Here is a 56708-nt window from a genome sequence, read left to right on the forward strand (position 1 = left end):
CCCGGCCTGGACGACCCGGAGCCGCTGTGCAACGAGGCCAACGTGCGGGGAATCCTGATGGCGCCGGTCGCGGGCTTCTGCACCGGCGCGAACGGTTCGCCGTGGGTCCGCTTCAACGTCGCCTACTGCGACAGCGAGCGGCTTTTTGAATACCTGTCGATGATGAGTGCGCAATGAGTTCCGCAGACCCCGTGACCTACCGTCTGGGCATCGATACCGGCGGGACGTTCACCGACTTCGTGCTCGCCGACAACGGCGGGCGCACCTGGCTGTTCAAGGTCGAATCGACCCCCGAGGACCCGAAGCGGGCGCTCACGGCCGGCTTCGGTCAGATTGAAGAGGCGCTGGGACTCGACGCCCGCGCGCTGATCGACGCGACCGAGCTGTGCGTGAACGGTACGACCATCGCGCTCAACGCGCTGATCCAGCACTCGGGCGCCAAGGTCGGATTGCTGACGACGGCGGGCCACGAGGATTCGCTCGAGATCCGGCTCGGCCAGAAGGAGGAGGGTTACCGCTACAACCCGAACTATCCGCCGGCGCGGATGCTCGTCGAGCGCTACCTGCGTCGTCCCGTGCGTGAGCGGATCGTGTCCGACGGCTCCGTGCTGACGTCGTTGAACGAAAACGACGTCGCCGAGGCCTGCGCCTTCTTCCGCGAGCAGGGCGTCGAGGCGGTCGCGATCTCCTTCGTCTGGTCCTGTGTGAACACCGCCCACGAGCAGCGCGCAGCGGAGATCGTCCGCGAACTGCTGCCCGGCGTCTACGTGTCGATTGGCTCCGACGTGCTGCCGCAGATCCGCGAGTACACGCGCACCTCGACGGCCGTGCTCAACGCCTACCTGGGACCGTCGGTCGCGCAATATGTGCGTGAGCTGGAAGGCTTTTTCGCCGAATACGACGGCGCCTCGCGCCTGCGCTACTTCCAGTCGAATGGCGGCATGGCCTCGCCCGCCGAATTCACACGCCGGGCCGTGTATGCAGTCAATTCCGGTCCGGCGGCGGCGCCGCGCGCCGGCACTTTCGTCGCGCGTCCGCTCGGCGTCGACGACATCATCACCGTCGACATGGGCGGCACCTCCTTCGACGTCACGCTGTGCCACGCGGGCCGCGCGAACATCGCGAAGAACGTCGATTTCCTGCGCTACCGGCTCGGCATCCCGGTGATCCAGGTCGAGATGCTCGGCGCAGGTGGCGGCTCGATCGCGGCGGTCGATCGCTACGGCATGCTCTCGGTGGGGCCGCAGAGCGCCGGCGTGAATCCCGGGCCGGCGTGCTACCAGCGCGGCGGAGAACGGCCGACCGTGACCGACGCCAACGTCGTGCTCGGCTACCTCAACCCCGAGGCGCTGCTCGGCGGGCGTCTGCCGATCGATGCCGGCGCCGCACGCGCGGCATTGGCACGTCACATCGCGGAGCCGCTGGGGATCTCGGTCGAGAAAGCCGCTTACGGGGTCGTGCGCGTCGTCAATACCAACATGGTGGCGGGCATTCGCCGCGTCTCGGTCGAACGCGGCTACGACCCGCGCGATTTTTCCCTCGTCGCGGCCGGCGGCGCCACCGGCGCGCACATCACCGCACTGGCGTCCGAGATCGGCATCCGCCAGGTGCTCGTGCCCAAGCTCGCGTCGGGATTGTGCGCGTTCGGGCAAGTCCTCTCCGACGTCAAATACAGCTACATGGCCGCCTGCCCCGGCCGCCTCGACGAGCACACCGACTTCCTGCGGCTCGAATGGCTCTTCCAGGACATCGAGGCCGAAGGGCTGCGCGTGCTGCGGGACGAGGGCTTCGCGGACGACAGGATCCGCATCGAGCGTTCGCTCGACATGCGCTACGTCGGACAGATCCAGGAATGCACGGTGCCGGCGGGCAAGGGGCGCATGCTGCCCGAGTCGGCCGCACTGCTGCGGCAGCGTTTCGACGAGATCCACCAGCGTCTCTTCACCTTCTGCGAGCCGGACAGCCCGGTCGAGATCGTCAATATCGAGAGCACGGTCTATGGCATGTTCCCGGATTTCCCCGCCTGCGGGCACGACGATGTCGACGCCGCGGCAGACCCGGTCAAGAGCTGGCGCAAGGTGTATCTCGGTCAGGGCGACGACATCGTGCCGAGCGAGGTGCCGGTCTATGACGGCGAGCGGATCCGCTGCGGCGTCGCTATCCATGGCCCGGCGCTGATCGAGGAGCCAACGACGACGATCCTGCTCGAAGCCGGCTGGCGGGCAGTGTTGGAGCCTAGCGGCGTCTATCGGCTGACCGACTGCCGCTAGCCTCTGCCGTCCTCGGCTTCAGGGGTGGGCTTTCCGCCACGCGGCGGTCGCTTCGGCAGCGTCCGCCAGCAGGGGAAGGTAATCCACGCCTTCGAGCGGCGTCGCCCGCTTGATCCCTTCTCCGCCTGCCCAGAGTGCGACGTGGCCGGGCAGCAGCTGCCGCAGATGTCGCAGCAGTCCGCTGATCTGCCTTTGCGGGAAGGCGATCGAGAAGGACAGGGCGATGACGTCGATGCGATGCGCTTCAGCCGCATGGACGATTTCGAGCACGGGCATCTGGGTGCCTTGCGGGACACATTCGGCCCCTTCGAGGGCGAGCAGGGACTCGACCATCAGCAGACCGAGCTCGTGCTGTTCTTCGGGCACGCTGGTCAATATCACGCGCGGGCGCGGGCGCGAGCCGGCCGGAAGAGCCCCAATTGCTTGGCGCAACAGGCGCGTCGTCAGTTCTGTAAACAGATGTTCTTCGAAGACCTCGATGCGCCCGTCTTCCCAGGCCTTGCCGACCTCATGAGTCAAGGGCGCAAGCGTGTCCTGGACAAAACGCTGCAGTCCTTGCCGTCCAAGCCGCTGCTGCATCGCCAGCAGGTATCCGACCGAATCGTGCCGGCGGATCAGTTCGAGCAACTCGTCGAGCTTCTCGTCCACCGCCGCTGAGGACGATTCGCGCGGGGCAGGGGCCCGGCGCGCCAGCGCGGCCAGCTCCTCGCTTGCCAGTCCCATCAGTTTGCCCGGCCGATGCCCTTGATCCATCAGGCGTTTGACCAGACGCAGCCGCTCGACCTGATCGTGCGGATACAGCCGTTCGCCGTTCGCGTCGCGTTCGGGCGTCGGGAAACCGTAGCGCCGCTCCCACATGCGGAGTACGTCCTTCGAGAGGCCGGTGTCACGTTCGACGGCGGCGATGTTAAACGGGGGTAGGTTCATTTGTCCTGAACAAAAGTTGGACGAAACGTTGACAAACCAAATCTGCATCCCTATCTTACGAACCAACGGCGAGTTTGTCTAGGACAAACGGTCGAACAAAAGGGAGGGCAGCATGGGCAGAGAGCGCGTCGCGGTGGTGGGTGCCGGCATATCCGGGCTAGCGACAGCATGGTTGCTGCGGTATCGATACAACGTGACCCTGTTCGAGGCGGGCAGCTATCTGGGTGGTCACACGAACACCGTCGACGTGAGTCTGGAAGGGCGCACGCATCCGGTCGACACCGGCTTCCTCGTGTTCAACGACCGGACTTACCCGAACCTCGTTGCGCTCTTCATGCTGCTCGGCGTCGAGAGTACGGAGTCCGAAATGTCCTTCTCCGTGAGTCTCGAGGAGCCTCGACTCGAATGGGCGGGAAGCAATCTCGCGACCGTCTTCGGCCAGAAGCGCAATCTCTTCCGTCGCCCGTTCTGGGCCATGCTGTCGGACATCCTGCGCTTCAACCGCGAAAGCGCCGCCTGGCTGACGACGCACCCGGACGAGCAGCGCAGCCTGCGGGACTTTCTCGAAGAGGGGCGATATTCGCGTTCCTTCTCCGACTGGTACTTGCTCCCGATGGCGGCCGCGATCTGGTCGTGTCCGACCGGGCAGATGCTCGACATGCCGCTCGCCACCTTCGTCCGCTTCTGCCAGAACCACGGCCTGCTGCAGATTTTCGACCGGCCGAAATGGCGCACGGTGAGTGGGGGCGGCCGCGAATACGTGACGCGCATCGCGGAGGCTCTCGATGACGTGCGGCTCGCTTGCCCTGTCGCCTCGGTCAGCCGGGACGGCGATTGGCTCAGGGTCGGTCACGCGCTCGGCAGCGAATGCTTTAACCACGTCGTCATGGCCTGCCACGGCGATCAGGCGAAGACGATCCTCGGTTCCACGGCGAGTGAGGGGCAGCGGGAGGTGCTGGCCGCAATCCGCTATCAGCACAACCGCGCGGTGCTGCACACCGACCCGGCGCTACTGCCGCGGGAGCGCAGGCTGTGGTCGGCGTGGAACTACTTTGCCGGGGCCGGTCGGGCGGACGGGCAGCCGGTCGGCGTGTCCTATCTGATCAACAGGCTTCAGCCGCTGCCCTTCAAAGCGCCCGTCGTCGTCACACTGAACCCCGTGCGCGAGCCCGACCACGCAAAAGTCATCGCGCAGTTCGATTACGCGCATCCGATCTTCGACGGCCCGGCGATCGCCGCGCAGCAGCGGCTCGACGCGGTGCAGGGCGAGGGGGGGATCTGGCTGGCGGGCGCGTGGGGCCGCTACGGGTTTCACGAGGACGGGCTCGTGTCGGCAGTGAACGTCGCCAATCGGCTCGGCGTCAGGGCGCCCTGGCAAGGCAGTGCCGCGCACCCGCAGCGCGCGGTCGCGGTCGCGTGAGAGCGCCCATGGGCTTCCGTCCGCAGCTCTTCTTCGGCCAAGTGATGCACCGCAGGCTGCGGCCGCGGATCAACGACTTCGTCTATCCGGTTTTCTATGTGCAGTTGCCGCTGCGTGACCTCGCGTCGGCCAACTGTGGCGTGTTTTCCGTCGATCGGCCCAACCTGCTGAGCTTTCGTAGCGAGGATCACGGCCCGCGCGACGGCAGCCCGCTGTTGCCCTGGATTCGCGGCCTGCTGCGCGAGCGCGGCCTGCCCGACGACGGAGAAGTGGTGTTGCAGACCTTTCCCCGCGTGCTCGGCTACGTCTTCAATCCGGTGAGCTTCTGGTACTGCCACGCCCGCGACCAGCGGCTGGTCGCGATCCTGGTCGAGGTCAACAACACCTTCGGCGGCACCTACGGCTACGTGCTGCACCGCCACGGCAAAACGCTCGCCGAGGGCGAAGCGCTGCACGCCGAGAAGGTCTTCCACGTTTCGCCCTTCAACGAGGTGCAGGGCGGCTACCGCTTCCGCTTCCAGCTCGAACGTCGCGTGCAGGTAGCCCGCATCGATTACGACGATGCCGAAGGCGAACTGCTGCGCACCTCGATTTCCGGTTCGCCCCGCCCGTGGACTCGCAGCGCTCTGCTCTCCGCCCTGCTGCGCATGCCGTTCATGACCCTGGGCGTGATGGTCCGTATTCACTGGCAGGCCCTCAGGCTTTGGCTCAAGGGTGTGCCCTTCCACGGCGCGCATGCCGTCGCGCCTGCCGCCGAACCTCTCGGGAAATCGACCAAATGAATACTGCGACGATCCTCTGCGGCACCGCGCCGGGCTCGCGAGACGTTCCTGTCCTCTTCACCTTGCTCGACGGCCTTCGCGGCGGACGGCTCGACGTACGTCTGCCGGACGGATCGAGCGCGCTCTTCGGCGATGGCGAGCACGTCGCCGTGCTGCAAGTTCATGACGAAGCCCTGTTCGGACGGGTGCTGGCGCGAGGCGACATCGGCTTCGCCGAGGCCTACCTCGATGGGTTATGGGATTCGCCCGACCTGACGGCCGTGCTGACCCTGCTCGCCGCGAACCGCGAAGTGCTGAAGAGGGCGATCTACGGCTCCTGGCGCCCGCTGCTCGCTGCCCGCATCCGTCACTGGTTGAACCGCAACAGCCGCAACGGCAGCCGTCGCAACATCATGGCGCACTACGATCTCGGCAACGATTTCTATCGTCTGTGGCTGGATCCGACGATGAGCTATTCGTCCGCGCTGTATGGCGGCGCGGGCGAGCTCTCGCTCGATGCCGCGCAGCGCGCGAAGTACGAGCGCATCCTCGAACGCCTCGGCGCCGGGTCCGGCCAGCACGTGCTCGAGATCGGCTGCGGTTGGGGAGGTTTCGTCGAACGGGCCGTCGCACGGGGACTGCGCGTCACCGGCCTGACCTTGTCGCCGGCTCAGCTCGCCTGGGCGCAGCAGCGCGTGCCGGGTGCGGAGCTGCGCCTGCAGGATTATCGCGACCTGCAGGAGCGCTTCGACCATGTCGTGTCGATCGAGATGTTCGAAGCCGTCGGCGAACGCTGGTGGCCGAGTTATTTTCGGACCGTCGCGCGGTCCCTGAAGCCCGGTGGAAAGGCCGTGATCCAGAGCATCACGATCCGCGACGACCTGTTCGCCGCCTACCGCAAAGGGACCGACTTCATCCAGCAGTACATCTTTCCCGGCGGCATGCTTCCGTCGCGCAGCGCCTTCCGCAAGGCAGCCGCGAGGGCAGGGCTCGTCGTGCGGGACGAGCACGCCTTCGGCCTCGACTACGCGCGCACGCTCGCCGAATGGCGCCAGACTTTCGAAGCGCGCTGGCCGGACATCCGGCCACTCGGTTTCGACGAGGATTTCCGCCGCCTGTGGCGCCTGTATCTCAGCTACTGCGAAGCCGGCTTCCGCGCCGGAAGCGTCGATGTCGTGCAGTTCGAACTCGCGCATGCATGAGCGGCGGCGCGTGCTGCTGGCGCTCCTTGCGATGCCGCTGGCGGCGCTCGCCAGCCCTGAGCCGATGCCCGGACTTCGGCGCTGGGGCAGTGGAACGTTCCGGCGCCTGGGCCTGCTGATCTACGAGGCCACGCTGTGGGCGGGTGACGACCCGCTGCAGCCGCCGCTCGCGTTGCGCCTCGATTACCACCGCAGCATTCGCGGCGCCGTTATCGTCGAAGCCAGCGTCAAGGAGATGAAGAAGCTCGGCAGCGACGAGGCCGAACTCGGACGCTGGGCCGCGCAGATGAGGGCCTTGTTTCCCGATGTCGTTGCCGGCGATTCGATCACCGGCCTTTACCACCCCGACGGGGCCGTCTTCCTGCATAACGGGCGAGGCATCGGTGAGATCGCGGACACCGCATTTGCCCGGCGCTTCTTCGGCATCTGGCTCGATGCCGGCACGAGCGCACCGGAGCTGCGGGCGGCCTTGCTGGGGCGATCGGGAGACGGCCGATGAGCTCTCCCGTCCTCACCTATGGCCTGCTCGGGCTGCCGCTCGCCTTTGCCGCGCTGCCGGTCTATGTGCACGTCCCGAGGCTGTATGCGGACAGCGCCGGCATGGACCTCACGCTGCTCGGCGTGATCCTGCTCGGCGCCCGCCTCGCCGACGCGGCGCTCGATCCCTGGCTCGGCGGTCTCGCCGATCGCCTGCCCAAACGCCGAATGCTCGTCGTCGCGCTCGTGCCGCTGGCGATCGGTTTCGTCGCTCTGATGAATCCCGCAGTCTCTCACCCGACCGCGTGGCTGCTCGCATCGCTGACCCTGACCTACCTCGGCTTCTCCGCGGCGACGGTCGCCTATCAAGCCTGGGGCGCGGACGTCGCGCCCGACTCCGCCGCACGCACGCGGCTCACCGCTGCCCGCGAAGGTTTCGGGCTCGCGGGCGTGGTACTCGCCGCTGCGCTGCCCTCGATGATCGCGTCAGACTCCGCCGAAGGCGTCGCCCGGCTCGCGTGGGCCTTGCCACCGCTCCTCCTCATGTCGGCCGCCGTCACGCTGACGGTGGGCGAGGGGGCGCGGCTGCGCCATGCGCCGCGCGAACCCGCGGCAAGCCCCTATCGCGTGCTTGCCGACCCCGCCTTCTCCCGCCTGCTGACGATCTTCTTCGCCAACGGCATCGCGTCTGCAGTGCCGGCGACCCTCTTTCTCTTCTTCGTCGCCGACGTGCTGCATGCCGAGGAACTCGCCGGTCCGCTGCTCGCGCTCTATTTCGTGGCAGGCGCGGTATCCCTGCCACTGTGGGTTCGTCTCGCAGCCGCCCATGGCCGCCCGGCGGCCTGGCTCCTCGCGATGGCACTCGCCGTCCTCGCCTTCGCCGGATGCATTTTTCTCGGGTCCGGCGACGTCGCCCCCTTTGCCGTCATCTGCGCCGCCTCCGGCCTCGCGCTCGGGGCCGATCTGGCGCTGCCCGCGGCCATCGCCGCCGACCTCGGGGAACGACAGGGGCAGGCGGGCGCCTGCTTCGGCCTGTGGAACTTCGTCGCGAAGCTCAACCTCGCGCTCGCGGCCGGACTGGCCCTGCCGCTGCTCGGCTGGCTCGGTTATGCCCCGGGCGATTCTGCGGGCCTTGCAGCGCTGAGCTTCACCTATGCGCTGCTGCCGCTCGTGCTCAAGGCGCTCGCCGCAATGCTCCTGTGGCGCTGGCGTGGTTTTCTGGAGATCTGCTCATGAAACGACTCGGTGCTGCGCTGCTGCCCTTTTGCCTGACAGCCTGCATGTCGACGGACGTCGACCGCTACCGGGCCGAACGGCCCGAACTCGACCTCAGGGACTACCTTAACGGGACGCTCGACGCGTGGGGAATGTTCCAGGGCCGCTCCGGCGAAGTGACGAAACGCTTTCACGTCCTCATCGAAGCCCGCTGGAGCGGCGATACCGGCGTGCTCGACGAGCAATTCAGCTGGTCCGACGGAACAAGCTCGCGCCGCGAGTGGACCCTGATCCGTCAGCCCGACGGAAGTTTCCGCGGGCGCGCCGACGACGTGATCGGGGAGGCCGTGGGCGAAGTCGCCGGCAACGCCCTGCGCTGGCGCTACGTACTGGCGCTGCCCGTCGACGACAAGGTCTACCACGTCGATTTCGACGACTGGATGTTCCTGATGGATGACCGGGTGATGCTGAACCGGTCCTACATGTCGAAGTGGGGTTTCCGGCTCGGGGAGGTCTCGCTGACCTTCGTCAAAAGGCCGCCGCAGCCGTGAATCCCCCAATCTCGGACTGGCGCGGCAAGCGCGTCTGGCTCGTGGGGGCGTCGACCGGCATCGGTGCCGCCACGGCTCGCGAACTGCATCGCCTCGGTGCCCGTCTTGCCCTTTCGGCGCGCAGTGCCGACGGCCTTGGCCGGCTCGGACTTGACGACGTACTCCTCGCTCCCTGCAATGCCACCGATCCGGCGAGCCTGGCCCGCGCACGCGACGCGATCCTGGACGCGTTAGGCGGCGTCGATCTCGTCGTCTATCTCGCCGGGGATTACGTTCCGATGTCCGTCGAGCAATTCGACCTCGCCATTGCCGAGCGCGTCATCGAGGTCAACTTTCAGGGCGCGCTGCGCCTGACGGCGACCGTACTCGCGGACCTTCCGCCCGGCGGGGGCATCGCCTTCGTTGCGAGCGTCGCCGGCTATCGCGGATTGCCGAAAGCGCTGTGCTACGGCCCCGGCAAGGCGGCGCTGATCCATTTCGCCGAATGTCTGCATCTCGATCTCGCACCCAAGGGCATCGGAGTCTGGGTCGTGAATCCCGGCTTTGTCGCAACCCGCCTGACGGCAAAGAACGACTTCGCGATGCCGGCGCTGCACGCGCCCGACGAGGCGGCCATCGCCCTGCTCGAAGGTTTCGCCGACGGCCGTTTCGAAATCCATTTCCCGAGACGCTTCACCCGATTGATGAAACTCCTCGCGCTGCTGCCGTACCGATGGTACTTCCCGCTCGTGCGGCGCTTGACCGGAGGCTGAGATGGCCCTCGACGCCCTGATCCAGTTCTACGAAGAGCTGACGGCCGAAAATCTCGTCCGGCTGCCCGAGTTCTACGCCGAAGCCGCCTACTTCAAGGACCCGTTCAATGAAGTCGTCGGCGCGGCGGCGATCCAGCACATCTTCGCCGACATGTTCCGGCGGGTTTCCCAGCCGCGCTTTGTCATCATGGAACCGCTCGGCGACGGGCGAGGGGCGATGTTGGTCTGGGAGTTCCACTTCCGGGCCCGACTCGGCGCGAGAAACAGCCCGCAACTCATTCGCGGCGTGTCCTATCTCCGATTCGACGCCGAGGGCAGGGTGCGCTATCACCGCGACTACTGGGACCCATCCGAAGAGCTTTACATGAAGCTGCCCGGGCTTGGTATCCTTATCCGCGGCCTGAGAAAGCTGCTTCGCGCCTGATCATCCGGCCAAATGTCACGGAATCCGCATCGCGATTCCATCGCATTGAAACGCAATGGTAGTAACCTTTCGGGATGGCCACGGAAACGCGGGACGGCTGCTTGCCGGACTTCCTCGACCTGCTCCTCGATACCGTGCTCCTCGTCGACGCCGAGGGGCGCATCGTCTATGCGAACGCCGCGTGCGAGCGCATGTTCGGCTATTCGCCGCAGGAGTTGGCGGGGCGTAGCTTGTTCGACTATGTCGTGCCGGAAGACCGCGAGAGGACCCGCGAAGAGGCCGCGCGCGTGATTGCGGGCGATCAACGGATCGGATTCGAGAACCGCTACCTGCGCAAGGACGGCCGTCGCGTGCACGTCATGTGGTCTGCCCGCTGGTCCGAGAAGGACCGGTTGCGGATCGGCGTCGCGCGCGACGTCACCGAGCTGAGACAGGCGGAGGCCGTCCAGCATGCAACCTACGCGATCTCCGAAGCTGCGCACGAGGCCGCGGATCTGGACGTCCTGCTGCGCGAAATCCACCGCATTCTTGCCACGCTGGTCCCGGTGGCGGGCTTGGCCCTCGCGACCTGTGACCGGCGCACGAAGAAACTCAGCTTCACATATCAGATGGACAAGCACGGGAATTCGCCGGTCCTCGACGTCCCGGTCGCCTGTCATTTCTGCGATCAGGTCATGTGCGGCGGAGTTTCCGGGGCGACGCGGGACGCGGCGCTCGCGGCCCTGTCCGGCACCGAAATGTCCGCGGCCGGGAGCGGGTGCACGCTCGCGCTGCCGCTGGTGGCGCAGCAGGAAACGATCGGCGTGCTGGTGCTGAAGAGCGAGCCCGGCACCCATTATTCGGAGCGGGACAAGGAGCTGCTGCATTTCGTCTCCGAACAGGTCGCGATCGCCATCGACCGCGCACAGCTCAAGGCCGAACTGCTGCGCGCCGCACGGCACGACGAACTGACCGGCCTGCCGAACCGGCGTCTCTTCCAGGAGCGCATCCTGTCTGCCCTCGCACGCAGCGCCCGCAACCAGCGGGGGATGGCGGTGCTGTATATCGACGTGGACGACTTCAAGCAGGTCAATGACTCGTTGGGGCACGCCGTAGGGGACCAGTTGCTGCAGGAAGTCGCACGGCGGCTGCAATTCTGCGTGCGCGAAACCGATACCGTCGCGCGGCTCGGCGGCGACGAATTCGTCCTGCTGCTGGAAGACCTGCATAGCCCTGTGGATGCCGAGGCTGTCGCAGACAAGGTCAGGGATGTGATGAGCCCGCCGATGGATCTCGGCGGGCGCGTGCTGCGTGCTGCGGCGAGCGTCGGAATGGCGCTCTATCCCGAGCACGGACTCGACATCGAACAGCTTCTGAGCCACGCCGACGGCGCGATGTACTCGGACAAGCGAAGCAAGGCCGGGACGCCCACGTAAGCGTCGTAGGGCGCCAGGTCAGCACAAGTGCGTCGCGGCTCCGCTCGCGGCGAGGCTGAGCGGGATCGAGACAAAGGCGGAGGTGGAGACGACCAGGACGGTGCCGACGATGACGGCAACGAGTTGCTTGAAGAATACGGTTTCGCGGAGTTTCATGACGTTTCATCCTTTGGTTAGGTCGGCGAGGTCTGGGACTCGTGCCGCGCCCGCGGCTTGCGGGCTATGACTGCACTTTGCGCCGCAGAGCCTGAACACGTCGTGAACAAGCCCGTCTCACCTGCGAGAGCGTCGGCCGACCGGGATTGACCATCGTGGCTGTCGCGGAATTCACAAAGGATATTGCAGATGGACCCAAGCTTCTGGCATGCGAAATGGGAAAAGAACGAGATCGGGTTTCACCAGAATGAAATCAATCCGTTTCTCGTCAAGTACTTCGGAGACCTTTCGGTCGCTGCCGGTAGCCGGGTCTTCGTCCCCTTGTGCGGAAAGACGCGTGATATCGCCTGGCTGCTTTCGCAAGGCTGCCGCGTCGCGGGCGCCGAGCTGAGCCGGGTCGCGATCGAGCAATTGTTTGCCGAACTCGGCGTCGAGCCGCAGATCTCGCGGGTCGGCCGCCTCGAACGCTTCGCGACCGAAGACATCGACGTCTACGTCGGAGACATCTTCGACCTGATCGCGAAGGATCTCAGACCGGTGGACGCCGTGTATGACCGGGCCGCACTCGTGGCCTTGCCGCAAGACATGCGCCACCGCTACTCCCGCCATCTGACCGACATCACGGACGGCGTGCCGCAACTGCTCATCACGTACGAATACGATCAGACCGCGCAGGCGGGCCCGCCGTTTTCGGTGAGCACGCAGGAAGTGCGCCACCATTATGCGGATCGATCCGATTCGACCCTCCTTGAAACCGTCGATGTGCCCGGCGGCCTGCGGGGGAAGTGTCCGGCACAGGAGCACGTTTTCCTGATCGGCAAGGCCGCGTGAGCTGCGCTTCGGCCCGTGTCATTGCCCGCATGCGGATCTGCGGGCAGCGGTGGTGAGCGCGACCGGGTCGGACCCTTTTTCGCTGGCACAACTGCTCGGGTATGCCGCCTTCGTGGTCGGCATCACGGCCTTCTGGCAGCGGGACGACAGGCGACTGCGTTATTTCGTCGTGGCGCTGAGCCTCACCTACGTCGTGCATTTCAGCCTGCTCGGCAACCCTGCCGCGGCGGCCGGCGCGGGCATCTCAGCGGTCCGATCATGGCTTTCGATCTTCACGCGCTCGCCGTGGGTCGCCGCAGCCGTCGTCGCCGCCAACATCGGTTTCGGCGCGGCAGTCGTGACGCACTGGCAACAACTGCTTCCACTCGCCGGGTCGGTGGTCGGCACGCTCGCGATGTTCTTCCTTGACGGCATCGCCTTGCGGGTGACGCTGCTCTTCGGCACCAGTCTCTGGCTCACGAACAACATCCTGTCCGGCTCGATCGGCGGCGCGGCGCTGGAGACGGTGATCGGCCTGACCAATGCCGTGACGATTGTCAGGATGACGATTGCGCGGCGACGCATGCAGACGGCGGGTGAGCCGCCGCAGCCGGGCGGGCGGGTTTCGGGCTAGGCTGAGGCCAGAAACTCGTAGAGCCGCGGATCGCCGCAGAACGCGGCATTGAAGCGCATCCACGGTAGCGGGCCGACTTCCTGTGAGAAGAGATGCCCCGGCGCGAGCAGGATGCCGTGCTCGGCTGCCGCGGCGCTGAGTCGACCGGCATCGGCGTACGCCGAATGGCGTGCCCACACGAACATGCCCGCCGGCGGATGCAGCAGCACTTCGAGGCCCGCGTCCTCCAGCCGGTGACAGGTCTGCGCGAGCGCTTCGCCGAGTCGCTGGCGCAGTCCCTTGAGGTGCTTGCGATAGCGGCCTTCGGTGAGGATTTCCTGCGTCAGGCGCTCGGTGAGTTCGGACGACGAGAGGCCCATCCCCATCTTGATCGCGGTGAGTTCCTCGATCAGCGGCACGTCGCCGACGATGAAGCCGACGCGCAGGCTGGGCGAGATGCTTTTTGAGAAGCTGCCGACGTAGATCACGCGCCGCAGCTGGTCGAGGCTCGCGAGGCTGCGTCGCTGCAGGGTGTCGAGTTCGATCGAGACATCGTCCTCGATGATCGTGAGGTCGTGCCGGTCAGCGAGCTGCAGCACGCGGTGCGCGGTCGCGGGCGAGTAGGAGGCGCCGGTCGGGTTCTGCAGCCGAGGGTTCGTGAAGAAGGTGCGCGGCTTGTGCACGGACAGCAGGGCTTCGAGCTGGCCGAGGTCCGGGCCTTGCGATCCCCAGGGCACGCCGACGATGCGCGCGCCGCAGGCCGAGAGATGCGAACTGAGCACGCTGTAGCCGGGATCGTCGACGAGCACGATGTCGCCGGGCCGCACGAGGCAGCGGGTGACGAGCGCGAGCGCGTGGTTCGCGCCGCCGGTCAGCAGCACCGATTCCGGTCCAGCGCAGATCTCATGTTCGCCGAGCCAGTCGCTGATCGTCCAGCGCAGTGCTTCCAGTCCCTTCGGCAGGCCGTAGCTCGTGAAATTGCCGTCGGGGCGATTGGCGAGTTGACGCAGGTTGCGGCGGATCGCTTCCTCGTCGAGCCAGCTCTCGGGCAGCCAGCCGCAGCCGGCCTTGATGCTCGCCGGTTCGCCTTCCCAGATCCGCCGCACGAGCCAGCGGGCGTCGAAGTCGATGCTGCGTGCCGGCGTGGCCACATCCCGCGGATCCTGCCGGTCGCGAATCCCGCTGCGGACGAAGAAGCCGGTGTTCTGGCGCGCAACGAGGACGCCTTCGGCGACGAGCCGATCGTAGGCCTCGACGACGGTCGAGGGGCTGATGCCGTGCTGGCGTGCGAACTGCCGGATCGACGGGACTTTCATGCCCTGCGCGAGTTTGCGCTGGGCGACGAGCTGCTTCAGGCCGCTGGTGATCTGGGTGACGAGGGCGACGTCGGACTCGTGGTCGAGGTTCAGCATCAGGCGCTCGTGTCGAGCTTCGGCGCGATTTCGCGGAGGATCGCGGCGAAGTAGGGGTTGATCGTGAGCCGATCGAGCACCTTGCCGTCGAGCAGGCGCGGCGTGCCCTGGCGGAATTCGAGATAGCGCACACCGTTGGGGCCGTCGCGGAAGGTCACGAGCGGGATGCGGCGCAGGCAGTTGCGCAGGAAGGCGCTGTCGCGCGTGATGTCGATGCGGTAGCCGTCGGGATACACCTCGGCGCGGCTCCGCGCGTGGATGTTGATGTGTTCGTAGCGGCCGATGTCGACGAGCCGGCTCGCGTCATAGATCGTCATCTCGCGGCGGTTGCCGAAAGCGATCGGGGTCGGGAAGGTGCCCTTCGGCACGAGGTTGTCGAGGAAGTAGTAGCGGTAGTCGATGGGCTGGTGCGCGAGCCACTTGAAGAGCATGCGTGGCATGCCGCTGTAGGCCTCGACGCAGTGCCCGAGGAAGTCTTCCACCGCCTTGTAGCGACCGCGCTCCAGCGCGCGCTGCCAGCCACGCTCGACCGTTTCCTCGGGCGGCGTGACGATGAAGTACATGTGGATCGTCGACACGTAGCGCGTATAGGTCTCGTGCAGGACGCGGGCAATCTGCTTGCTCGAGAAGCTGTCGAAGCGGAAGCGGTCGACGAGCAGATGCGGAATTGCCTGCGCCTGCCGCGCCTTGTCGCTGATGTGGCGATCGAGCTTGCCGTCGATGACCATCACTTCGCGGCTCGTGAGCTGGCCGGCGTATTTGCGTGCCGGCCCGAGCGACTCGTAGTCGAGCAGCAGCCGGCGCCAGACGTCCGGGCTGATCGTCGCGTAGCCGTCGCTTTCGATGCCGCTTTCGCGCATCACGCGCTTGATCATCGGACGGATCGAGCTCTTGCCCGCGGCCGAGGCGCCCTTCAGGCTGATCAGCACGGGCGTCGCGCGGTTGAGCACGCGCGTATAGCCTTGTTGCTCGATCGCGGCGTCGATCATCGGTGCGATCGTGCGGCCGATCAGTCGGCTGCCGTAGGTGTTGCAGACGTGCTGGGTCACGAGGCGGCCGAGCATTTCCAGATCGCCGCCGAGCGTGGTGCGCGTCGTCGCGATCGTGCCGAGCACGCGGTAGAGGCTCTTGAATACGGCACGTTCGAGCGGATCGCTGGCGGCAAGGCCCGTCGCCTTGAAGCGGGCGATGACGCGGTGCTCTCGCTCGGCCGCGGTTTCGGCGCGCACCGATGGCGGTGGCGCTTTGCGGAACAGGCGGCCGATTAAGGAGCGCGGCTGGGGCGGTTCCGGAACATGTCCGAGCGCTGCGGTGAGCAGGGAGCGTACGCGCTCGCCGGCGTCGCGCTGCAAGTCGGTGTACACACGCTTGATCACGTCCGCGTTGGGCGTGATGTGATCGGCGAGGATCTGATGAGCGATGGCGCGGAAGTTCTGGCCGAAGTTCTCCTCGGACGCGCCTTCCTCGACCGCGATATCGGCCGTGATGCGCACGATCAGCTCATGCAGCGCAAGGCGCTCCGGGCGCAAGTCCGCGAGTTCCTCCGGCGGCAGCCCGGTCATTGCGCCGAGCTCGTCGAGGAGTTGCGGCGACGAAAAGGCACACTCCGGGCGGCAGATCGTTTCGAGGGCCCGGAACTCACGCGGAATCCGCGTTTCCACGCCGGGATTCCAGGCGGTGCAGCCAGAGGCGTCGTGGAGCGTGTCGGACATGGTGTCTGGGATCGGTCGTTGGGGGACGTGCAGCGCTCGCTGGACGCTGCGCGATGTGATCGTACTGGGCATTTTGTGCTGCGTCACGCGATTCTCGAATCGCTCATCGGAAACGCCTGTGCTGCGACTGTATTGGTTTGACGAGCCATACAGGAACGCCGAAATCTGGGGGCTTTGTGTCTGGCTGTACTGGAGTCAGGCCCGTACAGTCACCTCACCGACGCACACCCCGAGGATGACCGATCATGACCAGCCCAGCCCTTACGAATGCCTCCCTGATGAACCGCCGTGCAGCCGTCGTACCGCGCGGCATCGGCAACGCACACCCCGTGTTCACCGATCACGCCGAGAACGCCGAGCTCTGGGACGTCGAGGGCAAGCGCTACATCGATTTCTGCGCCGGCATCGCGGTCGTCAACACCGGCCACAATCATCCGGAGATCGTCGGCGCGGTGTCGCGCCAGCTGGAGAAGTTCTCGCACACCTGCTTCCAGGTCGCGGCCTACGAGTGCTACGTCGCACTGGCCGAGCGCCTCGCGCAGCTCGCCCCCGGCAGCGCCCCGAAGAAGGCGATGTTCATGACGACCGGCGCCGAGGCGAACGAGAACGCGGTCAAGATCGCGCGCGCCTACACGGGACGCGCCGGCATCATCGCGTTCAACGGTGCCTTCCACGGCCGCACGATGTTCGCGCTGGCGATGACCGGCAAGGTCGTACCCTACAAGACCGGCTTCGGCCCGCTGCCGGCGGACGTGTATCACGCGCCCTATCCCTCGGCCTATCACGGCGTGAGCGTCGACGACGCGATCGAGGGCATCGAGAAACTGTTCAAGAACGACGTCGATCCGCAGCGCATCGGCGCGATCTTCGTCGAACCTGTGCAGGGCGAGGGCGGCTACGTGCCGGGCACCGCGGAATTCTTCCAGCGCCTGCGCGCACTGTGCGACACGCATGGCATCCTGCTCGTCGCGGACGAGATCCAGACCGGTATCGGCCGTACCGGCAAGCTCTTCGCGATGGAGCACTTCGGCGTCACTCCCGACCTCATCACGCTCGCGAAGGGCCTGGGCGGCGGCATGCCGATCTCGGCGGTCGTCGGCCGTGCGGACATCATGGACGCGATCCCGCCGGGCGGGCTTGGCAGCACCTACGCTGGCCATCCGCTCGCCTGCGCGTCGGCGTTGGCCGTGCTCGACGTGATCGAGAAGGAAGGGCTGTGCCAGCGCAGCATCGCGATCGGCGAGTCGCTGCGCGCGAGCTTCCGCGACATGGCGGGATCGCTGAAGTGCATCGGCGACGTGCGCGGGCTGGGTGCGATGACCGCGATCGAACTCGTCGATCCCGTGACCGGCGCGCCCTCGGCGGACCTCGCCAACAAGCTCAAGGCCGAAGCCTTCAACCGCGGCCTGCTGCTGCTCACCTGCGGCAGCTACGGCAACGTGATCCGCGTGATGGTACCGCTGACGATCCCCGACAGCGTGCTGCGCGAAGGTGTCGCGATCATCGAAACGGTGCTGCACGACCTGATGGCGAAGGGCTGAGGACAGGGACATGGACAAGCGTTCGAATGCCGCGGGCGCCAAGCCCGTACGCCAATCCACGTTCGGGCTCGGTGCGCTGACCCAAGGCGCCGTCGCGGCGATCGGCGACGTGCCGGTCGGCATCCAGGCGCGGGCGATCGTGCCGTCGATCCCGGCCGCCGCACCGAATGCCGATGCGCGTGATGTCGGTCTGCTCGTGCAGCGCTGCCGGACCTGAGGACGATCATGAAGCAGCTATTCATCGCAGGGGCCTGGCGCGACGGCGTGAGCGTGCGCGCCAACATCAATCCGTCGGACGCGAGCGACATCGTCGGCCACTACGCACAGGCCGACCGCGGTCTCGCCGAGGAGGCGATCGCTGCGGCGCGTGCGGCCTTCCCGGCGTGGTCGCGTTCGACGCCGCAGGTGCGCGCCGACGCGCTTGACCGCATCGGCAGCGAGATCCTCGCCCGCAAGGACGAGCTGGGTGCGCTGCTGTCGCGCGAAGAGGGCAAGACGCTGCCCGAAGGGATCGGTGAGGCGGCGCGCGCCGGACAGATCTTCAAGTTCTTCGCCGGCGAGGCGTTGCGCTGCGGCGGCGAGCGGCTGCCGTCGGTGCGGCCGGGGCTGGACGTCGAGATCACGCGCGAGGCGCTCGGAGTCGTCGGCATCATCACGCCGTGGAACTTCCCGATCGCGATCCCCGCGTGGAAGATCGCGCCGGCGCTGGCCCACGGCAACTGCGTCGTGTTCAAGCCGGCCGACCTGGTGCCCGGTTCCGCGTGGGCGCTCGCCGAGATCATCAGCCGGTCGGGGCTCCCCGCCGACGTGTTCAATCTGGTCACGGGGCCGGGCAGTCAGGTCGGTCAGGCGCTGCTGGACAGTCCGGACGTCGACGGCATCACCTTCACCGGCTCGACGGCGACCGGCCGTCGCGTGATGGACGCCACCTCGCGGCGCTTTGCACGGATGCAGCTCGAGATGGGCGGCAAAAATCCGCTCGTCGTGCTCGACGACGCCGATCTCGCGCAGGCGGTGTTCTGCGCGATCCAGGGCGCCTACTACTCGACCGGCCAGCGCTGCACCGCGAGCAGCCGCTTCATCGTCGAGAAGGGCATCTATCCGGCTTTCGTGAAGGCGGTCAGCGATGGGCTCGCGGCACTGAAGGTCGATGACGCGCTGAAAGCCGGCACGGACATCGGCCCTGTCGTCGACGCTTCTCAGCTCGCACAGGATCTCGATTACATCGGCATCGGCCGTGCGGAAGGCGCGCGTCTCGCCTTCGGCGGCGAACGTTTGACGCGCGGGAAAACGGGTCACTACCTGTCGCCTGCGTTCTTCGTCGACGCGGATCCGACGATGCGCATCGCGCGCGAGGAAATCTTCGGGCCGGTCGCCTGCGCGATTCCTGCCGCCGACTACGAGCACGCGCTCGCGCTCGCGAACGACACCGAGTACGGCCTCTCGGCGGGCATCTGCACGAGCTCGCTGAAGCATGCGTCACACTTCAAGCGCAACGTCGAAGCCGGCATGGTGATGGTGAACGTGCCGACCGCGGGCGTCGATTATCACGTGCCCTTCGGCGGGCGCAAGGCGTCGAGCTTCGGTCCGCGCGAGCAGGGCCGTTATGCCGAGGACTTCTTCACGATCGTGAAGACGGCGTACACCGGCGCTTGACGCCAGCTCTCCCGCTCCGGCAAACAGTCGTAACCCCCTTCCTCCCAATCGTTGCCGGAGCTTCGCCGGCCCGGGCCGATCCAGTGGCCCGGGCGGCCTTTTTTGATTCCGCCAAGCGTGGTGCGCCGATGGAATTCGCCCGTGTAAGGGGAGGAAGGCATCCCTTCGTAACCCACTCGGGTTATTCCGACTATGCGAGCTGCGATAGGTCGCCGACTTGTATTGCTAAGAATATTTCTAGAAATATTCTTTTAAATCCGCCGACTTGCACGACTCGCTCCTCCGTTATCGCTCTATGCGAGCTGATACCACATCTCGAGTACGGCTATTTTTCCAAATTTGATTGAAATCATTTTCCATTTTGCCGAGGACGTCCAAATTCGCGCCCGTTCACAACGCAATAGAAAGGAAGACGATGAAGCTGCTCAGTTTGCTCGGTATGTCGCTGTTGTTGGCGGCGGGCCCCCAGGTCTATGCCGCGGAGGAAATTCAGGGACAGGAAGAGGCAATTCTCACCGATGCACCGCAGGTGCCGCCGCAGATCACGCGCAAGCATGCGACCAAGGTGATCGTGAATCTCGAGGTCAAAGAAACCAAGATGCGCCTTGCAGACGGCGTGGAATATGTGTTCTGGACCTACGGTGGGAAAGTCCCCGGGAAATTCATCCGGGTTCGCGAAGGCGATGAAGTCGAGTTTCACCTGAATAACCATCCGTCATCGAAAGTTCCCCATAACATCGACTTGCACGCCGTCACCGGCCAAGGCGGCGGCGCCGGTGCCTCGTTTACCGCGCCCGGCCACTCGTCGGTGTTCTCGTTCAAGGCTCTGAACCCGGGTCTCTTCGTTTATCACTGCGCGACGGCCCCCGTGGCCATGCATATTGCGAACGGCATGTACGGAATGATTTTGGTCGAGCCGAAGGAAGGCATGTCCAAGGTCGACAAGGAGCTCTACGTCATGCAGGGCGACTTCTATACCAAGGGCAGGAGCGGCGAACCCGGACTTCAGCCGTTCGATATGGAAAAGGCGGTCGACGAGCGTCCTTCGTACGTCGTCTTCAACGGCTCGGTAGGCGCCATCGCCGGCGACAACGCGCTGAAGGCCAAGGTCGGCGAAACCGTGCGCATGTTCTTCGGCGTCGGCGGCCCGAATCTCTCTTCCAACTTCCATATCATCGGCGAGATCTTCGACAAGGTTTACCCGGAAGGCGGAACCAAGTTCGTCAATGAAAACGTGCAAACGACCATCGTCCCCCCAGGCGGTGCGACCGTGGTGGAGTTCAAGGTCGATGTGCCGGCCACCTACGTCCTGGTCGACCACGCGCTGACCCGTGCCTTCAACAAGGGCGCGTTGGGCATGCTGAAAGTCGACGGCCCGGAGAACAAGGTGATCTATTCCGGCAAGCAGAACGATGCGGTCTATCAGCCCGAAGGCTCCGGTATTCAGGAGATGGACGGCAACGCGCCGCCGCTGGTGTTGGCCAAGAACACCAAGGACCGCATCAAGTTCGGCGAACGGATCTTCGGCAATAACTGCCTCGCCTGCCACCAGGCCACCGGTAGCGGTATCAAGGGCGCCTTCCCCCCGCTGGCGAATTCGGACTTCTTGAACGCGGACAAGAACCGCGCGATCGAGACCGTGGTTCACGGCCGCGAGGGTGCAATCGTCGTCAATGGCGAGAAGTTCAACGCCGTGATGCCGGCCCAGGTGCTGAGCGACGAGGACATCGCCAACGTCCTGACGTACGTGTATGACTCCTGGGGCAATTCCAAGAAAGTCATCACCCCGGCCGAAGTCAAAGCCGTTCGGGCAAACAAGCCGGCTGCTGGTCAGCCGTCGGGCGCCGAGCACTAAGCCATACCTCACCGCGAAAGCCGATCAGCGAGCGAAGGAAGTCAGTACATGAAAAAGGCATTGGTCTTCCTTCTGCTCGTGCAGGGCGGCGTGGCCATCGCGGATCAAGTCCGGATCGACGGCGGCGTATTTACGCCGCTGTACGGTTCGGCAAAGCAACCCGTTCGTGTCGATTCTTTCGTCATGGATGTCACACCGGTCACGAACGCCGAATTCCGCGGCTTCGTGGCACGCCACCCCGAGTGGCAAAGATCGTCGCTGAGTCCGCTCTTTGCGGAATCCGATTATCTGCGTCACTGGCAATCGGCGAGCGAGCCGGGCTCGCACGCACCGGCCGACAGCCCGGTGGTCAATGTCTCGTGGTTTGCCGCCAAGGCTTATTGCGCCTCTCAGGGCAAGCGATTGCCGACGGTGAATGAATGGGAGTACGTCGCCTCCCGCCCCATTCCGGGGGCCGACATCCGCCAGGTGATCCTGGACTGGTATTCGGAGCCGACGCCCGAGGTATTACCCGCGGTCACTTCCGGATTCAAGAACAGCACCGGCGTGATCAGCCTGCACGGACTGATCTGGGAATGGACGCAGGATTTCAATTCGGCCATGGTCACCGGTGAATCGAGAGCCGACGGTTCGCTCGACAAGACCTTGTTTTGCGGCGCCGGCACCGCCAACGCGGCCGACAAATCGGATTACGCGGCCTTCTTGCGCTTCGGTTTCCGAAGCAGCCTGAAGGCCAAATACACGATCAATAACCTGGGCTTTCGCTGCGTCCAGGAAGCGAGGAACAAATGATCAAGGCACTGATTCTGCTACTGCTGAACCTGTCGATCGGATTGGCCGGCGCTTTTGCTGCCGACCTGCCGAACGATTCGATCTATCAGGTGAAATCGAAGTGGGTCGATCAATCAGGAAAGACGGTTGAACTCTCGTCGCTCGCCGGCAAACCGGTGGCGATTTCGATGATCTACCTCTCCTGCAAGTTCTCCTGCCCGACCACCGTCTCGCACATGAAGGCGCTGCAGCGAATGCTGCCCGAGCACTTGAAGAACGACATTCAATTCGTGTTGGTCAGCTTCGACCCGACGCACGACACGCCGGCCGCGATGAAGAAATTTGCTGGAAAACATTCGCTCGAGTTTCCGCAATGGCGCTTTATCACGGCGAGAAACGAATCCGATCTGCGTGAACTGTCGTCCTTGATCGAATTCAAGTATCGAAAGATCGCCAACGGGGACTTCGAGCATTCCTTCGGGATCGCTGCGCTGGATGCCGAGGGCCGGATGATCGGCAGCACCATCGGGTCAAGCATGGAGGAGAAGGACCTGGTTCCCCTCTTTGAAAAATCGTTTCTGCGACCCATCGCGGCCGTCCAATAGTCAGGCGACCGCAACGCTCGCCGCGAGGGCCGCGCGCAGGTCGTCAATCAGGTCCTGCGGATGCTCGATTCCGACGCTGAGTCGGATCAAGCCCTCGCCGATCCCGCTTCGTGCCCTTGCCTCGGGTGAGATGAAACTGTGCGTGGTGCTCGCAGGATGGCAGGCGAGGCTATCGACATCCCCGAGCGACACCGCTTGGGTGAACAGCTTCAGGTTATCCAGCAGAGCCCCCGCCGCGCGGCGAGTTCCCCGCGCAAGCTCGAACGAAACGATACCTCCATATCCGCCCTCCATCTGCCGGCGCGCCTGCGCGTGCTGAGGATGGCTTGCGAGCCCCGGGTAGTGCGTCGCGGCGACCGCGGGGTGCGACGAAAGGAAGGCGGCGACCTCGGCCGCGCCTTCGCAGTGCGCCGCCATGCGAAGGGGGAGGGTTTTCATGCCGCGCAGGATCAGGAAGGCCTCGTGCGGAGCCAGATTGCCGCCGACGTGCCCGAGGCCGGTTGCGCGCACCGGGGCGATCAGCCGTGCTGCGCCGGCCAGCACGCCTCCGGTGCTGTCGCCGTGACCGCCCAGGTATTTCGTCATCGAATGCATCACGAGGTCGATACCATGTTCGAGCGGACGGGTCAGGCAGGGCGAGCAGAACGTGTTGTCGGCGACGGTCGTGATCCCGCGGGGCCGTGCGATCGCAGCAACGGCGTCCAGATCGTGCAGGTGCAGCGTCGGATTCGTCAGCGTCTCGACCCAGATCAGACGCGTGGCCGGCGAAAGGCTTGCTTCGAGCCCGCGCTCCGCGGCATCGACCACACGGATGCCGAAACGCGCGCCCAATGCGTTGAACAGGCTTTCCGTGCCACCGTATAGCGGCCCGAGGAACACGATCTCGTCGCCCGGAGCGAGCAACGCGAGCAAGGTCGAGGACACGGCGGCCGTGCCGCTGCAGAAGGCGACCGCGGCCTCCGCGCCTTCCAGGTCCGCCACCTTGTCTTCGAGCGCCTTGACCGTCGGATTGGCGAAGCGGCTGTAGCGATAGCCTTCCGCCTCGCCGGCAAAGATCGCGGCGCCATTGTCGAGGGTGCCGTACGCGAAGGCGGACGTCTGGGTGATCGGCGTCGCGATCGCGCCGCTGACCAGGTCGGGCTTTTGGCCGGCATGGACGGCTCGTGTGCGTAGATGGTTCATGGGAAGTGTCCCGACGGGGGAAGAGTCGGGGGATTGTGGCACTGATGATTCAACAGAGGGTGCCTGCGATGTATTTCCAACCGCGCGCACCGCGGTTGACAGCAGCTCCCCGCAGGTAGATAGTTGCTTTGGTTAACCATTAACAAAGGTAACCATACGATCCGATGCAAGGATTTTTCCGGTCTTATCTGTCCGTCTATCGGCCGCTGATCCAGGCGCTGAACGAGTTACTCCGTCCTTACGAGCTGTCCTATTCGCTGTGGCAAGTGATGCTCTATCTGCACGAGCATGCGCAAGCCTCGCTCGTGGAGATTTCCAATTACTACGGCATCGAAAAACCGGGCGTCACCCGCCGGGTGCAGCGCCTGGAGGAACTCGGGTATCTGATATGCGTACCGGGCAGCGACCGGCGGGAGAAGTCGCTTGCGCTGACCGCCCAAGGCGAGCGTATTTACGCGGAATGCCGTGCGCAGATCACTGCGCTGGAGACGCGCGTGACCGCGGGAATCGCGCCTGGTCCGCTGGAGCAGATAGTCGCCGTCTTCCCTCAGTTGCTCGCCAATCTCAAATAACATTTTCCCATCATGCAATCCTCACCGCTGTGGACCCGGAACTTCCTGATCGTTTCGGGCGTGAATTTCTTTTTGTGTCTCGTCTTCTATATGCTGATCGTGGTGGTCGGCGCCTACGCCATCGATGCGTACGGTTCGTCGTTGAGCGAGGCCGGACTCGTCGCCGGCATCTTCGTCATCGGCACTCTGTCGGGGCGACTGATCATTGGTCAGTTGATCGACGTCCTGGGTCGTAAGACGACGATGATCGTCGGCACGGCCGCGTTCGCGCTGACGGCCTGCCTGTATTTCCTGAGCCACTCGGTGTCGACGCTGATCGTCGTGCGCTTCCTGCATGGCCTCGCGTTGGGCGTGGCCAGCACCGCGGCTGGAACGGCGGTGGCACACATCATCCCGCCGGATCGCAAGGCGGAGGGCATCGGTCACTACAGCCTCAGCACGACCCTGGCGTCGGCCATCGGCCCCTTCCTGGGGCTTTGGCTGCTGGAGCACGCCAATTTCAACTGGATATTCGTGACCTGCCTGGTGATCGCGGTGCTCGGCCTGCTGGCGGCCCTCTGGCTGCAGGTACCGGAGATGGATCCCTCGCACAAGGAAATCCGCGGTCTTGAATTCTCGTTCGGCCGCTTGCTCGAAACCAAGGCTGTTCCGGTGGCCGCGGTCACCTTCCTGGGAGGCTTGTGCTATGCGAGCGTGCTCGCTTTCATCAACGTGTACGCGGGTGAGCTCAATCTCGTCACTGCTGCGAGCTTCTTCTTCATCGTGTATTCGGCGGTGGTGTTGTGCTCGCGTCCGCTGACGGGGCGGCTGATGGACCGGAAGGGGTCCAGCGTGGTGGTCTATCCGTGCTGCGTGCTACTCGCGGCGGGATTGGCCCTGTTGGCCAATGCGCACACCGGGACGTCGCTCCTGGTGGCCGCCGCATTGATCGGTCTCGGATTCGGTAATCTGCAGTCGGCGCTCTACGCGGTTGCCGTCAAAGTCGTGGCGCCGCATCGCATGGGTCTCGCGACATCGACTTTCTTCATCTTCATGGATGGCAGTCTGGGCTTCGGTCCCTACCTGCTCGGCGTGACGATTTCGCACATGGGCTATCGCAACCTGTACTGGAGCATGGCGGCGCTTGCCGTGCTATGCATGGGCGCGTTCTACCTGCTCCACGGGCGGCACGTAGCGCGCCTGCGAGCTGCTGCAGTCGCGTGAGGCTTGCCCTGACCTTCCGCCGAGACGGAATCAGTCTTGCGGCGTTCGCGGAATCAGCACGACGAAAGTTGTCCCGGCTGCTTCGGTCGACGTGACGCTCACCGCTCCGCCGTGCGCCACCGCTATCCGGCGGACAATGTAAAGCCCGAGGCCCAGACTTCCCGGCACCCGCGGTAGCTCGGACTCGGCACGCTGCAAGGGTTCGAAGATCTCTTCGAGGCGGGCCTGATCGATCTTGGGTCCCTCGTTATGCACCTCCATGCGCACGTGCTGCTCCTCGCCCAGCACGCTCACGGAGATCTCGCCCGATGGCGTCCCGTGCTGCACCGCGTTTCCGACGAGGTTGGAAATCAACTGGCCGATGCGCTTGCGGTCCACCACTGCGGCGGTGTCGCCCGATTCGGTGAACTTCAGAGCATAAGTGGGATGGGTGGCGGCGATCTCGGCGATGACCTCTCTGCATATCTGCGCCAGGTTGGCATGCTCGAGCGACAGCTGAATCAAGCCGTGGAGGCGGCTGCGAGAAAAATCCTGCAGCTCGGCGAGCATGCCTGCCATGCGGAACGCGGACCCGGCAATCCGTTTCGCTGCAGCGCGTTCGGCCTCGGGCAACAAACGGGACTGCGCCAGCATCTCGGACGACGACACGATCGAGTTCAGCGGGTTGCGCAAGTCGTGGCCGATCGACGCGGTGAACAGGTCCGACTCCCTTTCCAGCGTTGCAGCGAAGCGGACCACGGATTCGGCGAGAACCTGATCGATCGCTTCGTCGAAGCGCACGAGCTGATCCACACTCTCGCGGTCGATGCCGGCCGAGTCGAGCCACATGCGTGTGACGGCAGCGCGCAGCGCCCGATACTCCGAAACCATTTCCGAAAACGTGAAGTGGTCCACGGCACGCGCTTTGCCGTGGTCGTGTGCCGCGCTGTCGCCCCCATCGGCAAGTAGCGGCCCCAGGCCGACCGACTTCTGCAGCTGCTCGGCCCGCGATTGTGAGGTCTCGATGTCGGCTGCAATGAAGCGCAGCATTCGCTCCGCATCGTCGCGAAGGCCGCCCACTGTCATGAGTCGCCCCGGTTGCAACGAGCGCGCAAAATCCTCCCATTGCTTCAGGATGGGCTCAAGGTTATCCAGGATGAAGGTCGAAAGTCTCACGTTGCAAACCTCGTTTGGCGGGAACGTGCTTTGCTAGGTAGGAAGGATTCCAGCGACATCCTCAGGAGCGACAGTGCGTATTCTCGTGATCGACGACGACGTAGACGGAGCGGACGCTCTGGCGGCCCTGCTGACGCAATCCGGCCATGACGTCGAGGTCGCTTATGAGGGGGCTCAAGCGCTCGGTCTGTCCTTTGCGGCAGAAGCGGCCATCGTGGACCTGACGATGCCGACAATGGACGGCTTCGAGGTCGCGCGAAGGTTGCGGCAAGTCTATGGAGCGAGTTTACGCTTGATCGCTTTCTCCGGACACGACGACGATGTAACCAAGCAGCGCGTCGCGACGGATTTCGACGGTTACCTGCGAAAGCCGGCAAGCCTTGTCGATATTTCCAAGGCCTTGCAACATTGAGACTCGCGCCTTCAGACTTGGCTTGCCGCTTCGATCTCCTCGGAAAGCTGCAGCCAGTTGTCCTCGTGCGCATTCAGGCTCTCGTCGATCTGCTGCAGCGCTTTTCCCAGTTCGGCAAGTTCCTGCACCGAGGGGGAGTTGGCCAGCCGGGCTTCGGTGGCGTGCTTGCGCGCCTGGACTTCCAGGATCGTCTGCTCGAGCTTCCCCAGGTCGCGCTTGAGGTTCTTGAGCTTCTCCGGGCTGATCCGGTTGGCCGCAGCCGGGGCCGGGGCGGGCTCATGCTTCGGACTCTTGAGCGAGGCCTTGAGCTCTTCGCGGGCGCGGCGGGCTTCGTCGAGCAGGTATTGCTGGTAATCGTCCAGATCGCCGTCGAAGGGTTCGACGCCGCCACGCGCCACCAGCCAGAACTCGTCGCACACCGAGCGCAGCAAGGCGCGATCGTGTGAGACCAGCATCACGGTGCCCTCGAATTCGTTGAGGGCCATGGCCAGGGCTTCGCGGGTGGCGAGGTCAAGGTGGTTGGTCGGTTCGTCCAGCAACAGCAGGTTGGGGCGCTGCCACACGAGCATGCACAGCACGAGGCGGGCCTTTTCGCCGCCGCTCATGGTGCCCACGGGCTGCTGCACCATGTCTCCGCTGAAGTTGAAGGTGCCGAGAAAGGTCCGCAGATCCTGCTCACGGCCGCTCTGGCCGGCAGGCAGGCCTTCGCGCGCCATGCGCACCATGTGTTCGAGCGGATTGTCCTGTGGGCGGAGCACGTCCAGCTCCTGCTGGGCGAAATAGCCGATGCGCAGCCCCTTGCCCTCGGTGACCACGCCGCTGATGGGGGTGAGGTCGCGGGCGATGGTCTTCACCAGTGTCGATTTGCCGCGACCGTTGGCGCCCAGGATGCCGATGCGCTCGCCCGCCATCACCGACTTGTTCACGCCGCGCACGATCACCGTCGGCGGCGTGCCGGCCGGGGCACCTTCCGCGGGCGGATAGCCGAAGCAGGCGTCTTCCATCGCCAGCATCGGGTTGGGCAGGTTCAGCGGTTCCTTGAACTCGAAGGTGAAGTCGGCGCTCGCGAGCACCGGCGCGAGCTTGTCCATGCGGTCCAGCGCCTTGACCCGGCTCTGGGCCTGCTTGGCCTTGCTGGCCTTGGCCTTGAAGCGGGCGATGAACTTCTGCAGGTGCGCGATCTTGTCCTGCTGCTTGGCGTAGGCGTTCTGCTGCAACTCCAGCTGCAGCGCGCGCGTGTCCTCGAAGGTGGAGTAGTTGCCGCCGTAGCGCGTCAGCTTGTGGTTGTCGATATGCACGGTGACGTCGGTGATGGCGTCGAGGAATTCACGGTCGTGGCTGATGACGACCAGGGTGCCGGTGTAGCGCTTGAGCCAGGCTTCGAGCCAGACCAGCGCGTCGAGGTCGAGGTGGTTGGTCGGTTCGTCGAGGAGCAGCAGGTCGGACGGGCACATTAGCGCGCGGGCGAGTTGCAGGCGCATGCGCCAGCCGCCGGAGAAACTGTTCACCGGATTGCATAGTTCGGTGGTCTTGAAGCCGAGCCCGAGGATCAGCGCTTGGGAACGTGCCTGCGCGTCGTGGGCCCCCGCGTCGTGCAGCGCCATGTAGGCGTAGGCCATGCGCTCGCCGTCGTCGCTCGCTTCGGCCGCCGCGACTTCCTGCTGGGCCGCGAGCAGCGCCGTGTCACCCTCGATCACGAAGTCGGTCGCGGATTGGCTCGTTTCCGGCATGTCCTGTGCGACCTGCGCCATGCGCCAGGCCGCCGGCATGTGAAAGTCGCCCGCGTCTTCATGGAGCGTGCCGTTCAGTAGGCCGAACAGCGAGGACTTGCCGGCGCCATTGCGCCCCACTAGGCCGACCTTCTCGCCGGGGTTGAGCGTGACGGAGGTGCTGTCGAGCAGCACCTTGGCGCCGCGGCGAAGGGTGACGTCCTTGAGGGTGATCATGGGAATAAGGCTCCGGTGTGGGATTCCAGTGGCGGGCGGATAGGGAAAGGAACGCGCGCGCGGAACCGCACTGCGAAGTTCGACCGAATCGGGAAGGACGCAAGGATACGTCCTTTGGGGGCGTCGTTGGCACGGAATTGCCCGAGTCGATACAGGAGGTCAACGCGGGGAGTTCAGCGCGCCCGCGGGCGCACGTGTACTATCCGGTCTTGCTCACTGAAGGACGCAATCTCCGAATGCAAAGGGAAGTTCAGGAAAAACCCCGATACGCCGTCGTGGCGGCCGTACAACTGCCTAACGTCAGCGACGTCGAGTTCGAGGCATCGCTGACCGAGCTGCGCGAACTCGCCAAGACATTGGGGATCACCGTCGTCCACACCTTCATCCAGAAGCGTTCCGGCTTCGACACGAACGGCTACCTGGGCGTCGGCAAGCGGCAGGAGATCCATGAGTACGTGAACGCCGCCAGCGCGCACGAGATCGACGCGATCCTGGTCGATCACGAGATTTCGCCGTCGCAGGCGCGCAACCTCGAAGTCGAGGTGGGCTGCGAGGTGATGGACCGCACGATGGTCATCCTCGAAATCTTCCATCGCAATGCACGCTCGCGCGCCGCACGCGCGCAGGTCGAGATCGCGCGCCTCGGTTACATGGCGCCGCGCTTGCGCGAGGCCGCGAAGCTCGCCGGGCCGCAAGGCCGCCAGCGTAGCGGCACGGGCGGCCGTGGGGCGGGCGAATCGCACACCGAACTGGATCGGCGCAAAGTGCGCGACCGCATCGCCGAGCTGCAAGAGGAAATCGACGCGATGGAGGTCGAGCGCAAGACGCAGCGTGCGCGACGGCAAGGGCGCCAGAGCCTCGCCGGAGTTGCGCTCGTCGGTTACACGAACGCCGGCAAGTCGACCTTGATGCGGGCGCTCACCGGCAGCGAAGTGCTCGTCGCCAACAAGCTTTTCGCGACGCTCGACACGACGGTGCGGGTCCTTTACCCGGAGAGCGTGCCGCGGGTGCTCGTCAGCGACACCGTCGGCTTCATCAAGAACCTGCCGCACGGACTCGTCGCGTCGTTCAAGTCAACGCTCGACGAAGCGTTGGATGCGGAGCTGCTGCTCCATGTCATCGATGCCAGCGATCCGGGATTCCAGCGCCAGTTGGAGGTCACGGACCACGTGCTCGAAGAGATCGGCGCCGACGTGCTGCCGCGCCTGCGCGTCTTCAACAAGATCGACCATGTCGGCGATGCCGACGCGCAAGCTGAATGCGAAGCGGCCTTGCGGGCGCAGTACCCGGACTGTGTGGTGATGAGCGCGCGTCGCCCAGACGACGTCGCGAAGCTGCGCCAGAAGATCGTCACCTTCTTCCAGCGGGATCTGGTCGCCGCCGAACTCTTCCTTCCGTGGTCGGCGCAGCAATGGCGCAAGGACATCTACGCGAACTGCGAGGTGCTGGAGGAGCGGGCGGAGGACGAGGGCGCGTTCTTCCATGTCCGCGGCGAGCGTGACACTCTGGAGAACCTGCGCGAGCAGTTCGAGCAGGTGCGATGAACTGATCGTAACGGCGCCCTTCTTCTTGATGCCCATCAATGAGAATGATGTGCATCGCCACCATTCTTGTTCGCATTCCCGAGCCTCGGGACGATCTTGGAGCAAAGCATGGTGAGGAAGCTGGAAGGGAAGGTTGCCGTCGTTACGGGCGCCAGTAGCGGAATCGGCAAATCGATTGTCGAGAAATACGCAGCGGAAGGTGCCAAGGTTGTCGCTTTCGCACGGAATCTTGCTGCCTTGCAGGAGCTGGAGGCGGCTTATCCCGGGCAGGTAAAGGCCGTCGCCGGGGATGTGACCCGATCCGAAGACCTGAAGCGCCTCGTGGATGAAGCGGTCCAGGCATTCGGCGCCGTCGATATCGTCGTCCCGAATGCAGGCATTGCGCGGGTCGTGTCCTTCGAGGCCAGCACCGCCGAGGCCTTCGATACGCAGTTTTCGGTCAACTTCTTTGCTGCGGCGGAAACGGCTCGCCTGTTCATCCCCCATGTTCGCAAAGGGGGATCGATTCAATTCATCACCACCTTCCTTACCCAAGTCGGTTTTCCTGGCCTGGCCATTTACAGTGCAAGCAAGGCAGCGCTGAAATCCCTGTCTCAGACCTTGGCCGCGGAACTCGCTCCGCAAGGCATCCGCGTCAATTCGATCGCGCCGGGCCCCATCGGGACACCTCTCTGGGGAACGGTGGGACTGCCGCCCGAAGTACTGGGCACGGTTGCTGAAAAAATTACCGCCCGACTTCTGCCTGGCGCTTTCGGACAACCGGAAGACATTGCAGAGACTTCCGTTTTTCTCGCCTCCGATGCGGCCAGGAATATTTACGGACAGGAAATTGTGGTCGATGGGGGCTATACCGTCGGTTAGCGCGAGCCAGTCGAGCCTCGCCGTGCGGGCACTCACCCGGCCGCACGGCCGGTGAGGAAATGCGCAAGAAGCGCCACCGGCCTGCCCGTGGCGCCCCTGTCCTCGCCGCTCGTCGACGCCGTTCCGGCGATATCGAGGTGCACCCACGGATAGCGCTTGGTGAAGCGCGAAAGGAAGCACGCGGCGGCGATCGCGCAGTCGCCGCGCGGGCCGACATTCGCGAAATCCGCGATGTTCGACTTGAACGTCTCCTGATACTCGTGCCACAGCGGCATGTGCCAGGCGCGATCCCAGGCGCGGTCGCCGGCCTCGAGCACCTCGCCCACCAGCGCGTCGCTGGGGGAGAACACGCCGCTCGCGATCTCGCCCAGCGCGGCTACGATCGCGCCTGTGAGCGTCGCGACGTCGATGAGCACCGCGGGCTTGTACCTCTCGGCGTAGGTGAGCGCATCGGCGAGAACGAGGCGGCCTTCGGAGTCGGTGTCGAGGATTTCCACGGTCTGGCCGGACATCGTCGTGACGACGTCGCCCGGCTTCATGGCGTTGCCGTCGGGCATGTTCTCCGCGGCCGGGACGATGCCGACCACATTGAGCGGCAGCTTCATGAGCGCGGCCGCCCGCAGCGCCCCGAAGACGCTCGCCGCGCCGCACATGTCGAATTTCATCTCCTCCATGTCCGACGGCGATTTGACGTTGACGCCGCCCGTGTCGAACGTGATGCCCTTGCCGACGAGGACGATCGGCTGCGCATCGCTGCCGGCGCCGCGGTACTCCATGATGATGAGCTTCGGCGACTGGGGGCTGCCGCCCGCGACCGCGAGAAATGCGTTCATGCCGAGCTTCGCGATGTCCTCCCGGTCGAGGATCTTCACCTCGAAGCCATGGAGGCTGCCGAGTGCTCGCGCCTGATCGGCCAGATACGTCGGAGTGCAGACGTTGCCGGGCAGGTTGCCGAGATCCTTGGCGAGCGTGATGCCCTCGGCGATTGCCACCGCCCGATCGATCGTCGCCTCGGCCAACGGCGCCTCCGAGCGATCCGCGACGCGGAGGCTGATCTTCCTGAGAGCGCGCTTCTGTTTCGGCGGCTCACTCTTCAGCGTGTCGAAGCGATACATGCCGTCCGTGACAGCAAGCACCGCCTGCTCGATCTTCCATGCGCCGTCGCGGCCACCCACCGGAAGCTCGTTGAGGCAGAGCGTCGCGTCCGTGGCGCCCGTCGTGGAGAGCGCCCGCGTCGCCGCGCCGAGCGCCGTGTGATAACAGCTCTCGATGAATTCCCCCTCGGGGCCCAATCCGACGAGCAGCACGCGTTCGGCGCCCACGTCGGGAATCCGGGTGAGGAGTAGCGTCGTGCCGAGCTCGCCGTCGAGGTCGCCGCGGCGCAACGCGTCATTGACGACGCGCCCCGATACGATGTCGAGCTCCATCGCGGAGGGCGAAAGCGTGCCGCCCTCGTACACGCCGACCACGATGCAGCCCGTGCGCTGCTTGTCGACGTTCTCGCTGTTTACGACAAATTCCATGATTCGCTCACGCCCCTGTGCGTTGCGCACCGCCGCCCGAAGTCTCCGCGATGCGGCGCGCGAACACGCCGAGCACTTCGCGGTAGAGCGCTTCGCCCAGCACCTGGTCTTCGTTGCCGGCGTCGATGTTCGGGTTGATATTGACCTCGATGAGATAGACGCGATCCCCGACCTGCTTGAGGTCGGCGCCATACAGGCCGCGGCCGATCAGGTTGGCGGCGCGTACCGCGGTGTTGATCACCTGCTCGGGGACCTCGCCGATGGTCATCGCCTGGGTCTTGCCCTCGACCATCTCCTGCTCGCCCTCGTCCATCCGGATGATCTTCCAGTGGCCGGGCGCCATGAAGTACTTGGCGACGAAGAGGGGACGTCGGTCGTACACGCCGACGCGCCAGTCGAAGTCGCTGGGCAGCCATTCCTGCGCGATGATGAGTTCCGATTTGTTGAAGAAGCGTTCCGCTTCTTTGCGCAGACTGTCTTCGGATTCGATCTTCACCACGTCGAGTCCGAAGCCGCTGTCCGGCAGCTTGAGCACGCAGGGTAGCCCCAGGGTCGGAACAATTTCGTCCACGTTGCCGCGGTGCACGATCACCGTGCGCGGCGTCGCGATGCGATGCCGGTTCAGCAACTCCTGCATGAACACCTTGTTCCCGCACTTGAGGATGGACTCCGGATCGTCCACGACCGGCATCCCCAGTGAGTCCGCCTTGCGCACGAACTCGTAGATGATGCCCTCGGGGCTCGCGCGGTTGAAGAGGGCGTCGAACTCGGGGAGGCGCTCCAGTGCGTCGGGGCCGATGAGCTCCGCTTCCAGTCCGACGAGCGGCGCAGCCTTCACGAAGCGCTGCAGCGCCTCCTCGTTGGAGGGCTTGTGCGGCTCGTTCGGGTCCCAAAGGATGGCCAGTCGCGGCTGGCCCTTGTTGGCGCCTTGCCGCTTGGCCGCCGATCTTTCGGCCATGAAGGATCTCACCGCATCGACGAGAAAGGCGCGGCTTTGCAGCGGAATGTCGGCAAGGCCCAGGGCCTGCAGGCCGTCCAGGCGCCAGCTTCCCTCCGCGCGGACAAACAGCGCCCGCAGCAGCGGCGCGCGCACCCTCGCGAACAGTTGCTCGGCGATCGCCTGGTGAGTGGCGTGCATTCCGAAGTAGACGTCGAGCTGGAAGCGCTCACTCTCGTCGTGATGCAGCGTTTCCTGCACGAGCGGTTGAAGCTCGGCTTCGAGCGTGCACACGAAGGCCTCGGACCGCAGGTCCTCGACAGTCTTGACGTCGGGGATGGGATGCTGGCCGCGAGCCTCGGCGAGCAGCGACACGTAGTAGCCGCGTCCCTGGTAGCGGCCGGTGCGACACAGGTTGAGCACCTGCACGGCGCCTTCGTTACCGCTCTCCGGTTCCGCCAGATATCGGCGCGCCGTCAGAACGGTAGCGTCCGGAATCTCGAACCACTTCTGGTTCTGATCAATGACGACGACCGCCTTCATTCGCGGACCCTCCGGGCATGGATGACGTTTAGTGGAATCCGTCAGGCCTTTGGTTCCACGGAAAAGACGTCGGCGACTCCATGCCGACCCAGTGCTCTGACTGGATCAAGCCGCCATTTTGGCCCGCGCCATGTGCAATTTCTTGTAGCTATCGATCAGGCGCTGGTGCCGATCGAGCCCTTCCAGTTTCTTGTTCGTTGGCGTTAAACCGAAGAAGCGCACGCTGCCGTCCACCGACCCCAACACCGCATCCATGCGCGGGTTGCCAAACATCCGGCGGAAATTGACCACGTAATCGTCCAGTTCCAGGTCGTCGTCGAGCAGTACCTCCAGCACCACATTCAAGGCCTGATAGAACAATCCGCGCTCGACCGTGTTTTCGTTGTACTGGAGGTAAGCCTCCACCAGCTCTTTCATCGCTTCAAACTGCCGCAAAGCGAGCTGAATCAGCAGCTTCAACTCCAGAATCGTCAGCTGACCCCAGGCCGTATTTTCGTCAAACTCGATGCCGATCAAAGTGATGATGTCGGTGTAATCATCCAGCTCACTGTCTTCCAGACGTTCCAGCAGTGCTTCCAGGCCGGCATCGTCGAGGCCATGCAAGTTCAGGATATCGTCGCGAAACTGCAGCGCCTTGTTGGTGTTATCCCAGATCAAATCCTCGACCGGATAAATTTCCGAATAACCCGGCACCAAAATGCGGCAGGCCGTGGCGCCGAGCTGGTCATACACCGCCATGTACACTTCTTTGCCCATCTCTTCGAGAATGCCGAACAAGGTTGCGGCTTCGTCGGTATTGGAGTTTTCTCCCCGGCCGGAAAAATCCCACTCGACAAAGCCGTAATCCGCTTTGGCGCTGAAAAAGCGCCACGACACCACGCCGCTGGAATCGATGAAGTGTTCAACGAAGTTATTCGGTTCGGTGACGGCGTTGCTTTCAAAGGTAGGCCGAGGTAAATCGTTCAGGCCTTCAAAACTGCGCCCCTGCAGCAACTCGGTCAGGCTGCGTTCCAGCGCCACCTCCAGACTGGGATGTGCCCCGAAGGAGGCAAACACACCGCCGGTGCGCGGGTTCATCAAGGTGACGCACATCACCGGGAACTCCCCGCCCAGCGACGCATCCTTCACCAGCACCGGAAAGCCCTGTTTTTCCAGCTCCTCAATGCCGGCCAGAATACCGGGGTATTTCGCCAGCACCTCTTGCGGCACATCGGGCAGCGCGATTTCACCTTCCAGAATTTCGCGTTTGACCGCCCGTTCGAAAATTTCCGACAGGCATTGCACCTGCGCCTCAGCCAGCGTATTGCCGGCACTCATGCCGTTGCTGAGAAACAGGTTGTCGATCAGGTTGGACGGGAAATACACCACCTCGCCGTCCGACTGGCGTACATACGGCAGGGAACAGATGCCGCGCTGCACATTACCGGAGTTGGTGTCGTACAAATGCGAGGCACGCAACTCGCCATCGGGGTTGTAAATCTTCAGGCAGTACTCGTCGAGAATTTCAGCCGGCAGCGAATCCTTGCGGCCAGGTCTAAACCAGCGCTCATTCGGGTAATGCACGAACGCCGCGTTGGCTATGTCTTCCCCCCAAAATTGGTCGTTGTAGAAATGATTGCAATTCATCCGCTCGATAAATTCGCCCAACGCTGATGCCAAGGCGCTTTCCTTGGTCGCTCCCTTGCCGTTGGTAAAACACATCGACGAGTGCGCATCGCGGATATGCAGTGACCACACATTGGGAACCAGATTGCGCCACGAAGCGATTTCGATCTTGATGCCCAAACCCGCCAAAACCCCCGACATATTGGCGATGGTCTGCTCCAGCGGCAGATCCTTTCCGACGATATAAGTGCTTGTTTCAGAATCCGGATTCAGCGTCAGCAAGGACTGGGCGTCGGCATCCAGATTTTCGACCTCCTCGATGACGAACTCGGGCCCGGTTTGCACCACCTTCTTCACCGTACAACGGTCGATGGAGCGCAAAATGCCTTCCCGGTCTTTGGCCGAGATATCCTCCGGCAATTCGACCTGAATTTTGAAAATCTGCTTGTAGCGGTTTTCCGGATCGACAATGTTGTTCTGCGACAGCCGGATGTTTTCGGTCGGAATATTGCGCGTGTCGCAGTACAACTTCACAAAGTAAGCCGCACACAAAGCCGATGAAGCCAGAAAGTAATCAAACGGACCCGGGGCCGAGCCGTCGCCCTTGTAGCGGATAGGCTGGTCGGCGATTACGGTGAAGTCATCGAACTTGGCTTCAAGGCGAAGCTTGTCGAGAAAATTGACCTTGATTTCCATGGGGGAATCCAATAAGGCGTTCAAAACGAATTGGCCGCTATTATCGCCGTTTTCGGGTCGAAAAGACGTGCTCCCCGGCAGTTCGAGTGTCGACTTGGCTTGCCGCTTCGATCTCCTCGGAAAGCTGCAGCCAGCCGTCCTCGTGGGCGTTCAAGGTTTCTTCGAGCTGCTGCAGTTCCCTTACCAGGTCGGCGAGTTGCCGCACCGATGGCGAGCCGGTAAGCCGGGCTTCGGTGGCATGCTTGATGTGAATCGGTGAGAATTGTTTTTCATCGCCACGATTCTTGTTCGTATTCCCGGGCCCCGGGACGACCTTTGGAGCGCAGGGATTGCGCGAGTCCCACGTCGGCTTCCCGGCTTACCTCTTTGGGGAACGGTCGGGCTGCCGCCCGAAATACTCGGGACGGTGGCTGAAAAGATCACTGCTCGACTCCTGCCGGGGGCTTTCGGGCAACCGGAAGACATTGCCGAGACTTCCGTTTTTCTCGCCTCCGACGCGGCCAAGAATATCTACGGACAAGAAATTGTGGTTGATGGCGGTTATACCGTCGGGTGGCGCTACGCCAACACGACCGGCACCTTGGCCCACCCGCCCACTGGAGACACGGCCCGCTCGGCAGGCTGCTGTTGCTCCAGTGCAATCGACGACGTTGCGGCGAGGAGTTCTTTTAACGCGATGCGCATTTCCAGCGTCGCGAGCCAGCGCCCGGGGCAGGCGTGCCTTCCGATGCCGTAGACCAGGTTTCGATCGGCGTTGCGCTGGGGATCCATGGCGTCCGGGTCGCCGAAGGCCGCCTCGTCCCGGTTTGCCGACGTCCAGTTCAGCTTCACGCGTGCCCCTTGCGGCAATTCCACCCCCCCGATCGTGACGGGGCACGTCGTCACGCGGCGATTGGACAAGAACGGATCGTCGATCCGAAGGATCTCGTTGATGATGGCATCGATCTCGGCGTCAGATACGCCGGCGCGCAGACGATCCTGGACAGCGGGGTGCGTCGCCAGGTGATGAACCAATACGCCGACACACTGCGCGATGGAGCCTAGGTCCCCACCCGTCCAATTCCGCAGAACCGACACGATCTCCGCGTCGGTCAGGGGCCGGCCGTTCACTTTGGTCCTCATGAGCTGGGTGGTGACATCGTGAGTCTCGTCGTCGTCGCGTGCGGCGCCGCGGCGCGGTTCGAGGACAGACCGGATGAGCTCGTCGAATGACTCCGCCACCTGCCGCATCCAGGACCGGTCTCCCGAGCGTGTCGCGGCATGATTCTCGGCAACCCAGGCCACGAGGCGATCTTCGAGATCAGCCGGCCAGCCCAGCCACGCGCTTTGCGCTCGAACGGCAAACCGGACGCCCACTTGGGACACCGCGTCGACGGCAACGTCCCTGGGCAGCGACGCGACCAGGTCGGCCGCCACCTGACGAAATCTGTCATGGAAGGCGGCGAGCGCCTCCGGGGTGAGGAAGCGGTCCAGGGGCTCCCGGTATGCCGTATGCTCGGTCGAATCCAGGCCGTTCGGGATATGGAGATGGCTCGACACCGCGCTGGAGAAGAGATCATCCCTCAGCGCGGCCAGCACGACCAGTTCGTGCCTCAGCAGCACCCACTCCCCATCGACGTTGCGCACCACGCCGTGCCGAGGACGCAGGTCGTCGGTGTAGGCCCTCATGTCCCTACCGGCGGCAGACAGGTCGTCAGGCATGTGATCGGTCATTCTTACCCCCTCTTTGCGTCCCAGGCAGACGGCGGTCGATACCCGGGTCATTCGTCAAGTAGCACCTGCGCGGCGGCCCCCCGTTGTTGGCAGTGGCGGTACTGGACTGTCTTGGACAGTAGTCGGCCCGGCAACGCAGCTGATGGGGGGGCGTGCCTTGGCGTCAGCTTCCCGGCGACAGCAATCCGAGACTGCCGGCGTCGCCGATAGCTTGAGGGCACATTCTAACGTCCGCCGACCGGCATGAGAGCGTCCGTCGGCTTCTCCGGGCGGCGGCCCACACCTGATCGGGGCGATCGATCTTCAGATCCCGCAGCAGGTACGGCAGCGCGACGGGTGTACTGCCCCCGCCGGCAGTACACCCCGCTCCGATCATCGACGTCGTGTATCTGTAAGCCCATCTGCCTCCGACTTACTCTTCACTCACGACAACTCAACCCCGTGAGAGGGAATGGAGAAGAGGCAATGACGAGAAAGGTCGATCCGATCACCCTGGCCGTCGTTCGCGGCGTGCTGGAGACGACGCAGCGCGAGATGACGCTGACGCTCGAGAAGACGGCGCGCTCCAGCGTGTTCAACGTCGCGCACGACTATAGCAACGCGATCTTCAACCACCGGCCGGAGATGATCCTGCAGGGTCAGGACATCCCGATTCATCTGGGCAGCCTGATCCCGGCGATGAAGTATGTCGCCGCCTATTTCGGCGACGACATCCACGAAGGCGACGTGATCTATCACAACGACCCGGGCAGCATGGGGAGCCACATCCTCGACTGCTGCATGTACAAGCCGGTGTTCTATCAGGGCGAGCTGGTGTTCTGGACGGTGTGCAAGGGCCACGTCACGGACATCGGCGGGCCGGTGCCGGCGGGCTACAACCCCGATGCGAAGGAGATCTACGCCGAAGGGCTGCGCATCCCGCCCGTGAAATTCTGGGAGAAAGGGCGGCAGCGCAAGGACGTCGTCAATTTCTACCTCGCCAACGTGCGTTCGCGCCGCGATCAGGAAGGCGATCTGCGCGCGCAGCTGGGGGCGGTGACGGTCGGCGAGCGCAACCTGATCGCGTTGCTCGACAAGTACGGCGTGCAGACGGTGCGCGACTGCATCGACGAGCTGATGAACATGGCGGACCGCCACATGCGCGAGATCATCCGCGCGGTGCCGGACGGGACCTACGCCGCGAGCGCGGTGCTGGAGGATGCCGGTCACGGCTTCGGCGACATCACGATCTCGGCGTCGGTGACGATCAAGGGCGACGAGTGTGCAATCGCGATTTCGAGCCCGCCGCAGATCCCGTATTTCATCAACTCCTACGAGGGCAACTCGATCTCGGGCGTGTTCCTCGGACTGATGATGTTCACTCAGGTCGATCCGCCGTACAACGAGGGGCTGTATCGCTGCATCACGGTCGATCTGGGTCCCAAGGGGACGCTGTGCAATGCGGTGGAACCGGCACCGCATGTGAATTGCACGACGACGCCGATGGAAACCCTCGCCGATGCGGTGCGTCTCGCGCTGGAGAAGGCGGCGCCCGAGCGCGCCGTGGGCTCGTGGGGCCACGCGAGCGGCATCAACATCGCCGGGTTCGATGCGCGCAACAACGAGGAGTACGTGACGATGGTGCTCGCGTCGCTGATCTCCGGGGCGGGCGCGACGGCGCACATGGACGGCTGGCACGCTTGCGGACCGCAGTGCTGCTTCGGCGCGCTGACCTCGGGCGACATCGAGATCCTCGAATACTCCTATCCGATCGTGATCCACCGCTACGGGCTGGTGCAGGACAGCGGTGGCGCGGGCAAGTATCGCGGCGGCTGCGCGACCGAGTGGGAGGTCGAGCCGATCGGCCACGAGATGACGGTCGTGAGCTTCGGCGAGGGGCGCAAGTACGCCTCGCTGGGCGCGAACGGGGCGCACAACCATGTGCTCGACAGCAAGCTCGCGCGCATCGACCTGAAGGTCGGCGAGAAGGTGACCGACACGCTGAGGAAGAACGTCGTGCTGAAGATCCAGGACGGCCAGCGGGTCGCGGCGATCAATCCGGGCGGCGGCGGCTGGGGCAATGCCTTCGATCGCGATCCCGAGCAGGTCGCGTCCGATGTGCGCAACGGCTTCGTGTCCTTCGAGGCGGCGCGCAAGGACTACGGCGTGGCCGTGTCGCCCGAGGATTTCAGCGTGATGGCTGACGAGACCAAGCGCCTGCGCGCAGCGGCGATCTGACAAGAAGAGAGAGGAGAACAGCAATGAGCAAACGTTTCCGCCTGGGCATCGACGCCGGGGGCACTTTTACCGATTTCGTGTTGGCCGACGACCAGGGCCAAGTCAAGCTCTTCAAGGCGACTTCGACGCCCGAGGACGGCACGAAGGCGATCGCCGACGGGCTGCAGCAGATTTCCGAAGCGCTCGGGCTGCCGATCCCGGAGATCCTGAATAACTGCGACCTGCTGGTGAACGGCACGACGGTCGCGCTCAATGCGCTAATCCAGCTTAAGGGGGTCAAGACCGGGCTGATCTGCACGGCGGGGCACGAGGACTCGATCGAGATCCGGCTCGGCCACAAGGAAGAGGGCTACCGTTACGACGCGAAGTATCCGCCGGCGACGATGCTGGTGCCGCGCTATCTGCGCCATGGGGTGCGCGAGCGTGTGCTCTCCGACGGCACGGTGCAGACGCCGCTGAACGAGGACGACGTGCGCGCGGCCTGCGAGCGCTTCCGTACCGAGGGCGTCGAGGCCGTGGCGCTGTCCTTCGTGTGGTCGGTCGCGAACGACGTGCATGAGCGGCGCGCCGCGGAGATCGTGCGCGAGATGCTGCCGGACGTGTATGTGTCGGTCGGCATCGAGGTCTTCCCGCAGATGCGCGAGTACACGCGGACTTCGACGGCGGTCGTGAATGCCTACCTCGGGCCGGTGCTGGAGCGCTATGTGCGCCGCATCGACGACTTCTTCGTCGGCCTCGGCGTGACGGCGCCGATCCGCTACTACCAGTCGAATGGCGGCATGGCGGCGCGCGACGTGATGGCGTCGAGGGCGGTCAATGCGATCAACTCCGGGCCGGCATCGGCGCCGACCGCGGGCATGCACGTCGCGGGGCCCTTGGGCATCAAGAACATCATCACCGTCGACATGGGCGGCACCTCCTTCGACATCACGCTGACGAAGGACGGCAAGACCAACCTCAGCAAGAACATCGACTTCCTGCGCTACCGCATCGGCACGCCGATGATCCAGGTCGAGACGCTGGGGGCGGGTGGCGGTTCGATCGCGTGGATCGACTCGATGGGCCTGCTCAACGTCGGGCCGCAGAGCGCGGGTGCGAATCCGGGGCCGGTGTGCTACATGCGAGGCGGCGAGTTGCCGACGGTGACGGATGCGAACGTCGTGCTCGGCTACCTCAATCCGTCCTACCTGCTCGGCGGGCGCGTGAAGATCGACGGGGGGGCAGCGCGGCGGGCGATCGAGGAGAAGATCGCGAAGCCGCTCGGCATCTCGGTCGAACACGCGGCGCACGGCATCTTCAACATCGTCAATAACAACATGGTGAATGGCATCCGCCGCGTGTCGGTGGAGCGGGGCTACGATCCGCGCGATTTCGTGCTGATCGGGGCGGGCGGGGCGACGGCACTGCACATCGCGTCGCTCGCGCGCGAGATCGGCGTCAAGAAGGTGCTGGTGCCGAAGCTCGCGTCCGGGCTGTGCGCCTTCGGCCAGATCCTTTCGAACGTGAAGTACACGAAGATGTCGGCCTGCCCGATGCGCGTCGGGCCGCATGCCGACTGGGAACGCATCGACCAGCGCTTCCATGACCTCGAACGCGAAGCGATCTGCGCGCTGCAGGCCGAGGGCTTCAAGACGCGGGACATCCGTATCGAGCGTTCGGTCGACATGCGCTATCTCGGCCAGGTGCACGAATGCACGGTCGATATCGGCCTGATGTCGGTCAATGCCGAGAGTTTCAAGGAGATCCGTCGCCGCTTCGACCAGCGGCATCAGGAGCTTTTCACGTATTGCGAGCCGGAAGGCGTCGTCGAGATCGTCAACATCGAGACGACGGTGTCGGGCGTCGTGCCACCACTGAAGACGGCGAGCGTGGTGTCGCAGCAGGTGTCGTCGGCCGCGCCGGTGAAGGAGCATCGGCAGATGGTGTTCGGCCACGGCGCTGCGATCCGCAGCGTGCTCGCGCCGGTCTATGACGACGAAGGTATCGAGCCGGGAATGCAGATTCAGGGTCCGGGGGTGATCGAGGAGGTCACGACCTCGATCGTCATCGAGCCCGGATGGGTCGCGTCGCTCGATGCGAGCGGCGTGTATGTGCTCGAAGACAGAGAGGTGGCCGCAGCGAGTTCAGGCCTCGCGGCAGCCGAAGCAGAAGCAGTCGCCGCCTGAAGCAGCCCCGCGACGTAGCGCAGCGCGGACAACAAAACCTAAAGAGACACAGCTGGGACATGCGGCTCGGGCCGCCACGGGGACGCTTTTGCTCGCGATTTCGATCGGGGCGACGGCAAGGACCGGTGGCGCGCCCACGCTCATCGGGTCCGCACGCCCAGGCGCAAAAAAACGAAACCACACAAAGGAGACCACTGTGACGACCAAGATTGAACTAAGCCCGAACGAGGACCACGAGGACTTCGCGGCGATACCGGTTCCGCACAACGAGCGGATGGGCAAGGGCGGGCTGACAATGGCCTGGTGGGCGCTGTGCAGCGCGATGTTCTGGCTGATGGTGCCCGCGACGCTGGCCCTCACGCTGGGCACGAAGAACGTCCTCATCGGGCTCGCGCTGTCGACGGTGGCATTTGCGGTCATCAACGCCGCGATCACGCGGTTTTCGATTCGCACCGGCCTGTCGGTCGCGCAGTTCTCCCAGCTCGTGTTCGGCAAGGTCGGCGCGCGTCTCGCAACGCTGATCTTCTGTGCCACGGCGATCTACTACGCCGTGTTCGAGGGCTCGGTGATCGCGGTGGCGATCAATGCCTATTGGCCGGGCCTGGAGCTGAAGTGGGCCTACCTCGTCGTCGTCTGCTACAGCGTGCCGCTGGTCTTCGGCAGCGTGCAGAACTTTATCGACCGGTTCAACGGAATCCTGCTGCCGTTCTACCTGATCGGGATCGTGCTGGCCGTCGGGATGGCACTTGCGGAATATGGATACAGCGATGCCTGGCTCCGACTCGGGCCTGCCGGCGGAGCGCCTGAGGACGGCTGGTGGCAGTGCTTCACGTACTTCATGGGCGTCTGGATCCTGATGATGTACACCTGGGATTTCGCGCGGTTGGGGCGCCCGGAGGACACGGAGTATCACGCCAAGGTCAACTTCGGCATCGTGTTCTATGCCTTTACCTTCCTGGTCAATGCCCTCGTCGGCCTCTTCATCGCGGGGACGATTCCGCTTGAAGGAGGCGTCAGCGAAGTCTCGGCCGTGCTCGGTTTGCTGAAGCTGATGGGGCTGGCGGGTCTCGCCTTCGTGTGGGTCAGCCAGACCCGCATCAATACGGCCAACTTCTATCTGTCGTCAGTGAACATGGAGGCCTTCTTCCAGTCGGCATTCGGCCTCTATCTGCACCGGATGGTCTGGGCGGTCGTCGTCGGCGTGATCGTCTACTTCCTGATGCTGCAGAACGTGTTCCACTTCATCCTGCAGGCGCTGGCCTACCAGGGGACGTTCGTCGTGGCCTGGGTGGCGATCGCGCTGGTGCATATCTACTCGATGCGCGATTCCCGGGACACCCCGGCGACCTTGGGCGACCAACTTGGCCGGGCGCCGTTGAACGGGAACTTCGCCCTCGGGACGTGGCTGGTCTCCTCAGCGTTCGGGATCCTGATGCTGCAGGCGTCGGCACCGGTAGCGGCCTGGTCGGCGCCGGCAACCGCGGCGGTCGGGGCGGCGCTCTATGCGCTGAACAGCCGAGCTAAGACGCAAGCCGCAGCCTCGGCGGTCAGCTGACGGTGTCAGTCCTCATCACTTTGTGGCGCATGTAGCCCGGGGGTCGCGCTTCTTCTCGCAAGCTGTGCAGCGCAGGCAGGCGATGCAAATCGCCTGACGCGCCACTCGAACCCTTCCAGTCACCGATTCCCTCGCTCCACTCGCCCCGGCGAGTGGGACGGGCCCCCTTTTTCCCAAGAAGGGCCGCAAAAGGCCCGCATTACATCCGCTCAAGGAGGAGAACATGAAAAAGACCCATTGCTCGAAGCGTCAGCTGATGAAGGCGGCAGCGATCGCCGGACTGACGCTCGGCGCCGCCGGCGCGGCCCACGCGCAAATCGTTCTCGGCCATCACTACCGGCCTCACTACTGGGACCTGCCGACGCAGTTCGACCAGCCCTTCAACTTCCCCGGCCAGACGCTGCTCTACAACTCGACGAGCAAGGCCTATGACGACCGCGGCAAGCGCATCGACACCGGCGTCGACACCGACACAATCTTCGGTTTCACGATCCTGCCGCACTTCTTCAAGTTCGATCCGGCGTCGAGTTGGGCCTTCGCGTTCTCGCTCAACACCTATGAACTGAGGATCAAGGATTCCAATGGCTTCAATCTCTCCGGCGTCGGCAGCGTGATCCCGGCCCTTACGGGCTGGACCAAGCCGACCCCGGACAGCACGATCGGCTTCGATATCCTGATCGGCACGCCCTTTTCGATCAGCTCCAAGCTCGACAGCCACATGTGGGACTACTACCTGCGCGGCTTCTACGACCTGAACGTCAACAACTGGAACATCGAAGCGGTCGTCGGCTACCACACGGCCGACCCGCGGTGGAGCTCGATCTCGAAGCCGAAGGACGAGTACCACCTGAACGGGCGGCTCGGCTACGACTTCAAGAACGTCACTCAGTCGAACATGCGTGTGACGCCTTACCTGTCGACCGATTACCTGCGGAATGAAAACAACAGCTCCCATGTCTGGAACGTCGGCGCCGGCGTCATGGTCACGCACAAGGATGCCGTGACCTGGTCGGTCGGCTTCTCGCAAACCGTCGACGGCCGCAACGTGCCCGAGACGCGCGCGTTGCTCGCGCAAGTGTGGATGCCGTTCTGAGATCCGCTTCCGCCTCTCGTTCGGTGGGCCCAACCTCCAGTGGATTTCCTCGGCTCCCACCGAATCTTTCCGCCCCGGCTTCAGCAGGCCGGGGCGTCTTTTTCATGACGAGAGACGAATCGCGAGGGCCGCCGAGATCGCGACCAGCGCCGCCAGGTTTCCCATGATCACGATGGACGCGACCTTTTGCGGTTCCTGCCCGTAGCGTTCGGCGAACATGAAGTTCAGGACCGCCGGGGGCAGGGCGCCGAAGAGCAGCAGCACGTCCTTCTCCGCCGACGACAGTCCGGATGCGACGCAGAACACCCACGCGACCAGCATGCCGGTGACCGGCGTCGCGATCGCGCCGACTGCACCGATTCGCCATTCCGCGAAAGGAGCGGTGTTCAGCCGCACACCCAGCGAAAACAGCATCAGCCCGGTGGAGACGTCGCCGATGATCTTCATCGCAGACATGAAGGGCGGCCACAGCGCGACGCCCGACATGCTGACGAGCACGCCGGCGGTTCCCGCGGCGAAGACCGGATCGCGGAACAGGCGCCAGATGTTCACGTTGTGGCCGAGCCAGTAGGTGCCGATCGAAAAATGCATCACGCTTTCGATCAGGAACAGGATGACGGCGGCCGGCAGCACCTTGTCCCCGAAGGCCAGCAGCAGGAGCGGCAGGCCCATGTTCCCGGCGTTCTTGAACATCATCGGCGGCAGCAGCGTCTTGGGCGAGCAGCCCGCGAGCCGGGCGACCGGCCAGCCGAGCAGACCGGACCCCAGCACGATGAGTGCGCCGCCGATCGCGATCATCCGCACTTCGGCGAACTCGAAGGAGCGGCCGACCAGCGCCGAGAAGATCAGCGCGGGAACGAAGATGTCCATGTTGACCTGGTTGGTCGCGATCATGTCGGGGCGGCGCCGCCGGCCGTAGAGGTAGCCGACGACGATCACCCCGAAGATCGGAAAGACGATGCTGACGATCTGGAAGAACATGGGCGTGTGCTTTGATGGGCAGGGGACGTGGCACCGGCACCGCCCTTGCGGGAAGTGCCGGTGAGAGTGGCGGAGTTTGGGCGCGCGGGGGAGCGGACGGTCAGCCGAGGAAGCCGATCGAGATCCAGGGCACCGCGGCGACGAGGATCAGGCCGACGAGCAGCGCGACCATGTAGCCGACGATGGGCTTCATGCCTTCGTCCGGACGGATGCGGCTGATCGCGCAGGCGGCGTAGTAACCGACGCCGAAAGGCGGGGCGAAGAGGCCCATGCCCATCGACAGGATCACGACCATCGCGTACTGCACGTCGTTGATGCCCATCTGGCGTGCGATCGGGAAGAGCAGGGGCCCGAAGAGCACGATGGCGGGGATCCCCTCCAGCACGCTGCCCAGGATGATGAAGGCGAGGATGGACGCGGCCATGAACATCGCTGCACCGCCCGGCAGTCCGGCCATCGCCTGCGCCAGTTGTGCCGAGAAGCCCGACTGCGTCAGGGCCCAGGCCATGCCCGTCGCGGTGCCGATGATTAACAGGATCGCACCGGACAGGGCGGCCGTCTCGATCAGCATCGGCAGCAGACGTGCCCACTTGAACTGGCGGTAGATGAAGAGGCCTGCGAGCACTGCATAGACGATGCCGATCGTGGAGACCTCAGTCGCCGTCGCGACACCTTCGACGACCGCAGCGCGGATGACGAAGGGCAGCGCAAGGGCGGGGACCGCGATCACGAGCTTCTTGCCGATCTCGGCACGAGTAGCACGCCGCACGTTCGACATGTCCTCGCCGCGGTAGCGCCACCACACGACCGCGCACAGCGTGATCGCGAGAACTACGCCCGGGAGCATGCCGCCGGTGAAGAGGGCGGAGATCGAGACGCCGGTGACCGAGCCCAGTGTGATGAGCACGAGGCTGGGCGGGATCGTCTCGGTTTGCGCGCCGGTCGCCGCGAGCAGCGCCACGAGGTCGCCTTCCTTGGCCCCGCGCGCCTTCATCTCGGGGAAAAGCACGGGCGCAACCGCAGCCATGTCCGCCGCCTTGGAGCCCGAGATGCCGGACACGAGGTACATCGCTCCGAGCAGCACGTAGGACAGGCCGCCGCGGACGTGGCCCAGCAGGCTCGCGAGGAAGGCCACCATCGCCGTCGCCATGCCTGTCATCTCGATCAGCAGGCCGAGGAAGACGAAGAGCGGCACGGACAGCAGAATCAGGTGTGACATGCCTTCGTCCATCCGCCCCACGACGACCAGCAGAGGGGTGTCGGTCGTCAGCGCCAGATAGCCCAGCGTCGCGAGGCCGAAGCAGAAGGCGATCGGCGCTCCGGACAGCACCCCCAGCGCGACCAGGCCGACGAAGAAGATCAGCAGGTTGAGGTTGCCGAGGTCGCGCAGCACGGGTTCGAGCAGCATCATGACGCCTGCGAGCGCCACGACGGCCCCGAGCGCGCCGACCGCATACCGCCAGTCCTCCACTCCGAGCAGCCTCAGGCCCGCCATCGCCAGCATCAGCACCGATCCGACCGGCAGGGCCGCTGCGCGCCAAGAGTTCGACAGTTCGAGGGCCGGAGTGGTGACGAAGGCCTCCTCCTGAGCGAACTCCACGGCGGGGTGGATGAGCAGAAGCAGGAAGATGACCGGTGCCGCAATGGCGAGCGTCTCGAGGAAGGTGCGCACCTTGGGCGGGACCATGCCGACCAGTGCGGTCATCCGCATGTGCTCGCCGCGCCGCAGCGCGACCACTGCGCCGAGCATCGCCAGCCACAGGAACAGGATCGAGGCGAGCTCGTCGGTCCAGATGATGGGAGTGTGGAAGAGGTAGCGGCTCGTCACCCCCGTCAGCAGGACGATGATTTCCGCTACCACCAGCAGCGCGGCCGCCACTTCCACCGCACGGCTGATGGCGACATCGATGACCGCAAGGGCGGGATGCCGATGCTCTATCGCATGAACTTGCAGAACGGCGGCCATGGCATTACCCCAGTTTTCCGGCGTACTTCTCGAGCAGGCTCCACGCCTGATCCCCGTACTTTGCTTTCCAGTCGCCATAGAAGCTGGTCTTGGCGAGCGCGGCGCGGAAGGCCTGGCGATCGACATCGATGAAGGCGATGCCCTTGGCCTTCAGGTCTTCGCGCAAGGCCGCGGACAGGCGCGCGATGTCGGCGCGCTGGTCGGCGGCAGAGCGGTCGAACTCACGTTCGACGATGGCGCGCAGGTCGGCCGGCAAGCGTTCCCAGGCGCGGCGGTTGCCCAGGATCCAGTAGCCGTCCCAGACGTGCGAAGTCAGGCTGATCGACTTCTGCACTTCGTAGAGCTTGGCGGTCGCGATGATCGGCAGCGGGTTTTCCTGGCCCTCGACGACCTTCGTCTGCAGCGCGGAGTACAACTCGTTGAAGTTGATCGGCGCCGGACCCGCTTCGAGCGCCTTGAAGAGCGAAGTCAGCATCGGGGCCTGCGGTACGCGGATCTTGAAGCCTTTCAGGTCTTCCGGCTTGCGGATCTCGCGCGTCGAGGAGGTGACGTGGCGGAAACCGTTGTCCCACGGGCGGCAGACGGAGATGAGGCCAGATTCGCCGATCTTGCCGCGGATGAAGCTGCCGAGTTCGCCGTCCATCGCGCGCCAGACGGTGTCGTAGTCGGGGAAGGCGAAGCCGGTATTCACAATGCCGGCCGCGGGCTGGAGCGTCGCGAGGACCGCCGAGGACTGGTTGAAGAATTCGATGCCGCCGCTGCGCACCTGGGACAGCAGGTCGGTGTCGGAACCGAGCTGATTCGCCGGGAAGAGCTTGATGTCGAGGCGGCCATTGCTTGCCTCGCGGATGCGGTTCAGCGCCTCCTGGGCGCGGACGTTGACCGGGTGCGTCGGGTCCTGCCCGGTCGCGAGCTTGTAGTTGAACTCGGCCGCCGAGGCCGGGCGGGTGGAGATGCTGAAGAGCGGCAGCGCGGCGGCCATCGTCGCGCCGGTCTTCAGAAATGTGCGGCGATCCATCACCTTACGGTCGTTGTCGCGAATTGTCATGATGCACTCCTCCTTTGCGGGGATCTTTCTAGTCGTTGTCGGTCGGGTCAACCGTGGATCAGCATGCCGCCGTTCACGTCGATCACGGCGCCGGTGATGTAGCCGGACAGCTCGGACGCGAGGAACAGGTAGGCGCCCGCGATTTCGTCGGCCTTGCCGAGGCGGTTGAGCGGGATCGTCGCGGCGATCTCGGCCTTCTTCGCGTCGTCGAGCTTGCCGCTCGTGATGTCGGTGTCGATCAGGCCGGGCGTGACGCAATTGACGCGGATGTTGTCCGGGCCGAATTCGCGCGCCATCGCCTTCGCGAGCCCCAACACGCCGGCTTTCGCCGCGGAGTAGTGCGGACCTCCAAGGATGCCGCCGCCGCGCTGCGCCGACACCGACGACATGCAGGCGATGGAGCCGGACTGCTGCTTCTTCATCTGCGGAATCACGGCCTGCGACAGGTACAGCACGCCGCGCAGGTTCACGTCGAGGATACGGTCCCAGCTCGCCGGGTCGATCTCCAGCGTCTTCACCGGCTGGGTGATGCCGGCGTTGTTGATCAGGATGTCGATGCGGCCGAACTCGGCGACCGCGCGGTCGGCTGCTTTCTGGCACGCGTCCCGGTCGGCGACGTTGCAGCCGTAGCCGCGGTGTTCGGGGCCGATCGACGCGGCGGCCTCGGCGGCAGCCCTTTCGTCGAGGTCGAGCACCACGACCTTCGCGCCGTGCTCCGCGAACATCCGTGCAGTGGCCAGGCCGATGCCGCGGGGAGAGGCGGCCCCGGAGATCATCGCGACCTTGCCTTCGAGGAGAAGCGAATTGCTCATCGTGTCTTTCCTTTGCTGTGTGCGCCCCGCAGGGCGCATGCGATTGTTTCGGGAGGGTCAGGCTCAGCCGAGCCAGGTCTTGATGGTCGAGGCCATCACGGCGGTCGAGATGCCGTAGCGGTCGTGCAGCGTCGGCAGGGCGCCGGCGTCGAGGAAGGCATCGGGCAGCGCGATCTGGCGGAACTGCGGGGTGACGCCGGCACGCAGCAGTTCGGCAGCGACCGCTTCGCCGAGGCCGCCGATCGTCGTGTGGTTCTCGGCGACGACGACGAGGCGGCCGGAGCGGCCCGCTTCGCGCAGGATCGTCGAGACGTCGAGCGGCTTGATCGTCGGGACGTGCAGCACGGCGACGTCGACACGGTCCGCTTCGAGCGTCTTCGCGACTTCCAGCGCACGCATCGTCATGATCCCGGACGAGATCACGAGCACGTCGCGGCCGTCACGAATGAGCTTCGCCTTGCCGAGCTCGAACTTGTAGTCGTACTCGTCGAGCACCAGCGGCACTTGGCCGCGCAGCAGACGCATGTAGACCGGCCCCTTGTGCTCGGCCACCGCTGGCACCATCTGCTCGATGTCGAGTGCGTCGCACGGATCGATGATCGTCATGCCCGGCATTGCGCGCATCAGCGCGAGGTCTTCGGCGGCCTGGTGGCTCGGGCCGTAGCCGGTGGTGAGACCCGGCAGCGCGCAGGCGATCTTCACGTTGAGATCGTCTTCGGCGATCGTCTGGTGCATGAAGTCGTAGGCCCGACGGGTCGCGAAGACCGCGTAGGTGGTCACGAAGGGCATCGCGCCTTCATGTGCGAAGCCGGCCGCGGCGCCCATCAGCAGCTGCTCGGCCATCCCCATCTGGTAGAAGCGGTCCGGGTAGGCCTGCGCGAAGATGTGCAGGTCGGTGTATTTCGCGAGGTCGGCGGTCATGCCGACGATCTCGGGGCGCTCGGCGGCGAGCTTGACGAGGGCGTGGCCGAAGGGCGCGGCCTGGGTGCGCTGGCCTTCGCCGGCGATCGAGGCGATCATCGCCGAGGTCTTCAGCTTGGGTTTCTGTGCGGCGGCGGTGCTCATGCTTTCCTCCCGGCTTCCAGCGCTTCGAGGGCCAGTTGCCATTCGTGTGCTTCGACGCGGATGAAGTGGTTCTTTTCGCGCGCTTCGAGGAAGGGCACGCCGCAGCCCATGAGGGTGTCGGCGATGATCATGCGCGGCTGGGGCAGGGGGTGGTTGCGCGCGGCGTCGAAGGCGGCGATCACGGCATCGAGGTCGTTGCCGTCGATGCGCTGGGTGAACCAGCCGAAGGCTTCCATCTTTTCGCGCAGCGGCTCGAAGGCCATGATTTGCGAGGACGGACCGTCGGCCTGCTGGTTATTGACGTCGACGATGGCGATTATGTTGTCCAGCTTGTGGTGGGCGGCCGACATCAGGCCTTCCCAGATCGCGCCCTCGTCGAGTTCGCCATCCGAGAACAGCGTATAGACGAAGGACTTCGAACCCTTGCGCTTGAGCCCCAGTGCGCGGCCGACGGCGATCGTCAGGCCCTGGCCGAGCGAGCCGCCCGACATTTCCATGCCTGGCGTGTAGCTCGCCATGCCCGACATCGGCAGACGGCTGTCGTCGCTGCCGTAGGTCTCGAGTTCTTCCTGCGGCACGATGCCGGCCTCGATCAGCGCCGCATAGAGCGCGATCGCGTAGTGGCCGTTCGACAGCAGGAAGCGGTCGCGGCCTTCCCAGGCCGGATCTTCAGGCCGGTAATTCATGGCTCCGAAATACGCCACCGCCAGCACGTCGGCGATGTCGAGCGCCTGGGCGATGTAGCCCTGGCCTTGCACTTCGCCCATCAGCAGCGCATTGCGGCGGATGCGGTACGCACGCTGGGCAAGCTCGGCGCGGGCGGCTCTTACGCTGGTATCCACGCAGTTCTCCTTTGGAATCGTTTCTCTCGGTTGGAGCGGGGGCTCCGAGGGGTCGCCGTGCCTTGGTCGAATGCGTCCGGCGAGTGGGAGAAAGCTTATTCCCTTGATTTTTCTTGCTCAAACGAATAATCATGAGAGATAGGTGAACTAAATTCATGTGAGTGTTGCAGTGCAAAATCGCGTTCCTCTCAAGGCAGTACAGGCATTTGAGGCCGCCGCGCGGCTGTCTTCTTTTGCACTTGCAGCAGAAGAACTGTTCGTGACGCCTTCCGCGGTGAGCCATCAGATCAAGCTGCTGGAGGAGCAATTCGGCGTTCGCCTCTTCCATCGGGTGCATCGCGCGGTCGTGCTGACGGACGCTGGGCGGCATTACGCCGAGGAGGTTTCCGCGGCCTTTTCGCGCATCGAGATGGCGACACGCGAGCTCGGGCGTACCGCGAAGAGCGACATCCTCACGGTGCATTCGACGCCGAGCTTCGCGACGCAATGGCTGATGCCGCGACTCGCGCGCTTCAGCTCGGCGCACCCGGACATCGATGTGCGCCTGAACGCCTCTTATCCGCCGCCGCCCGATCTGTTGATGCAGGGGGTCGATATCGATATCCGCTACGGAACGAAACGCTTGCAGCCGGCGGGCACGATGGTCCTGCCTTTCCCTGCGGAGACGATCGTGCCCTTATGTGCGCCAACACTCGCCGACGGGCCGCACCCGATCCGCAGCCCCGAGGATCTGCGCGAGCACACGCTGATCCACAGCGAGGTGTGCCTCGTGAGCTGGCGGGACTGGATGCGCCAGCATCGCAAGGTGCAGCTGGACATCTCGCGCGGCCCGCGCTTCGACCGCTCCTTCATGGCGATCAGCGCTGCGGTCGACGGTCTGGGGGTGTGCCTCGAGAGCTTGTTGCTGGCCCAACGCGAACTCGAGACCGGCCGACTCGTCGCGCCCTTCGGATTGGACGGCCCGAAGGTGCAGGGCTACACCTTCAATCTGCTCAAGTCGCGCGCCGATCTACCCAAGATTCGCAGCTTCCAGGACTGGCTCTTCGAAGAGCTGGAGAAGGAGGGAAGCTGATCGGGGATCAAAACTATCCCTTGCCCCGGCTGTCTATTGAAAATCTGAACGTACCGAATCGGGGCGAGACATGGCGAATGTTGACGACGACAAGCGCTTTGCGGGTTCTATTCCAAGGCTGTACGACACCTGTCTCGTGCCGCTCATCTTCGAACCCTATGCTGCGGATCTGGTGAGTCGACTGCAGGTAAGCCCTTCTTCTAGCGTGCTCGAAATCGCGGCGGGAACGGGCGTAGTGACTCGCACTCTGGCGGCTGAACTGCCGGAAACGGTCGCCATCGTTGCGACGGACTTGAATCAGGCGATGCTCGACCACGCGATGGCCGTCGGCACGCGGCGTCCCGTCGATTGGCGCCAGGTGGACGCGATGCACTTGCCCTTCGACGATGAGTCCTTCGATGCTGTGGTCTGCCAGTTCGGCGCGATGTTCTTTCCCGACAGATCCAAAGCTTTCGCACAAGCGCGCCGGGTACTGAGGCCAGGCGGCGTCTTTATGTTCAGCGTGTGGGACGAGATCGCCGAAAACGAATTTGCCGATGTCGTGACGAGTGCGGTCGCAGCCATGTTTCCTGAAGACCCACCGCGCTTTCTCGCGCGAACGCCGCACGGCTATTACGACCGGCAAGTCATCGAACAGGATGTGGAGCAGGGCGGATTCAGCATGCCGCCTCAGTTCCACACCGTTGCGGCGCGTAGCCGCGCCACATCTCCCCGCATCCCGGCAGTCGCCTACTGCGAGGGAACACCCTTGAGAAACGAGATTGAAACCCGCGATGCCTCACGCCTGGAGGAAGCCACCGAGGTAGCGGCGGCCGCCATCGCGGCTCGATTCGGGACCGGCGCCGTCGATGGCAAGATCCAGGCGCACGTCGTCATCGCCGTGAAGTGACCGGGAATGGGCGATTTGCCGGCAACCTATGGCTGCGGCGCGGTCAGCGGCAAGACGACCTCGAAAGTAGTCCCCTGATCCGGCGAACTGCGGAACCCGATCGTCCCCCCGAGGAGTCCCGTCACGATGCCGTGCACGGCATAGAGACCCAGCCCCGCGCCTCCTTGGCCGAGCGAGGGCGCGGAGAAGGGTTCGAAGATGTGCCTGCATATCTCGGCGTTCATGCCGACGCCGTTGTCCGAGCAGGTGAGTCTCGTGTGCGTCGCGTCGAGCCGACTGCAACTGACGTGCGCGATGCCCTCGGTGCGGCCCTCGAAGCCATGGACGAGGGCATTCACGGCCAGGTTTGTGACGACGCGGCACAGCGGTCCGGGGAAACTGTCCATCACGATGCCGGGTTCCAGCGTCGTGCGCAGTTCAAAGGGCGTGCGCTTGAAACGCGGCCGTATCGTTTCCAGCGCCTCGTCGATGACGATCGCCAGGTCGAAACGGCTTTGCAGGTCGCTTGCGGGATCGATCGCGAGCTGGCGGAAGTCCCGCACGAGGTCGGCTGCCCGCGTCACGTTGCGGTGGACCAGATCCAACCCGCTCAGTGTCGCCTCCATCACCGAAAGCAGGTCGCTGCGGCGAAGCTGGTTGCCCTGGACCAGCGCCTCCAGCTCCCGGTGGCGTTCTTCCAGCGAAGACACGACCGTCATCGCATTGCCCAGCGGCGTATTGAGCTCGTGCGCGACGCCGGCGACGACTCGTCCCAGTGAGGCGAGTTTCTCGGACTGCACGAGCTGCTCCTGGGTCTGGCGCAGCCGGGTGTTGAGTTCCGTCAGATCTTCGTTGCGATCCAGCAACTCCGTCTCGATCCGCTTGAGCTCCGTGATGTCGCGACCGACGCCGACGATGCCGATGATGTGACCCTCGCGGTCGCGCAAGGGCATCTTGGTCGTCTGCAGCCAGCCCGTCGCACCGCTGCTGAGATCGGGCACGACTTGCTCGAAGGCGATCAGCGGCTCGCCCGAGCGGAGCATTTCCTGCTCGACGGCGAAGTACTGCGATGCGATTTCCGGGGGGTAGAAATCGAAGTCGGTCTTGCCGATCATCGCCTCGGGCGTCGTACCCATGTAGTACGCCACGCCCTTGTTGGCGAAGACGAAGCGGCTGTGGCGGTCCTTGGCGTAGATGCGGTCCGGCACCATGTCGACGAGCGTCCGGAAGACCAGTTCCTGGACGTTCCAGGAGGTGTCGACCTCGGGGGGCTCGGACCGGTCGCCTTCCTGCTCGGTGCCTGGCTCGGTGTTCATCGCCGCTCACTCGTCATCTGTAGTGACAGTATGGATGACGAGTGGGCTTCTTACTTGTCGACCAGTTCCCGGATGAAGCTTTCCGCAAGCGGCCATTCGCCGAAGCCGGCTGCCGGGTTCAAGTGGCCGACGGAACCGACGTTTTCGAGCCGGCTGCCCCAGGCTTTGGCGAGCTCGGTGACGCGCTCGATGCTGCCCAGCGGGTCGTTTTCGCTCGCGGCGACGATACTCGGGAAAGGCAACGGATTGCGCGGGATCGGCAGCCAGCCATTCTCGCGCAGCGCGTCGGTCGTCGGATAGCCGGGCGGGAAGGGCGATTCGAGGTCGGCCGGTGTGGCGAGCAGCGCGCCCATGATCGGCCGGCTGTGCTGTTGCGCCCAATGCACGGTGATCATCACGCCGGCGCTGTGGGCGACGAGGATCACCGGGCCGTCGATTTCTGCGAGTGCCTTATCGAGCGCGGCGACACGCGCATCCCGGCTCAGTTTGTCGCGTTCGAGCGGCGGCACCGAGCGGGCATCGATCTGCTTTGCCTTGAGCTTCTTTTCGAGGATGGTCTGCCAGTGTTCTTCAACGTGGTCGCGCAGGCCGGGGACGAACAGGATCGTGGGGAAGGTCTTCATCGTTGTTTTATCGTGAATCGGGGTTGGAAAGTCAGCGCTGCATTGCCTCGATGCGCCTGAGGTCTTCGGCGTAGTGGCTCTTTCCGATCGCGAACGCGGCGGTGGCGGCGAGCGCGATCAGGGGCACGAATTGCATCGCGCCCATCAGGCCGATGCGATCGGCGATGAAGCCGGTGAGGAAGGGGCCGGGGGCGAGGCCGAGCAGGTTGTTGGCGAGCGTCAGCGTCGCGAAGGCGGTCGCGTGGATCGACGGATGCGTGAGGTTCGCGACCATCGCGCCCGCGGGCCCGGTCGTGCCGGCCACCATTGCCATGCCGGCGCCGATCATGACGAGTTGCGCGGGCCCGGGCGGGAGCTGGAAGGCGATGAGCAGCAGGGTCGCCGAGCCCAGCGAGTAGGTCATCGCGATCGTCCATTTGCGTCCTGGCGCGGAACGGCTCAGGCGGTCCGTGACGATGCCGCAGACGACCATGCCGATCGCGCCGACGAGGATGAACACTGCGGCGCCCACGCCGGCCTTGTCGGTCGGCAGCGCGTAGTAGCGGTTGAGGAAGCTCGGCAGCCACGCAAGCATTGCGGCCATGATGAAGAGCTGCAGCCCGCTGCCGACATAGGCGGCGATGACCGACGCCGACGAGAACAGCCCCG

General features: G+C 64.6%; 50 protein-coding genes and 1 pseudogene (1 of these 51 running past the window's edge). 31 read left to right on the top strand and 20 right to left on the bottom strand.

The annotated features are described in order from the left end of the window. The first annotated feature begins 173 nt into the window (after nt 1–173). Nucleotides 174–2270 carry a caprolactamase subunit alpha gene (gene capA / locus VJ673_RS05615; protein ID WP_324125063.1) on the top strand — a complete coding sequence of 699 codons (2097 nt, stop codon included), beginning with the start codon at nt 174–176 and terminating at the stop codon, nt 2268–2270. An 18-nt stretch (nt 2271–2288) separates the two neighbouring features. On the opposite strand, the gene VJ673_RS05620 is transcribed toward capA (VJ673_RS05615), so the two are convergent. Continuing rightward, complete coding sequence (locus VJ673_RS05620; protein WP_324125064.1) at nt 2289–3197, bottom strand: MerR family transcriptional regulator; 909 nt, start codon at nt 3195–3197, stop codon at nt 2289–2291. Nucleotides 3198–3309: 112 nt separating this feature from the next. On the opposite strand from VJ673_RS05620, the gene VJ673_RS05625 reads away from it, so the two are divergent. The 9 genes from VJ673_RS05625 (at nt 3310) to VJ673_RS05665 (ending at nt 11414) form a co-directional block, all read left to right on the top strand. Continuing rightward, nucleotides 3310–4617 carry an NAD(P)/FAD-dependent oxidoreductase gene (locus tag VJ673_RS05625; RefSeq protein ID WP_324125065.1) on the top strand — a complete coding sequence of 436 codons (1308 nt, stop codon included), beginning with the start codon at nt 3310–3312 and terminating at the stop codon, nt 4615–4617. Between the two features lie 8 nt (nt 4618–4625). Next, nucleotides 4626–5399: a DUF1365 domain-containing protein gene (locus VJ673_RS05630; protein WP_324125067.1), complete on the top strand. Its 774-nt coding sequence runs from the start codon at nt 4626–4628 to the stop codon at nt 5397–5399. Beyond that, entirely contained in the window at nt 5396–6580 is a 1185-nt protein-coding gene (locus VJ673_RS05635) for a cyclopropane-fatty-acyl-phospholipid synthase family protein (protein WP_324125068.1), read from the top strand. The genes VJ673_RS05630 and VJ673_RS05635 overlap by 4 nt, the downstream gene beginning before the upstream one ends. After that, nucleotides 6549–7079 carry a chalcone isomerase family protein gene (locus VJ673_RS05640; RefSeq protein WP_324125069.1) on the top strand — a complete coding sequence of 177 codons (531 nt, stop codon included), beginning with the start codon at nt 6549–6551 and terminating at the stop codon, nt 7077–7079. Before VJ673_RS05635 ends, VJ673_RS05640 begins: the two co-directional genes overlap by 32 nt. Beyond that, nucleotides 7076–8293: an MFS transporter gene (locus tag VJ673_RS05645; protein WP_324125070.1), complete on the top strand. Its 1218-nt coding sequence runs from the start codon at nt 7076–7078 to the stop codon at nt 8291–8293. The genes VJ673_RS05640 and VJ673_RS05645 overlap by 4 nt, the downstream gene beginning before the upstream one ends. Further along, nucleotides 8290–8823 (top strand): DUF3833 domain-containing protein, encoded by a 534-nt coding sequence (locus VJ673_RS05650; RefSeq protein WP_324125071.1) that lies wholly within the window; start codon nt 8290–8292, stop codon nt 8821–8823. Before VJ673_RS05645 ends, VJ673_RS05650 begins: the two co-directional genes overlap by 4 nt. Continuing rightward, nucleotides 8820–9575: an SDR family NAD(P)-dependent oxidoreductase gene (locus tag VJ673_RS05655; protein ID WP_324125072.1), complete on the top strand. Its 756-nt coding sequence runs from the start codon at nt 8820–8822 to the stop codon at nt 9573–9575. The genes VJ673_RS05650 and VJ673_RS05655 overlap by 4 nt, the downstream gene beginning before the upstream one ends. A 1-nt stretch (nt 9576) precedes the next feature. Then, entirely contained in the window at nt 9577–9999 is a 423-nt protein-coding gene (locus VJ673_RS05660) for a nuclear transport factor 2 family protein (protein WP_324125073.1), read from the top strand. Nucleotides 10000–10073: 74 nt separating this feature from the next. Beyond that, entirely contained in the window at nt 10074–11414 is a 1341-nt protein-coding gene (locus VJ673_RS05665) for a sensor domain-containing protein (RefSeq protein WP_324125075.1), read from the top strand. 18 nt (nt 11415–11432) lie between these two features. On the opposite strand, the gene VJ673_RS05670 is transcribed toward VJ673_RS05665, so the two are convergent. After that, nucleotides 11433–11570 (bottom strand): hypothetical protein, encoded by a 138-nt coding sequence (locus VJ673_RS05670; RefSeq protein ID WP_324125076.1) that lies wholly within the window; start codon nt 11568–11570, stop codon nt 11433–11435. Between the two features lie 189 nt (nt 11571–11759). Here VJ673_RS05670 and tmpT point away from each other — a divergent pair, with 189 nt between their 5' ends. Together tmpT and VJ673_RS05680 are read left to right on the top strand one after the other, a co-directional pair. Beyond that, nucleotides 11760–12401 (top strand): thiopurine S-methyltransferase, encoded by a 642-nt coding sequence (gene tmpT / locus VJ673_RS05675; protein ID WP_324125077.1) that lies wholly within the window; start codon nt 11760–11762, stop codon nt 12399–12401. 52 nt (nt 12402–12453) lie between these two features. Beyond that, a complete protein-coding gene (locus tag VJ673_RS05680; protein ID WP_324125079.1) occupies nt 12454–13014 on the top strand; it encodes a YgjV family protein in 561 nt (186 codons plus the stop codon). On the opposite strand, the gene VJ673_RS05685 is transcribed toward VJ673_RS05680, so the two are convergent. Together VJ673_RS05685 and VJ673_RS05690 are read right to left on the bottom strand one after the other, a co-directional pair. Further along, the gene (locus VJ673_RS05685; RefSeq protein ID WP_324125080.1) at nt 13011–14405 is read right to left on the bottom strand and encodes an aminotransferase-like domain-containing protein; all 1395 of its coding nucleotides are present in this window, start codon (nt 14403–14405) and stop codon (nt 13011–13013) included. The genes VJ673_RS05680 and VJ673_RS05685 overlap by 4 nt on opposite strands. Then, entirely contained in the window at nt 14405–16117 is a 1713-nt protein-coding gene (locus VJ673_RS05690; protein WP_324125081.1) for a zeta toxin family protein, read from the bottom strand. The genes VJ673_RS05685 and VJ673_RS05690 overlap by 1 nt, the downstream gene beginning before the upstream one ends. Before the next feature lie 245 nt (nt 16118–16362). On the opposite strand from VJ673_RS05690, the gene gabT reads away from it, so the two are divergent. From gabT to VJ673_RS05720, 6 genes are all read left to right on the top strand, one after another. Continuing rightward, nucleotides 16363–17658 (top strand): 4-aminobutyrate--2-oxoglutarate transaminase, encoded by a 1296-nt coding sequence (gabT, locus tag VJ673_RS05695; RefSeq protein ID WP_324125082.1) that lies wholly within the window; start codon nt 16363–16365, stop codon nt 17656–17658. Nucleotides 17659–17668: 10 nt separating this feature from the next. After that, complete coding sequence (locus VJ673_RS05700) at nt 17669–17875, top strand: hypothetical protein (RefSeq protein ID WP_324125083.1); 207 nt, start codon at nt 17669–17671, stop codon at nt 17873–17875. A gap of 8 nt (nt 17876–17883) precedes the next feature. After that, nucleotides 17884–19314 (top strand): aldehyde dehydrogenase family protein, encoded by a 1431-nt coding sequence (locus VJ673_RS05705; protein WP_324125084.1) that lies wholly within the window; start codon nt 17884–17886, stop codon nt 19312–19314. A gap of 415 nt (nt 19315–19729) precedes the next feature. Continuing rightward, complete coding sequence (gene nirK / locus VJ673_RS05710; RefSeq protein WP_324125085.1) at nt 19730–21169, top strand: copper-containing nitrite reductase; 1440 nt, start codon at nt 19730–19732, stop codon at nt 21167–21169. A gap of 90 nt (nt 21170–21259) precedes the next feature. Continuing rightward, entirely contained in the window at nt 21260–21961 is a 702-nt protein-coding gene (locus VJ673_RS05715; protein WP_324125087.1) for a formylglycine-generating enzyme family protein, read from the top strand. Then, a complete protein-coding gene (locus tag VJ673_RS05720) occupies nt 21958–22545 on the top strand; it encodes an SCO family protein (protein ID WP_324125088.1) in 588 nt (195 codons plus the stop codon). Before VJ673_RS05715 ends, VJ673_RS05720 begins: the two co-directional genes overlap by 4 nt. Here the strand turns inward: VJ673_RS05720 and VJ673_RS05725 are convergent, their stop codons facing one another. After that, on the bottom strand, nt 22546–23727 hold the full coding sequence (locus VJ673_RS05725; protein ID WP_324125089.1) for a trans-sulfuration enzyme family protein: 1182 nt from the start codon (nt 23725–23727) through the stop codon (nt 22546–22548). A 164-nt stretch (nt 23728–23891) separates the two neighbouring features. On the opposite strand from VJ673_RS05725, the gene VJ673_RS05730 reads away from it, so the two are divergent. Continuing rightward, nucleotides 23892–24299 (top strand): MarR family winged helix-turn-helix transcriptional regulator, encoded by a 408-nt coding sequence (locus VJ673_RS05730; protein WP_324125090.1) that lies wholly within the window; start codon nt 23892–23894, stop codon nt 24297–24299. Nucleotides 24300–24311: 12 nt separating this feature from the next. Beyond that, nucleotides 24312–25502: an MFS transporter gene (locus VJ673_RS05735; protein ID WP_324125091.1), complete on the top strand. Its 1191-nt coding sequence runs from the start codon at nt 24312–24314 to the stop codon at nt 25500–25502. A gap of 30 nt (nt 25503–25532) precedes the next feature. Here the strand turns inward: VJ673_RS05735 and VJ673_RS05740 are convergent, their stop codons facing one another. Then, nucleotides 25533–26657 carry a sensor histidine kinase gene (locus VJ673_RS05740; protein ID WP_324125092.1) on the bottom strand — a complete coding sequence of 375 codons (1125 nt, stop codon included), beginning with the start codon at nt 26655–26657 and terminating at the stop codon, nt 25533–25535. 73 nt (nt 26658–26730) lie between these two features. On the opposite strand from VJ673_RS05740, the gene VJ673_RS05745 reads away from it, so the two are divergent. Next, complete coding sequence (locus tag VJ673_RS05745) at nt 26731–27069, top strand: response regulator (RefSeq protein WP_324125093.1); 339 nt, start codon at nt 26731–26733, stop codon at nt 27067–27069. An 11-nt stretch (nt 27070–27080) separates the two neighbouring features. Here the strand turns inward: VJ673_RS05745 and VJ673_RS05750 are convergent, their stop codons facing one another. Beyond that, on the bottom strand, nt 27081–29015 hold the full coding sequence (locus tag VJ673_RS05750; RefSeq protein WP_324125094.1) for an ABC-F family ATP-binding cassette domain-containing protein: 1935 nt from the start codon (nt 29013–29015) through the stop codon (nt 27081–27083). A 236-nt stretch (nt 29016–29251) separates the two neighbouring features. Between VJ673_RS05750 and hflX the strand changes: the two genes are divergently transcribed. Then, nucleotides 29252–30559 carry a GTPase HflX gene (gene hflX / locus VJ673_RS05755; protein ID WP_324125095.1) on the top strand — a complete coding sequence of 436 codons (1308 nt, stop codon included), beginning with the start codon at nt 29252–29254 and terminating at the stop codon, nt 30557–30559. A gap of 108 nt (nt 30560–30667) precedes the next feature. After that, nucleotides 30668–31420 (top strand): SDR family NAD(P)-dependent oxidoreductase, encoded by a 753-nt coding sequence (locus VJ673_RS05760; protein WP_324125096.1) that lies wholly within the window; start codon nt 30668–30670, stop codon nt 31418–31420. A gap of 32 nt (nt 31421–31452) precedes the next feature. On the opposite strand, the gene VJ673_RS05765 is transcribed toward VJ673_RS05760, so the two are convergent. From VJ673_RS05765 to VJ673_RS05775, 3 genes are all read right to left on the bottom strand, one after another. After that, nucleotides 31453–32943 (bottom strand): leucyl aminopeptidase, encoded by a 1491-nt coding sequence (locus VJ673_RS05765; protein WP_324125097.1) that lies wholly within the window; start codon nt 32941–32943, stop codon nt 31453–31455. A gap of 7 nt (nt 32944–32950) precedes the next feature. Further along, nucleotides 32951–34423 carry a RimK family ATP-grasp domain-containing protein gene (locus tag VJ673_RS05770; RefSeq protein WP_324125098.1) on the bottom strand — a complete coding sequence of 491 codons (1473 nt, stop codon included), beginning with the start codon at nt 34421–34423 and terminating at the stop codon, nt 32951–32953. A gap of 105 nt (nt 34424–34528) precedes the next feature. Then, nucleotides 34529–36724, bottom strand: coding sequence for an OsmC domain/YcaO domain-containing protein (locus VJ673_RS05775; protein WP_324125099.1), 2196 nt, complete (start codon nt 36722–36724; stop codon nt 34529–34531). Here VJ673_RS05775 and VJ673_RS05780 point away from each other — a divergent pair. Together VJ673_RS05780 and VJ673_RS05785 are read left to right on the top strand one after the other, a co-directional pair. Beyond that, complete coding sequence (locus VJ673_RS05780) at nt 36708–36983, top strand: hypothetical protein (protein WP_324125100.1); 276 nt, start codon at nt 36708–36710, stop codon at nt 36981–36983. The two genes, VJ673_RS05775 and VJ673_RS05780, sit on opposite strands and share 17 nt — an antisense overlap. 147 nt (nt 36984–37130) lie before the next feature. Then, a pseudogene (locus VJ673_RS05785) lies at nt 37131–37259 on the top strand (SDR family oxidoreductase); the annotation flags it as partial. A 23-nt stretch (nt 37260–37282) separates the two neighbouring features. Here the strand turns inward: VJ673_RS05785 and VJ673_RS05790 are convergent. Next, the gene (locus VJ673_RS05790; protein ID WP_324125101.1) at nt 37283–38437 is read right to left on the bottom strand and encodes a cytochrome P450; all 1155 of its coding nucleotides are present in this window, start codon (nt 38435–38437) and stop codon (nt 37283–37285) included. A 465-nt stretch (nt 38438–38902) separates the two neighbouring features. Between VJ673_RS05790 and capB the strand changes: the two genes are divergently transcribed. The 4 genes from capB to VJ673_RS05810 all read left to right on the top strand — a co-directional run bounded on the left by capB (nt 38903) and on the right by VJ673_RS05810 (nt 45467). After that, a complete protein-coding gene (gene capB, locus VJ673_RS05795) occupies nt 38903–40654 on the top strand; it encodes a caprolactamase subunit beta (protein ID WP_324125102.1) in 1752 nt (583 codons plus the stop codon). Nucleotides 40655–40677: 23 nt separating this feature from the next. Beyond that, nucleotides 40678–42819, top strand: coding sequence for a caprolactamase subunit alpha (gene capA / locus VJ673_RS05800; protein WP_324125103.1), 2142 nt, complete (start codon nt 40678–40680; stop codon nt 42817–42819). 196 nt (nt 42820–43015) lie between these two features. Continuing rightward, nucleotides 43016–44374 (top strand): purine-cytosine permease family protein, encoded by a 1359-nt coding sequence (locus VJ673_RS05805; RefSeq protein WP_324125104.1) that lies wholly within the window; start codon nt 43016–43018, stop codon nt 44372–44374. A 223-nt stretch (nt 44375–44597) separates the two neighbouring features. Then, nucleotides 44598–45467, top strand: coding sequence for a transporter family protein (locus VJ673_RS05810; protein WP_324125105.1), 870 nt, complete (start codon nt 44598–44600; stop codon nt 45465–45467). Nucleotides 45468–45569: 102 nt separating this feature from the next. Here the strand turns inward: VJ673_RS05810 and VJ673_RS05815 are convergent, their stop codons facing one another. From VJ673_RS05815 to VJ673_RS05840, 6 genes are all read right to left on the bottom strand, one after another. Continuing rightward, nucleotides 45570–46448 (bottom strand): AEC family transporter, encoded by an 879-nt coding sequence (locus VJ673_RS05815; protein WP_324125106.1) that lies wholly within the window; start codon nt 46446–46448, stop codon nt 45570–45572. A 100-nt stretch (nt 46449–46548) separates the two neighbouring features. Beyond that, nucleotides 46549–48414 carry a TRAP transporter large permease gene (locus VJ673_RS05820; RefSeq protein ID WP_324125107.1) on the bottom strand — a complete coding sequence of 622 codons (1866 nt, stop codon included), beginning with the start codon at nt 48412–48414 and terminating at the stop codon, nt 46549–46551. Between the two features lie 4 nt (nt 48415–48418). Continuing rightward, nucleotides 48419–49462: a TRAP transporter substrate-binding protein gene (locus VJ673_RS05825; RefSeq protein WP_324125108.1), complete on the bottom strand. Its 1044-nt coding sequence runs from the start codon at nt 49460–49462 to the stop codon at nt 48419–48421. Between the two features lie 47 nt (nt 49463–49509). Further along, nucleotides 49510–50274 (bottom strand): SDR family NAD(P)-dependent oxidoreductase, encoded by a 765-nt coding sequence (locus VJ673_RS05830; RefSeq protein WP_324125109.1) that lies wholly within the window; start codon nt 50272–50274, stop codon nt 49510–49512. Between the two features lie 63 nt (nt 50275–50337). Next, a complete protein-coding gene (locus VJ673_RS05835) occupies nt 50338–51339 on the bottom strand; it encodes a transketolase family protein (RefSeq protein ID WP_324125110.1) in 1002 nt (333 codons plus the stop codon). After that, on the bottom strand, nt 51336–52181 hold the full coding sequence (locus VJ673_RS05840) for a transketolase (RefSeq protein ID WP_324125111.1): 846 nt from the start codon (nt 52179–52181) through the stop codon (nt 51336–51338). Before VJ673_RS05840 ends, VJ673_RS05835 begins: the two co-directional genes overlap by 4 nt. 169 nt (nt 52182–52350) lie before the next feature. Between VJ673_RS05840 and gcvA the strand changes: the two genes are divergently transcribed. Together gcvA and VJ673_RS05850 are read left to right on the top strand one after the other, a co-directional pair. After that, on the top strand, nt 52351–53253 hold the full coding sequence (gcvA, locus tag VJ673_RS05845; RefSeq protein ID WP_324125112.1) for a transcriptional regulator GcvA: 903 nt from the start codon (nt 52351–52353) through the stop codon (nt 53251–53253). Between the two features lie 70 nt (nt 53254–53323). Further along, the gene (locus VJ673_RS05850; protein ID WP_324125113.1) at nt 53324–54142 is read left to right on the top strand and encodes a class I SAM-dependent methyltransferase; all 819 of its coding nucleotides are present in this window, start codon (nt 53324–53326) and stop codon (nt 54140–54142) included. A gap of 26 nt (nt 54143–54168) precedes the next feature. Here VJ673_RS05850 and VJ673_RS05855 read toward each other — a convergent pair whose 3' ends face one another. The 3 genes in view from VJ673_RS05855 to VJ673_RS05865 are tightly spaced (at most 50 nt apart) and all read right to left on the bottom strand, a layout consistent with a single transcriptional unit that may run on beyond the window. Then, nucleotides 54169–55437, bottom strand: a complete 1269-nt coding sequence (locus VJ673_RS05855) for a sensor histidine kinase (protein ID WP_324125114.1) — start codon at nt 55435–55437, stop codon at nt 54169–54171. A 50-nt stretch (nt 55438–55487) separates the two neighbouring features. Continuing rightward, a complete protein-coding gene (locus tag VJ673_RS05860; protein WP_324125115.1) occupies nt 55488–56060 on the bottom strand; it encodes an RBBP9/YdeN family alpha/beta hydrolase in 573 nt (190 codons plus the stop codon). Nucleotides 56061–56091: 31 nt separating this feature from the next. Further along, nucleotides 56092–56708, bottom strand: the 3' portion of a protein-coding gene (locus VJ673_RS05865) for an MFS transporter (RefSeq protein WP_324125116.1). 685 nt of this gene lie beyond the right edge of the window; 617 of the gene's 1302 nt are visible here — the last part of the coding sequence; its start codon lies beyond the right edge, outside the window — the gene reads right to left on this strand; the stop codon is at nt 56092–56094.

The organism is Aromatoleum sp. (assembly GCF_035254505.1).
Lineage (GTDB): Bacteria > Pseudomonadota > Gammaproteobacteria > Burkholderiales > Rhodocyclaceae > Aromatoleum.

Excerpts from the sequence above, each read along its gene's own strand:
- capA (WP_324125063.1), top strand. The coding sequence starts at position 174 with ATGAGTTCCGCAGACCCCGTGACCTACCGTCTGGGCATCGATACCGGC.
- VJ673_RS05620 (WP_324125064.1), bottom strand. The coding sequence starts at position 3,197 with ATGAACCTACCCCCGTTTAACATCGCCGCCGTCGAACGTGACACCGGC.
- VJ673_RS05625 (WP_324125065.1), top strand. The coding sequence starts at position 3,310 with ATGGGCAGAGAGCGCGTCGCGGTGGTGGGTGCCGGCATATCCGGGCTA.
- VJ673_RS05630 (WP_324125067.1), top strand. The coding sequence starts at position 4,626 with ATGGGCTTCCGTCCGCAGCTCTTCTTCGGCCAAGTGATGCACCGCAGG.
- VJ673_RS05635 (WP_324125068.1), top strand. The coding sequence starts at position 5,396 with ATGAATACTGCGACGATCCTCTGCGGCACCGCGCCGGGCTCGCGAGAC.
- VJ673_RS05640 (WP_324125069.1), top strand. The coding sequence starts at position 6,549 with ATGTCGTGCAGTTCGAACTCGCGCATGCATGAGCGGCGGCGCGTGCTG.
- VJ673_RS05645 (WP_324125070.1), top strand. The coding sequence starts at position 7,076 with ATGAGCTCTCCCGTCCTCACCTATGGCCTGCTCGGGCTGCCGCTCGCC.
- VJ673_RS05650 (WP_324125071.1), top strand. The coding sequence starts at position 8,290 with ATGAAACGACTCGGTGCTGCGCTGCTGCCCTTTTGCCTGACAGCCTGC.
- VJ673_RS05660 (WP_324125073.1), top strand. The coding sequence starts at position 9,577 with ATGGCCCTCGACGCCCTGATCCAGTTCTACGAAGAGCTGACGGCCGAA.
- VJ673_RS05665 (WP_324125075.1), top strand. The coding sequence starts at position 10,074 with ATGGCCACGGAAACGCGGGACGGCTGCTTGCCGGACTTCCTCGACCTG.
- VJ673_RS05670 (WP_324125076.1), bottom strand. The coding sequence starts at position 11,570 with ATGAAACTCCGCGAAACCGTATTCTTCAAGCAACTCGTTGCCGTCATC.
- tmpT (WP_324125077.1), top strand. The coding sequence starts at position 11,760 with ATGGACCCAAGCTTCTGGCATGCGAAATGGGAAAAGAACGAGATCGGG.
- VJ673_RS05685 (WP_324125080.1), bottom strand. The coding sequence starts at position 14,405 with ATGCTGAACCTCGACCACGAGTCCGACGTCGCCCTCGTCACCCAGATC.
- VJ673_RS05690 (WP_324125081.1), bottom strand. The coding sequence starts at position 16,117 with ATGTCCGACACGCTCCACGACGCCTCTGGCTGCACCGCCTGGAATCCC.
- gabT (WP_324125082.1), top strand. The coding sequence starts at position 16,363 with ATGACCAGCCCAGCCCTTACGAATGCCTCCCTGATGAACCGCCGTGCA.
- VJ673_RS05700 (WP_324125083.1), top strand. The coding sequence starts at position 17,669 with ATGGACAAGCGTTCGAATGCCGCGGGCGCCAAGCCCGTACGCCAATCC.
- VJ673_RS05705 (WP_324125084.1), top strand. The coding sequence starts at position 17,884 with ATGAAGCAGCTATTCATCGCAGGGGCCTGGCGCGACGGCGTGAGCGTG.
- nirK (WP_324125085.1), top strand. The coding sequence starts at position 19,730 with ATGAAGCTGCTCAGTTTGCTCGGTATGTCGCTGTTGTTGGCGGCGGGC.
- VJ673_RS05720 (WP_324125088.1), top strand. The coding sequence starts at position 21,958 with ATGATCAAGGCACTGATTCTGCTACTGCTGAACCTGTCGATCGGATTG.
- VJ673_RS05725 (WP_324125089.1), bottom strand. The coding sequence starts at position 23,727 with ATGAACCATCTACGCACACGAGCCGTCCATGCCGGCCAAAAGCCCGAC.
- VJ673_RS05730 (WP_324125090.1), top strand. The coding sequence starts at position 23,892 with ATGCAAGGATTTTTCCGGTCTTATCTGTCCGTCTATCGGCCGCTGATC.
- VJ673_RS05735 (WP_324125091.1), top strand. The coding sequence starts at position 24,312 with ATGCAATCCTCACCGCTGTGGACCCGGAACTTCCTGATCGTTTCGGGC.
- VJ673_RS05750 (WP_324125094.1), bottom strand. The coding sequence starts at position 29,015 with ATGATCACCCTCAAGGACGTCACCCTTCGCCGCGGCGCCAAGGTGCTG.
- hflX (WP_324125095.1), top strand. The coding sequence starts at position 29,252 with ATGCAAAGGGAAGTTCAGGAAAAACCCCGATACGCCGTCGTGGCGGCC.
- VJ673_RS05760 (WP_324125096.1), top strand. The coding sequence starts at position 30,668 with ATGGTGAGGAAGCTGGAAGGGAAGGTTGCCGTCGTTACGGGCGCCAGT.
- VJ673_RS05765 (WP_324125097.1), bottom strand. The coding sequence starts at position 32,943 with ATGGAATTTGTCGTAAACAGCGAGAACGTCGACAAGCAGCGCACGGGC.
- VJ673_RS05770 (WP_324125098.1), bottom strand. The coding sequence starts at position 34,423 with ATGAAGGCGGTCGTCGTCATTGATCAGAACCAGAAGTGGTTCGAGATT.
- VJ673_RS05775 (WP_324125099.1), bottom strand. The coding sequence starts at position 36,724 with ATGGAAATCAAGGTCAATTTTCTCGACAAGCTTCGCCTTGAAGCCAAG.
- VJ673_RS05790 (WP_324125101.1), bottom strand. The coding sequence starts at position 38,437 with ATGACCGATCACATGCCTGACGACCTGTCTGCCGCCGGTAGGGACATG.
- capB (WP_324125102.1), top strand. The coding sequence starts at position 38,903 with ATGACGAGAAAGGTCGATCCGATCACCCTGGCCGTCGTTCGCGGCGTG.
- capA (WP_324125103.1), top strand. The coding sequence starts at position 40,678 with ATGAGCAAACGTTTCCGCCTGGGCATCGACGCCGGGGGCACTTTTACC.
- VJ673_RS05810 (WP_324125105.1), top strand. The coding sequence starts at position 44,598 with ATGAAAAAGACCCATTGCTCGAAGCGTCAGCTGATGAAGGCGGCAGCG.
- VJ673_RS05815 (WP_324125106.1), bottom strand. The coding sequence starts at position 46,448 with ATGTTCTTCCAGATCGTCAGCATCGTCTTTCCGATCTTCGGGGTGATC.
- VJ673_RS05820 (WP_324125107.1), bottom strand. The coding sequence starts at position 48,414 with ATGGCCGCCGTTCTGCAAGTTCATGCGATAGAGCATCGGCATCCCGCC.
- VJ673_RS05825 (WP_324125108.1), bottom strand. The coding sequence starts at position 49,462 with ATGACAATTCGCGACAACGACCGTAAGGTGATGGATCGCCGCACATTT.
- VJ673_RS05830 (WP_324125109.1), bottom strand. The coding sequence starts at position 50,274 with ATGAGCAATTCGCTTCTCCTCGAAGGCAAGGTCGCGATGATCTCCGGG.
- VJ673_RS05835 (WP_324125110.1), bottom strand. The coding sequence starts at position 51,339 with ATGAGCACCGCCGCCGCACAGAAACCCAAGCTGAAGACCTCGGCGATG.
- VJ673_RS05850 (WP_324125113.1), top strand. The coding sequence starts at position 53,324 with ATGGCGAATGTTGACGACGACAAGCGCTTTGCGGGTTCTATTCCAAGG.
- VJ673_RS05855 (WP_324125114.1), bottom strand. The coding sequence starts at position 55,437 with ATGAACACCGAGCCAGGCACCGAGCAGGAAGGCGACCGGTCCGAGCCC.
- VJ673_RS05860 (WP_324125115.1), bottom strand. The coding sequence starts at position 56,060 with ATGAAGACCTTCCCCACGATCCTGTTCGTCCCCGGCCTGCGCGACCAC.